Here is a 55560-nt window from a genome sequence, read left to right as displayed (position 1 = left end):
ACCGCGCCGCCCATGATCACCAGCCGCTTGAGGTTGCCCGCAAATTCCGGGTCCAGCCGCATCGCGTCGGCGATGTTGGTGAGCGGGCCGATGGCGCAGACCACCAATTCGCCTTTGTGCTGGCGGGCGGTCTCGGCCAGGTATTCAGCGGCGGAGAGATCATGGTTCGCGCCGATCTGCGGAATGTCGGTCAGATCGCCGAACCCTTCGGGCCCGTGCACGAAATCCGACGGCTGATAGGTGTCGGCCCCGTAAGGCAGGTGCGCGCCTTCGGCCACGGGCAGGTCGAGCCCCAAACGATGCAGCAGGTAGCGCGCGTTGCGGCTGGACTGGTGCACATGGGTGTTGCCGAAAATGGTGGTCAGCCCGATGAGGTCAATCTCGGGCGCGGCGGCGGCGTAGGCGATGGCCATGGCATCGTCGATGCCGGGATCGGTGTCGATAATCAGTTTCATGCCGGCCCCGATAGCGCGAACAGAGGTGCAAAGCCAAGCACCAGAAGCGGGATAGTGGGCCCTAACGGGCGAAATGTGAAAACCGCTTCCAGACGCCGAAAACGGCCTGTTTCCGGCCCGCGCGCCTCAATTCCGGCGATTTTGCAGTCTATCCCTCCGATTCGCGGGAATTACGCCCTTTTTGGCGTCAGGACAGGCTTGCGCGCCGGGTCGCACACGCAATACCTGTCTTGAAGAATGGGTACACAATTCCCAAATGTATACCACTGTACACAATAATAGAGGGCAGGCATGACCGAAGAACTGATCATTGGATTGATCACATCGAATATCGTTTATCTGTTGGCTGCGGCGTTTTTGATCGTCGTCATTCTCAAGGGCATCAAGATCGTCCCGCAATCCGAGAAATACGTGGTGGAGCGGTTCGGACGGCTGCACTCGGTGCTGGGACCGGGTATCAACTTCATCGTGCCGTTTCTGGATGTGGCACGGCACAAGATCTCGATCCTCGAGCGTCAGTTGCCCAACGCGACGCAGGACGCGATCACCAAGGACAACGTGCTGGTGCAGATCGACACTTCGGTCTTTTACCGCATTCTGGAACCGGAAAAGACCGTCTACCGCATCCGCGACGTGGACGGCGCGATTGCCACCACCGTGGCCGGGATCGTGCGGGCCGAGATCGGCAAGATGGATCTGGATGAGGTCCAGTCGAACCGCGCGCAGTTGATCGAGCGCATTCAGGAAAGCGTCGAAACGGCTGTGGATGACTGGGGCATCGAAGTGACCCGGGCCGAGATTCTGGACGTGAACCTGGATCAGGCCACCCGCGATGCGATGCTGCAGCAGCTGAACGCCGAACGTGCCCGCCGTGCACAGGTGACCGAGGCCGAGGGGCAGAAACGCGCCGTCGAGCTGCAGGCCGATGCCGAGCTTTATGCCGCCGAGCAGACCGCCAAGGCGCGCCGCATTCAGGCCGAGGCCGAAGCCTATGCCACCGGCGTCGTCGCCAAGGCCATTCAGGACAACGGCATCGAGGCGGCGCAGTATCAGGTGGCGCTGAAGCAGGTCGAGGCGCTGAATGCGCTGGGACATGGCGACGGCAAACAAACCATCGTGCTGCCCGCCAACGCACTTGAGGCCTTTGGCGATGCCTTTAAGATGCTGAAGGGAGCAAAATGATGACCGAGCCGCTGTGGACAATCTGGTGGGTCTGGCTGGCCGGAGCGCTGGTGATGGCCATTGCCGAGATGCTGCTGCCCGGCTTTGTCTTTTTGGGCTTTGCGCTGGGGGCGGCGGTCACCGGGCTGCTGTTGTTGGTGCCTGGGCTGTCGGTCTCACTCCCGGTGCTGTTGCTGATCTTTGCGGCGCTGTCATTGGCGGCCTGGCTGATCCTGCGACGCTACTTCGCCCTGCCGAAAGGTCAGGTGAAGGTCTTCCGGGAGGACATCAACGACTGACACTTGTCGGGGCGCGTCGCAAGGCCAGCCAATCCCACGATACACCTCCGTCCCGGTTCGCCTGTTGCAGCGACGGGGCGGAGGTTTTCCTTATCACCTCGAAACCCGCTTCTTTCGCCTGCGCCACCGTTCGGGGCGTGGAGATCGGCATCGCGGGCCGGTCCGGCGCACCCGGACCATGGCGGAGTGACAGGATCACCTGCCCGCCGGGTGTTGTGAGCCGAAACAGGGTGGCCAGCGCCAAAAGCCGTTGCGCGGGCGCGACATGTTGCCAGACCGCGTTGACCAGTATCAGGTCGTAAGCCGAGTTTCGCAGCAGGCTCAGGCCCGGCAGGTGGTCGTCATGCCAGACGATCCCGGCACCCGCATGAAGCCTTTGGCCCGCCGCGCGCAGGGCCGCCACGGGTTCGACGGCTATTACGCGGTGCCCCTGCCTGGCCAGCCACGCCGCATCGCGCCCGGTGCCTGCGCCGACATCCAGCGCCCGGACCGGTGCCGTGGGCAACAGATCGGCAACGGGCGCATAGAGCCGTTCGGGCCGTACCTTTTCGTAGGCCGCGATCAGGTCCGGGGCCGCCCGTTCATAACCGGCGCGGACCTGCCCCGATATGTCAGCGCCCGAAGCGCCCTTTCCGTGAGTGCATTTGTTTGACCGGGTCATGCGGGCGGCGTCAGCCTTCGCCCTCTTCCCCGCCTTCTTCTTCCGGTGACGCGGTGATCCAGAACCACAACCCGCGCACGATCAGGCTGACCGCGAGGCAGATGACCAGCAGCAGACCGACGCCCGCATTGGTGTCAGGTTTCGCCCAGGTCACCAAAGCAAGACCCGCAATCAGGCCGAAGGCACCCCAGGCGCCGTAGGAAAACCACCACATCGTGTCAGTCCCGTCTGAGCAGGGCGAGAATGTCGCCTCCCCAGCGATCCGCCCAGTTTCCGATCATGTCGGCCAGCGTATCCTCTTTCCAGCCGTCAATCCACAGGTGCTGTTTGGCCTCGATCTCATCCCGCCAGGCTTCGAATTTCTCGCGCGCGTGGGTGGCGGTCTCGACGCCCGAGAGATCCATGCGCAGGATCAGCGCATCCTCGGTGCCTTTCTGGTCGGTCGGGCTCCAGGCCAGAACGAAGGGCCCGCGTTTGATCGTGAGTGTGGCAATGTCATCCGGGTCCAGCGCCAGATAGGCATCCCGGAGCGCGCTGAGCGAGGTGGCGAGCCCATATTCGTCCACCGCCTTGTTGCAGCCTTCGCTGCCGGGCTGGGCCATCGCATCGATCCCGACATAGTCCTGATTGACCGGCCAGACCGTGACCAGTTGCTGATCCAGCGGCTGTTCGACCTCGGAATAGGCCAGGATGGCCGCGACATAGCCGCGGCAGATCTCGAGGAACCGCTCGCGGTCCTGCGGCAGCGGGCGCGAGGTGAAGGCGACGATGGCGTAGGCGGCGAAATGTTCGGGCGGGAACATCCCAGGCCCGGCAAAAATGCGGGTGGCGACACCATCAGCGGCGGCGGCCTCGGCAATCGCACCGCCCCGGGTCAGCGAATGCGCGTCGGAAATCGCGCCGGTGCTGGCAGGGGGTGTGGGACGTGCAACGGGCCGCGGGTCCGGTGTCGTCGGTGCAACGATGATACCCGATGACCCGCCCCATCCAGAGCCCGACCCGGAGCCGGAAAACGTGCTGGAAAGACCGCCCCCATCCTCGTCCTCGTCGTCGAGCCCCCAATGCTCGGTTATTCCACCAAGACTGAGCCCGTCCGCATAGGCGGCACAGGCCATTACACTCAGCAACAGCGCATGAAAAAAGTGGCGCATGACTCAAATCTCCAAAAACAATAATAGTAACTTACCATACGTAAGGCGATTTTTCCAAATTTCCGGCGGATGTGCCGCATTCAGACTTGGGGAACCTGACGTTTCGGCCTCTGGACGCTGCTTCCCCCTTTCCCTATATAATCACTCAGGAAACGATGCCGAGGCCCAGATGACCCAAGCCACCGAACCGTTCGAAGGCGCGCCGCTGATTGCGCCCTCAACCGTCGATCATCCGCTGTATGAGGCGGTGGTGGATGCCTGCCGCTCGGTCTATGATCCGGAGATTCCGGTCAATATCTATGAGTTGGGCCTGATCTACACCATCGACATCAGCACCGAGAACGACGTCAAGGTGATCATGACCCTGACCGCGCCGGGCTGTCCGGTGGCCGGCGACATGCCAGGCTGGATCGTGGATGCGATCGAGCCGGTGGCGGGCGTCAAGAGCGTGGATGTGGACCTGACATGGGAGCCGCCCTGGGGCATGGAGATGATGTCGGACGAGGCGCGGCTGGAGCTGGGCTTTATGTAGGCCATCTTATCCACAGGAATCCAGACCGGTTCGCAAAGGCGTAACATCCCTGTTACGCCTTTGTTTTATTGTGGTTACATTCTCCGGCCAGACTGCACCCCGTTGCAGGACCTGCGTTCGTCCGCCTGTGCACCCGTGCCTTGTTCGCGCCGGTGCGGCGTTCCACGGGCGCAGACCGGTTTCCGGGCCGTCCTCAGTACCCTGCCGTCCCCCGGCCCCGGCCCGTGCCTCAGGACCGCTCTTGCCCGGAGCGGTCCTTTTTTACCTCCCCGCAACCCCTTGAGCCCGCAGGCGCACGGACCTAGATTAGGGGCAACGCGCGACAATCGGAGACCGCAATGTTCGGCATTCCCGGCAAACAGGCCGTGACCATGACCCCCCGGGCCGCTGCCCAGATCACCCGCCTGATGGAAAAGGGTGGGCATGCCGGTCTGCGCATCGGCGTCAAGAAGGGCGGCTGCGCGGGCATGGAATACACGATGGAATATGTCGATCAGCCCGACACCCATGACGAGGTGGTCGAGCAGGACGGCGCCCGGGTGATGATCGCGCCGATGGCGCAGATGTTCCTGTTCGGGACCGAGATCGACTATGAGGTGTCGTTGCTGGAATCGGGGTTCAAGTTCAAGAACCCCAACGTGGTCGATGCCTGCGGCTGCGGCGAGTCGATCAAGTTCGACGACACCTTGTCAGTGTCCGGTGACACGTAGCCCGGCTAGTCTTGGCCCCCAGGTCATTGTTTTTGGTAGGCGATGACTTCTTGAGCGTGCCAATCTTGCTTGAGTGCCTCACCGGCTTTCCATGCGCGGCAAGACCTGAAAGCCGTCATTGAACTCAGACGCTTAGAGTGTTGGCTCCGAGCCAAGCGTTACGGGTGCTGTGCTTAGGACAAATGCCCGCGATGGCGCAGTTCCCGGACTTTTACTGACGCGGCCACTTTCCACGCAGAAACCACCCGAACTTGCGGAGTGTTTATTTGCTGCAAAACAGGTCGTGCCAGCGAGTCCGGCCTTCAGGAAGCCTATAACCCGCCGGCCGAATATCGCACTTTCGTTGCAATTGCTTCTGACAAACGAGACACGGACAAACCTGCCTTTTTCGACCCAAAACGGACGGGCCATATCGCCTGCTTAATAGACTGGGTTCAAACTGTGGCGCAGGGAACAGTATTCCGGCACAGTGAATCAGCATCCAGTCAAGCCGATTGACAGGTTGGGCGGTGGGGGACATTTTTTGATTACATCTGGCCTGAGCGCGTTTGCTTGGCCGTCGCGCCGAGCCGGATTGCGTGTCCCCGGATCAAGCTTTTGGGCCTTCACATGGAGGGTGTGGATTTGGCAGCGTATAAGGTCGAAGGCAAGGAGCTCAAGAAGCTTGTCAATTTCGCCAAAGAGAAAACCGTTGCATTTGCATTCAATGCCGGCGCGAAGGAAGACGAGCATTACTTCGGTTTGGATCGCAAGAAACCGGCAAAGCTGATCGCCAAAGAGGCCAAGGTTTTAGGATCCGGAAAAAAGGTCGCCTTTGGAGAGATGAATGTCGTCGGCAAGGAGATGCGTCTTACCTGCGAGCGCGAATTGCCGGCGATGGCGAAGACGCTCAAAAAATGGCTCAAGAAGCAAAAACTGACGCTCAATGTCGTCATTATGGACCCCCAGGGGAATATTCTGGACTCTGACATCGATGACGATTTGCAGGATGGTGCCGAAGCTGGCGGGGACGCCAACAAGCCGGACATCGATGATGCGGGCGCGGTTGAGCAAAAGGACAAGGCGGACGCCTCTGTCGTCCTCTCTCGGATCAAGATCATTTCGGGTCGGATCAAAACCCTGCCGAAAGAATCCTCCGCAGATTTTGCCAAACCATTCAAAACGGTCGCCAAGCTCGCGCAGTCTGGCAACATCAAGGGCGCTGCATTGGGGGCCGACAAACTGGAGGCGGCGCTCGGCAAACTCGAAAAAGCGCTAAATCAAAAGGCCACCGAGGACGGTAGCACACCCGAGGCGGCACCAGATCCCAACAAGGCCAAGTGGGTCGCACATTTTCCCAAAATTGACACGGCGGTCAAAGAAGCAAGGGCGCAGGGTGGCAAGGTAAATCCGGATCATCCGGATCTGGTCAAACTTAACCGTCTGTGGAACCTAGCAAATGAAACGGTTGGTGGCGACGCGCCGGACTATGCCAAGGCCCTGGCAACGCTGCCCAGTATCGTGGACCTGATCAAAAAGGTGCGCTCAGCGCAAGATACCGGCCCGAAGGTCGATCCCGAGGTGAAGCCGTTCGATGACGCGCGGCTGACCTGGCAAGGCGCACGCAAAACGCTGGAATCTGAACTGAAAAAGCTGCAATCGGAGATCATAAAGGTATGCAAGGGCACCCCAGAATTGGCGGGTGTCGTTCAGAATGTGGGTTCTTTGTCCGACCATGTCGCAGGTCTGGACGCGCGCTTGGAAAGCGCGCTGGCAAAGATCGTCGACGCTGAGGCGGGAGACGCACGCAACAAGAGAAAAATCGCGGCCATGGGTATCGTCAAGGAATACCGGAGCAATTTGAATTCGGGTTTCTTCAAACACGTCGATACCGGCAACGGGTTCACTGATGTGCAGGTCGCCAAGACGGCGCATGAGGCATTGGACAAGATCGCGCGCGTCCTGGCCTGAGTAAAATCTGCGGGATCGCGTCTGATGGAAAGCCACGGCAACAAGGGTGAATGTCGGAGCCGAAAATATTTGACATGCGCCGCGATGCATACTGTGCTTTTCTGTTTCCGCAAGTGTCGCATTTGATGCCTCTGACATAACAAGCAGGTGGAGAGACCAGTGTCTCAGCTGACAGAGCAGCAGACCGAATTTCTCAGGCGGTACATGGGGTTTCGTCCGACCGGCAAAATCCCGATCAGCGCAGAGGAAAACGACCGGCTTGAACGACTGACGCCCGAAGAACTCGTCGCCGCCGATCTGACGCGCTGCGACACCAAAGAACTGTTCGGCGATGAGTATATGATCGCTTTGAAGGACGTGGCGTTCAAAGGCGAAGGCAGCCCCGACCTGAAGGCGCTGATGCGCGAGGTCGTCAAAGGATTGTCAGGGCAACGCCGCATCGAGGTGATGGAAGAGCTTTCGGTGATCGTGGGCCTGCCGCCCACCGCCGAAGACCTCGACCGCGACTACGGCCGCTTTCTGGTCGTGCGCAAACAACAAAAAGTCAACGGTGTGACAAAGGATGAGGATGCGCCCGATCTCGACGAAGAGCGACACGCCGATTTCATGGCGTCACGGGGCCAGCTTATGTTCGGCAAGGTGCTGGGGGACGCGTTCGGTATTCACGAGGTGTTTGCCGCGCTTCTCAGTCCGACCGGCGGGCTCGTTGGGCCGGGAAACTCATTCATCCCCGGCTCGGATTTGGTCGATGCCTTCCATCTGGACCCGGACAACCCCGTCGCATTGCATGGTTGCGTTCATGACGCGGCTGGCTATCTGCACACCTTTCACGATGCAGGTCCCGGCTATAATTATCTGGACAGCAATCTTGAACTTTTTCCAACAGACAGCCCGCTTTCCGGCCAATTCAGCGGTATCGCATACTGGGTTGAAAAGGTCGGCGACGACTATGTTGAACGCCGCGTGGACGCGGCGGTGCTTGCAGTCGAAAAGGGGCTGGAATCAGCACGCAATGCGGTGGCAGACAGCATCGACGGGCTGCTCAAAGGTCTCCGCAGCAAGTCGAAACAGGCCGTGGAGACCGTGAAAGGAGCCATTTATGGCGTCGCAGACGCGATTCAGGACGCGGTCGGCAAGGTCAAAGAGACCGCGGTCGAGCCGCATAAGCCCCCCACCGCCGATCCGAGCATTCCTGCCAGCACAGAAGTGAAAGACAAGCTCGAGGCGCTCTCGAAATTCTTGTGGAGCTAACGCATGACATCGAACCTGATGCACCCGTCCGAACTCGCCTACGCATTTTCGTTCACACGGGCCGAACGCATTATCGGATGGGATCAGGACTACTTCCTGCCCGAGGACAACGCGGCGACGGACACAGCGCATTGGCTTGCCGAGGGGGAGTCGCGGCTTCATGAGGCAGACCGGCTCATCGGATCCCCGGAGGCTGGCCTGAACTTCACGGACGAGATGTCTTCGGCGGTTCTGGCCCTTGTGGACCCATCTCTGGTATTGCTGGCTGAACGCAAAGAGGGCGAGGGTGTCCGCCGGTTATCGGTCCATGCCGCGGGTGCGGATTTCATCGGCCTGACACGCCGTCCCGATGGCCTCTTCGATCTTACCCGTTATGCAGACCTGACCGCCGCAGCAGGTGCCTGTGCAGGGTTTCTCGGCGCGGCGCTGGTCCCGCTGAGCCACCAAGTGCGCATTGAGGCAAGTTACGAAACGTTCGCCGATTTGCGCCAGTCCGCGGCCAGCGGCGAAACGGACAAGGTGGTTACCGCCCTCACGGCGCTTGGTGCCTCGAAGCCGGATGCCAAATCGTTTGCAGAGGCATTGGCCCAACCGGCAAGCGCGGGCATGCTGAGCGTGTTCTATTGCGCCAACAACGAGGTTCAGGACGCCGAACCCTTTACGGTCATGACCAACGATGACGATCAGACCTGGGTTCTTTTCCCGCCTGCGAGCCTCGACGCGCCGATGATCCTGGAGCGCAGCTCGGTAGCGGCGTTCACGGCGCGCGTCGCGGTCGGAGTGGCCGCCCGTCTGAGCAAGCCCGGCTGACCGCGATTTGATGTGCCCAGTCTGAGCCTCGATTGAACGGTCACTTGTAGGTTGATCGCTAGGACGGCCCCTCTCGAAAAGCCGCCATTTCTGCAGTATGCAGCGGAGGGCAGGTGAATGCCCAGACTGATCAAATTCCTCAATGTAGTCGATGTCTGCTGGCGCGAGGTTGCCCGGGGCAAACAGACAATGCCTGGCGGTAAGTGGATATCATTGCCAGGGACCGAAGTCCCTGACAGATCTTGGGTTTACCAGGTTGTATCCGGGTCGACTTTGAACAGATGTTCCATGAATACGCGAGTGACGGCTTGCAGCTTATCAGCGCGCGCATGATCGCGTTGCAGCTCTGCCGGAACGACGTTCCATGTGATGGGCTCGACCCCGGCCCCGATCATACGTCGCATACCGTTGTCGTGGCTGAGTTGGGTGATCGAGCCAACAGCATCTTCGGGCACATAAACGTCGTACCCGGCGGCTTCGGCTTCGATCGCCGGATAGGCCAGACAGACGTCCGTCCAGAGACCGCCCATGATCAGCTTTGTCCGGCCGGTTGCTTCGATCGCGGCGACAAATTCAGGCTCTTCCCAGGCGTTGACATTGGTTCGGTCAACAAAGACCGCATTCGGGGCCAGTTCGCGCAGTTCTTCGATCATCGGATCATAGCCGCTCAACCCCACGGCGACATGACTGAATATGATCGGGATGTCATAGATGACGGCGGTCTTGATCAGACCAGTGGTGTTGTTCATCAACTCTTCGTGGTCGATATTCCTGACCCCAGCCAAAATCGGCGGCTGGTAGTCGATAAGGATCAGCGCCGAGTTGGTTGGTGACAGAAACGGGTCTTCGTCGGCGGCCCGAACAGGTGTTCCCTGATAGCCCTCTGGATATGTAGCGACACCATCCACTGTTCTGATCATCGGGGTTTCTGCCAGTGCCGGCAATGCCGCGGCAGCGATGGTCAGGCCCAGGGCCGTTGCAAACGGTTTGAAGAAAGTTCTCATCGGAGTGTCTCCTTTGGTGGTGGGTTTCAGCCGTGCACATGCTCGGCGATCAGTTGCGCGACCGAAGGGCCGGGGCCGACAAGCTCCAGAACATTGCGATCCGGGTCGCGAATGAAGATGGTTTTGGTGCCGCGAAATTCGCGGCGGCCGGTGATGGCGATGCCGTTTTCGGTAACAAAAGCTTCGGTCGCTTCGGCGTCCTTCACCTTGACGGCCAGGTGAGTGATGCCCGGGTATTTCTCGGCCTCATCCATCAGGACGTTTGCGCCTGCTTTTGCCGTTGCCGGACCCAACAGATTGATGTTGATCCCGGAGGGATGGAGCATCACCAGCGGATGCCCGTTGTCAAAACCGCCATCGGCAATCATCTCAAACCCCAACAGCTCATAGAAGGCGACGGATGCATCGCGGTTGCTGATGCGGATGCCGATGTGGTCGAAATTTCTGATGTCCAACATGGTTTGGCCTTTCCCTTGCTTGCAACAATGGTAGCTATGCCTGTATTGGACTTTAATAGCTCAATCAGAACAGCATTTATTCCAAATGGACTATAATAAAGACCTCTTCGACGGCATGGTTCTGTTCTGCACAGTGGTGGAGCAGGAAGGAATGAGTGCGGCTGCCAGGCTGTCGGGCCATACACCCAGCCACGTCAGCAAAGAGATCGCGCGGCTTGAAACGCGGCTTGGTACCCGGCTCTTGAACCGGACAACGCGCCGGATCAGTCTGACGGAATCCGGGCACATATATTATGAAAATGCCCGTCGGATTGTGGATGACGCCCGTGCGGTGCGGGACCGACTGCATTCAGTTGGCGACCGGCCCTTTGGGGAATTGCGAATGAGCGTGCCTGTGGTTTTCGCCCACGGGTGGCTGAATGACCGGCTGCCCGAGTTTCTCCAGCGGTACCCCGAAGTTGATCTGCACATCGACATATCCGAGCGCCATGCAGACATGATCGGCGAAGGGATCGATCTGTTGGTGCGTATTGGCGATCTGCCCCCGTCCGACTTCATCGCCCGCGAAATTTTTCGCACCAAGGGTCTTACGGTGGCCTCCCCTGCTTATCTGATGCGAAAAGGCAATCCGCGTCACCCCGATGATCTGAAAGGACATGATCTGATCGATTTCTCGTTTCACGGGGTTACGCAGAACTGGACCTACCCGGGGCCGAATGGAGACCTGATTACCGTGCCGATCGCGCCACGCATTCGATGCAACGATGCTCATACCGAAAAGGCGCTCGCCCTTGCCGGTCACGGGATCACCCGCCTGCCAGAACTTTCATGTAAGGCCGAACTGGATGCGGGGGCACTGGTGGCGATTTTGCCTGATTTCTGCCCGCCCCCGGTGGGCGTAAACGTGATCTATGCGAGCCGCGACAACCTGCCGGCAAAGACCCGTGCAATGATCAATTTCCTGGCCGAAAAGAGCGGCTGACGTGAGGTCTGGCGCGGCGTTCTAAGCTTAGCTGCGAACGGTCACCTCGTGCTCGGTTCGGGGCCCCGATGTAAGGTCGGTTTGGCGGGAGAGAGTTATTCAACCTGGCGTGACTAAAGTCTTCTCTGTTCCGCAAAATTGTGATTTAGCCCGATGAGCGATCAGCGTCAGCAAACAGTGGCGGATCTGAGTACCTTGCTGCTTTAAGGAATGGACGACAACGGCGCCTGACCTGCACGCCGGTCCTTATTTTCCGTGAGAGAAGCCTGGATCAAGGGCGCCGGTTGGGTGCTGGATGAACACATCAGTCCAAAAAAGTCGTGGTTCCGTCGCTGGTGGCAGAACCAAGTGCCGCTTTACGGTCAGCGGTCAAAATACCCCGGTTCAGCCGCGTTCTTCGGCCTTGTCCTGTAAATGGACATAGGTTTCGTCATAACGGCGGGTCAGATGCGCGCCGGCCGAGATCACCTGCCCGGATCCCGGCGGGGCCACGTTGGTGTCATAGGCGGGGTTGAAGAAGAGTGGTACCGAGATGCGCTCGTCCGGGCCACCCCTGACCCGGTGCAGGGTCGCCTTGACCTGACCGTCGGTCCAGAACTCCAGCATCTCACCGAAATTGATCACGAAGGTGCCGGGCTGCGCCGTGACCGCCTCCCACGTGCCGTCGGGCATCCGCACCTCGAGCCCCGGCACGCCGTCGGTGGCCAGGAGTGTCAGGCAGCCATAGTCGGTGTGGGCGGCGATGCCAAAATCCTTTTCACCCGCCCAGTCGGGCCGCGCCGGATAGTAGTTGCCGCGCAAGAGCACCATGGGGGTGCCGAAGGCGTTGTCAAAGGCGGCCTCGTTCCGCCCAATGGCGGCGGCGATGGCGCGCAGGGTTTTCATCGCCACGCCTGACGCCTCGCCGTAGTAGCGCTGGATATCGGCGCGGAAACCGGGCGGGGTTTCGGGCCAGAGATTGGGAGCGTAGACGCTGAGGCCGCGGTCGGCGTACGGGTCCTCTGCGGGCAGTTCATAGCCGCAGTCGAAGACCTCTTTGAAATCCGGGTTGGCGTCGGGGTCGACCTGTTCGGACAGCGGCGCGCCCCAGCCCCGGTTCGATCCGGTTCGGGCCATATCGACCTTGCGCTTTACTGCCTCGGGCTGTTGGAAGAAGGCACGGTAGCTCTCCATCACCTGGCGGATGCGCTCGGACGAGAGCCCGGTGTTGGATACGGTCAGGAACCCGACCTCATGCACCGCCCGGGCCAGCCGGGCCATTTCCTGCGGATCGCGGGCCTCAAGCCTGCCCAGGTCCAGATGGTCGATCATGGAACGCCTCTTGCCGATGTCTGCCCGGCACGTGCCATACGCGCGATCGGCGGAATTGTCAGCCCCCGCCCGTGGTGCTATCCGGGGATGAGCAAACAATCGGATATGGGATGAGGCGGATGCGGCGGAAACTGGCGGCTGGCAATTGGAAGATGAACGGAACCGGCGCGGCGCTGGCCGAGCTTGAGGCACTGGCGGCGGCCCACCCCGCCCCCGGTGTCGATATCCTGATCTGCCCGCCCGCCACGCTGCTGCACCGCGCGGCTGAGGTGGCCGGAGACGCGATTGCGGTGGGCGGTCAGGATTGCCACGCCAACGCCTCGGGCGCGCATACCGGTGATCTCAGCGCCGGGATGCTGCGCGATGCGGGGGCGACGGCGGTGATCCTGGGCCATTCCGAGCGGCGCGAGGATCATGACGAGCGCAATGACGATGTCCGCGCCAAGGCCCGCGCGGCGATGGAGGCCGGGCTGATCGCGGTGATCTGTGTGGGCGAAAGTCTGGAGCAGCGCGAGGCGGCCAATACGCTCGATATCATCGCGGGGCAGATGTCGGGCTCGATTCCCGACCAGTGCACCGGTGAAAATCTGGTGGTGGCTTATGAGCCGATCTGGGCCATCGGCACCGGCAAGGTGCCGACGCTGGAGCAGATCGGTGAGGTGCATGACTTCATCCGCGCTCGTTTGGAGCGGCGTTTTGGCGAGGGCGTGGGCCGGTCGGTGCGGTTGCTTTATGGTGGGTCGGTCAAGCCCGGCAATGCCGCCGACATCTTTGGCGTGCCCAATGTGGACGGGGCGCTGGTGGGCGGCGCCAGCCTGAAGGCGGATGATTTCTCGCCCATCATCGCGGCGCTGGAAAGCGCCTGAGCTCGTGACCGGCGCGCCTGATTGGCCCGACCATATCGGCTGGGATCTGGCGCGGGCGGCGGAGCTGTGGAAGGGGATGTTCCGCGCGCGGATGGTGGCGCTGGGGTATGGCTGGTATGGCGAGGCGCGCGGGCGGCTGATGCAGTATATCGGCCCGTCCGGCCTGAACCAGTCCGAGCTGTCCCGCCGCACCGGGCACAGCAAGCAGGCGATTCAACAGATGGTGGACACGCTTGAGGCCGAGGGCGTGGTGGCGCGGGTTCCTGACAAGCGGGATGCGCGGCAGAAACGGGTGGTTCTGTCCGAACGGGGCCTTGCCTTTCAGGCGGATGGCACCCGGATCAAGGCAGAGATCGAGGAGGAATTGCGCGCGCGCATGGGCAATGCGGGCTTCGACGCGCTGCGGTCCGGGCTGAAATCGTTGCTGGACGCGCAGGCGTGATCCGGCATATAGTCAAGGCGCTTGACGATATCGGAACGGACCATGACCAGCGCCACTCTTTCCCCTGGTTTGCAGCGGCTCTATGCCCGCCATGCGGGGCGCTGGCATCGTTCGATCACCAATCTCGGTTACCCCGAAGCCTATGCCATGCTGGCAGAGCTGGACCTGCGGCGACGCCCCGCTGCGCCGCGTCGGGTACTGGATGCCGGTTGCGGTACCGGCGCGCTGGCCGAGGCCTATCAGGAGATGGCCGGGGACGCGGCTGACCTGACCCTGCTCGACCCGTCGCCGGACATGCTGGACCGGGCGCGAGAGCGGTTGGTCGGAGATCGGCTGACATTTGTGCAGGGCGATCTGACCCGCCTGCCCGATCTGGGGTCCTTCGACACCATCCTCTGCGCCCATGTTCTGGAACATGCCGGTGACCTTGGGCTGAACCTGCGGCGGCTGTGGCAGGCGCTCCGCCCCGGTGGCAGTCTGCTGCTGGCCATCAGCAAGCCGCATTGGTGCACCGCCTTGCTGCGCTGGCGCTGGGGGCACAAGGCTTATCACCCCGAAGAGGTGATCGCAGCGCTTGACGCGCAGGGCTTTGACGGGATCGAGACGGTGCGGTTTGCAAAGGGCCCACCCTCCCGCACCAGTTGCGGGTATCGCGCGGTTCGTGCGGGCAGTTGACGCTAGTGGTAGTTCAAGGCGCCCTCACTCCGCGATGTCTTCGGCCCAAAGCTCAGGCTTTTCCTCGATGAACCGCCGCATCAGCGCGATGCAGTCGGGGTCTTCGGCGATGACAACCTCAACGCCTTTCGAGCGCAGGAACTCCTCGTTGCCGCCGAAATTCTGTGTATCGCCGATCACCAAGCGGGGAATGCCGAACTGGATGATGGTGCCCGAGCACATCATACAGGGCGACAGCGAGGTATAGAGAACGGTGTCGCGGTAGGTCTTTTGCCGCCCGGCCTTGCGGAGCGCATCCATTTCGCCATGCGCGATGGGATCGCCCTGCTGCACCCGCTGGTTGCGGCCCTGCGCCACCACCTGTCCGCCGCGCGCCAGCACCGATCCGATGGGGCAGCCGCCCTCGTCAAACCCGGCCTTCGCCTCGTCATACGCGACGCGCAACAGGCGCCGGTCCGTGTCGGTCATCATTTTGGTTCCTCCTGCCCTGCAATGGCGGAAACTTAGCTCGACCGATGCCCGGAGGTCCCGCTGATCCGGTGTATTTGAAAGAAAACGGGCGCCCGAGGGCGCCCGCGTAAGAGGGTCAGGTGGGCCCGGTCTATTTCGTCACGATCTCCGGCCCCATGAAGGTGTTGGGCAGGATGGTGGAGAGCCACGGGATGTAGGTCACCATGATCAGGAAGACGAAGAGCACCGCGAGGAACGGTAGTGCGGCGCGCACCACGCTCATCATCGGCATGCCTGCTACGCCGGAGGTGACGAACAGGTTCAGGCCGACCGGCGGGGTGATCATGCCGATCTCCATGTTGACCACCATGATGATGCCCAGATGGATCGGGTCTATGCCCAGTTCGATGGCAATCGGGAAGACGAGCGGTGCGACGATGACCAGAAGGCCCGAGGGCTCCATGAACTGGCCGCCGATCAACAGGATCACGTTCACGACCACCAGGAACATGACCGGACCGAACCCGGCTGAGAGCATGGCCGAGGCGATGTGCTGGGGCACCTGCTCGTCGGTCAGCACGTGCTTGAGGATCAGCGCGTTGGCGATGACGAACAGCAGCGTCACGGTCAGTTTGCCCGCCTCGAACAGCGTGTGTTTGGTGTCGGCGTGGAAGAACGCGGTCAGCAGTGCCACCGGTTTCTTCATCAGCGACAGGTTCGGCGCGTCGCCATCGGTGCTCAGCGGCCCCATGTCCTTGTAGACGAAGCTGGCGATCAGGAAGGCGTAGACGGCGGCCACGGCGGCGGCCTCGGTCGGCGTGAAGATACCGCCATAGATGCCGCCCAGGATGATGACGATCAGGAACAGGCCCCAACCGGCCTCGCGCGCCGAGACGAAGACCTCGCCCCAGCCTTTCCAGTCGCCCTTGGGCAGGTTCTTGACCTTGGCCATGACGTAGATGGTGACCATAAGCATCAGCCCCGCCATCAGGCCCGGAATGACGCCCGCGAGGAACATCCGGCCCACCGAGACCTCGACGGCGGCAGCGTAGACCACCATCACGATGGAGGGCGGGATCAGGATGCCCAGCGTGCCCGCGTTACAGATCACACCGGCGGCGAACTCCTTGGAATAGCCGACCTGACGCATGCCCGCGATGACGATGGAGCCGATGGCGACGACGGTCGCGGGGCTGGAGCCCGAGAGCGCGGCGAAGAGCATGCAGGCGAAGACGCCCGCGATGGCCAGACCGCCCGGCAGGTGGCCGACGCAGGCGATGGAGAAGCGGATGATCCGCCGCGCCACGCCGCCCGTGGTCATGAAGGACGAGGCCAGGATGAAGAACGGGATCGCCAGCAGGGTGAAATGGCCCTCGAACGCCTCAAACAGGGTACCTGCGACCGAGGCCAGCGAGCTGTCGGAATAGATCAGCAGGAAGATGGTGGAACTCAGGCCCAGCGAGACGGCGATGGGCACGCCGATCAGCAACAGGCCGATGACCATGGCAAAGAGAATGACAACTTCCATCAGTCATGCTCTCCCTGCTGGGCGCGAACCTCTTCCAGTTCGTCCTCGACCTCATGGCTGGCGACAAGGCGGTCGGCCTCGCCCCGCAGGATCTGCAGCGCGGTTTGCGCGAAGCGGATCACCAATAGCAGCATCGAGATGGGCAGCACGATATACGGGACCACCTTGGGCAATTTTTCATAGGCCTCGCCGTAGTTGATGGCACCCTCAAGCCAGCGCAGCCAACCGACCATGGGGACGTCCTGCACCTCATAGAAGCTCTGCGAGCGCGCCTTGAGGTCCAGCCCGGTCGGGAACCAACGTCCCGAGGTGGGCGGCAGATCGGCGAAGACGGCCCAGTAGTCATAGGCGCCTTTCAAGAGCAGCAGCGAGAAGATCAGGCAGCAGCCGACCGAGATCAGCGCCAGGACCCGGCGCGGCGCGGGGGCGAGCATGTTCAGGATCGCGTCCACACCCAGATGGGCGTGTTTCTTGACCGCATAGGACGCTCCCAGAAGCACCAGCCAGGCGAACATGAACACGGTCAGTTCCAGCGCCCACAGGATGTTCGAGTTGAAGGCGAACCGCGCCACCACATTGGCAAATGTCACCGCTGTCATCAGACCCAAGAGCACCGCGATCACGGTCTCCTCGATCTGGTCGATCATTCCGGGCGGGCCGGATTTCGCACCAGACATCTCAGTGTCCCCATATGTTTTTGAAGATTGGGATTGGCGGGCCTCATCTTAGGCCCGCCGGGGCGCGCGCGTCCAATACTCCCCAGTCCCCGGACGCGGGCGCCTGTTTCGGGCAGGCTCAGAAGCCTGCGTTGATGGCCTGTGCGGCGTCGATCTTTTCCTGACCCACGTCACCGGCGAACTGTTCCCAGACCGGCTTCATCGCGTCGACCCAGGCCTGACGCTGTTCCGGTGTCAGTTCGCGGATGGTGCCGCCGGCCTCGGTGATCGACGCCTTGGCGGCCTCGTTCACGGCAAAGGCCTCTTTGTTGCGGGTGTCGGTGACCTCTTTCAGGATGGTGGTGAACTGATCGCGCACCGCCGGATCGAGGCTGTCGAGCCAGTCAACGCTGGTCACAACCAGATAGTCGATGATGCCGTGGTTGGTCTCGGTGATGCCATCCTGCACCTCAAAGAACTTCTTGCCGTAGATGTTCGACCAGGTGTTCTCCTGCCCGTCCACAACGCCCTGCTGGAGTGCGCCGTAGACTTCGGAGAAGGCCATTTTCTGGGGCGAGCCACCGATGGCTTCCATCTGGGCGACCAGCACGTCGCTGGACTGGACCCGGAACTTCAGCCCGTTGGCGTCGGCGGGGTCAACCAGCGGCTTGTTGGCCGACATCTGCTTCATGCCGTTGTGCCAGAAGGCCAGCCCCTGCAGGCCGCGGCGCTGCATGCTGTCCATCATCGCCTGCCCCTCGGCCGAGGCTTGGAACGCGTCCACGGCGTCGATATTCTTGAACATGAACGGCAGGTCGAACAGGCGGAACTGCTTGGTGAACTTTTCGAACTTGGACAGCGACGGCGCGGCCAGCTGCACGTCGCCCTGCAGCATCGCCTCGAGCACCTTGTTGTCGTTGTAGAGCGTGGAGTTCGGATAGACCTCCATGCACATGGTGCCGTTCATCTCGTCGTTGACGCGTTGTTCCAGCAGCGAGGCGGCGATCCCCTTGGGATGCTTGTCGGTGTTGGTCACATGCGCGAACTTGACCACGATCTCGCCGTCGTCACAGGCGGCAAACCCGGCGGTGGCGGTGACGCTCAGCGCCAATGCGGTGGCGGCGGTTGTCAGGAATTTCATGTGTTTCTCCCTCCCGAAATTCTCAGAGTAGCTCTGGCAGCGCCGATGTGGCGCGCTGAAGGGAGTGAAGCGAATCGGTGGGAACCGCTCAACGTTTTGCTGGGCGGCATGAATGCTTGTCTTATTTTAACGTAATTACAGATTGTTACGCGTCAATATTAATGCTTCCACGGTCAGCTGAAAATCGCGCTGTGCGAAATCCCGCACAGGCCCGGGCGGCTTTGTGCGGATTTCCGCACAGATTTCGAATCACAGCCCGACTCACCCGTTCCGACCGCAGCCCGCCCCGGCGGGCTGCCCGGCCCAACGCCTGTGTCCGCATCTGTGATGCGGGCACAGGGGGCGGGAGAACCCCTTACTTGATTAACGCCGGTAGTCCTCGGGCCGGATACCGTAGCGGGCGAGCTTGTCGTAGAAGGTTTTGCGCGGCAGTTTCAGACCCTTGGCGGCCTCCGAGGCCTTGCCGTTGTGTCGCCCGAGTGCCGCGATCAGCAAGGACCGCTCCACCCGCGCCAACTGCTCGGCCAGCCCCAGCTCGGCGGCCTGGGCCACGTCCTCGGGCATACCCAGTACGAATCGCATTGCCGCCGACATCAGCGAGCGTGCATTGCCCGGCCAGTCCTGCGCCATGAGGGCCGCCAGATGGTCGGGCGTCACCTCGGGCGCCTCGATCCCGGCCTGCTCGGCGGCCTGCGCCACGTAATGGCGGAAAATCACCGGAATATCCTCGGGCCGTTCCGCCAACGACGGGATGCGCACCCGCATCACGTCCAACCGGTAGAAGAGATCGGCGTTGAACACTCCTCGCGCCGCCAGATCGGACAGATCGGCAGTGGTGCCCGCTATGATCCGCACCCCGGCCCCCTGTTCGATCAGTTCAAGGGCGGCATATTGGGTGGCCTCGGGCATGGCCGAGACCTCGTCCAGAAACACCGACCCCCCGGCGGCGTCCGTGCAGATCTGTGCGAACTCCGACGCCTGCAACCCGGCGGCAGGGCGTTTGACGAACGGGCCCTGGCCTGCGGGCGACATCAGGTGCACCACCTCGGCCACTTTCGAGATGCCGCTGCCCGCCGGGCCGGTGACCAGCACCTCGGCCCCGGTGGGCGCCACGCTGCGCACCCGGTTGCGCAGCTCTTCGGCCTGCGCCGAGGTGCCAAACAGCATCCGCGCCGCCGGATCGCCGCGTTCCAGCTGCCGTTTGAGGTCACGGTTTTCCAGCACCAGCGCCCGTGTCTTCAGCGCCTTTTCCAGCACCGCCAGCAGGTCGGCGGCGGCACAGGGTTTCTCCAGAAAATCAAACGCCCCCTGCCCCATGGCCTTGACCGCCATCGGAATGTCGCCCTCGCCGGTCAGCAGGATCACCGGAAGTTCCGGGTCGATCTCGCGCGCATAGGCCAGCAGGTGGAACCCGTCGCGCCCGGGCATGCGGATGTCCGAGACGATGACGCCCTGAAAGCCCGGCGCGATGTGATCCTTGGCCGCCACGAACGAGCCCGCGGTGATCGCGTCGTAATCAGCCAGCTCCAGCGTCTGGCCCATGGCCTCGCGCACCGCCGCGTCGTCATCCACCAGCAGCACCTTGCGGATCATGCAACCTTATCCTCTTTGAAATAATCGAGCTCGACCGTGAACACCGCGCCGCCGCCAGTATTGGCGCCGCGAATGTCACCGCCAAAGCTCTGCACCAGACCGTAGGAGATCGACAGGCCCAGCCCCATCCCCTCGGAACTGCCGACGGCCTTGGTCGAATAGAAGGGCTCGAAGATGCGGTCCGGATCCGCGATCCCTGGCCCGGTGTCACGTACCGTGACCTGCAGGCGGGGACCGGCGGCAAGCTCCAACTCGATGCGCTTGTCCGTCTGTCCCTGCATCGCGTCGGCAGCGTTGTTGATCAGGTTGACGAAAACCTGCACCAGCCGCACCTCGCCGCCCCAGGCAAAGACCGGCCCTGTCGGCGCCTGCCAGTGCAGCAGCACCCCGTCGGCACGCAACCGCGCCTCGGTCAGTTCCACCGCCGTGTTGATGACCTGCACCAGATCGACCTTGCCCATGGGCTCGCTTTCATTGCGGGCAAAGGCGCGCAGGTTCTTGATGATCCGCGCCATGCGGGCGGCCATTTCCGAGATCCGGCCGAGATTCTCGCCCGCCTTCTCGCCCCTGCCGCGTTTCACGAAGGCCGCGCCGTTGTCGGCAAACTGCTGGATCGCCATCAGCGGCTGGTTCAGTTCGTGGCTGATGCCTGCGGACATCTGCCCCAGCGCGCTGAGCTTGCCCGCCTGCACCAGTTCGGCCTGCGCGCGTTTCAGTGCCGCCTCGGCCTCCTGCCGCTCGGCCACCTCGCGGCGCAGCGCGGTGTTGGCGGCGGTGAGCGCCCGGGTCCGCTGCGCCACCCGGCTTTCCAGCACCGCGTTGGCATCGGCCAGTGTGCGCCGCCGCTCGGTGGCGAGGTACAGCATCGCCCCGAAGGCCAGACAGATCGCCGCCACCGCCGCCGCCTGCAGGCCTGCTAGCCGCCGGGCCGGAGCCACATCCATCAACACCTCGCCGGTCATGCCGATCACCGGCAGATCGCGGCTGAGATGCAGGGCGCGGGCGGGCAGATAGGGACCCCAGCCCAGCCGCCAGATCTCATGCGGGCCGAGCCTCTGTGTTTCGAAATCCGTGGGCCGCGCCGTTGGCGGCACCAGACCCCGCCCATCGCCCGCCCGGGTCCAGAACAGCAGTTCTGAGCGGTTCGAGATGAACACCCGCCCGGTCCGGTCGGTGAAGAACACCGCCTGGGTACTCCCGCGCCAGGTTTCTTCCACATCCTCGACATCGGCGATCACCATCAGCGCCCCGCGCACCTGCCCATCCGTGCCAAAGGCCGGGGCCGCGTAGGAAAAAGTGCGGCGGCCGAGCGATTTGAGGATACCGTGTTCACTGCCCAAGGCGCCCTGCATCGCCCGCGCGAACGCGGCGCTGTCCGCGACATTCCCGCCCGCCACCCCCTGCGCCGCCGCCAGAACCTTGCCCTTCGTATCGGCAAAGATCACGTCCAGCGCCGCCGTCTTGTCGGCCACCTCCAGCAGCAGCGCCTTGGCCGCCGGGCGCCGGGTGGGGTCGTCCAGCCCCAGCAAGCCGGGATGCTCGGCCATCAGCACCGCCAGCTCCTGATAGACCTGCAACTGGGTGCTCAGCCGGTCCGAGGCCAGTTCCAGATCCGCCTCGGCCTGCTGACGCAACTGCGCCAGCGCCTGCCGATAGCCGTAGGACCAGACCGCCGCCGACAACAGTCCGACGGCCAGAAGGAACCCCGATATGATCCACGCGCGATGCATGACATAGGGTCTTGCATTGACCGGCGCCCAAGGCAAGTCTGCGCCGGATGAAGAGAGTGCGCCAAGACCCGACCGAGCCCGGTTTTGTCCAGAACCCCTACCCGTTCTACGCGAGCGCCCGGGCCGAGGGCGATCTGCTGTTCTGGGACGAATACGACATGCCCGCCGCCTTCACCCATGAGGCGGTGCACACCCTCTTCCGCGACCGCTGCTTTGGCCGCGAGGTGCCGCCCGAGATGGCGACCGAAGGCCCTGCCCATCTCGCCCCGTGGTTGGCGATCGAAGCGCATTCCCTGCTCGAGGCCGAGCCACCCCGCCACACCCGCCTGCGCGCACTGGTGCTGCGCGCCTTCACCTCGCGGGCGATCTCGGCGCTGGCGCCAGATATCGAGACCCTGTGCCACCAGTTGATCGACGCTTTCCCGGAGGGTCCGTTCGACCTGCTCGACGCCTATTGCACGCAGGTGCCGGTGATCACCATTTGCCGCCTGCTGGGCGTGCCCGAGGCGATGGCGCCGCAATTGCTGGACTGGTCGCACGCCATGGTCGCGATGTACCAGGCCAGCCGGACCCGCGAGACCGAATATGCCGCTGCCCGCGCGGCACAGGAGTTCACCGCCTTTCTGCGCGATTATGTGGAAAAGCGGCGAAGCGATCCGCACGACGATTTAATCACCCGCCTGATCGCGGCGGAGGAAGAAGGCGAGCGCCTGTCGAGTGACGAGTTGATCGCCACCTGTATCCTGCTTCTGAACGCGGGGCATGAGGCAACCGTGCATGCCATCGGTAACGGGGTGAAAACCCTGCTTGAAACCGGCACCGGGCCAGGCGCCCTACGGCCCGGGACGATCGACACCACCGTCGAGGAAATCCTCCGTCACGACCCGCCGCTGCACATGTTTACCCGCTATGCTTATGAAGAGGTCGAGGCCTTTGGCCATACCTTCCGGCGCGGCGATCAGGTGGCACTGCTGCTCGGCGCGGCAAACCGCGATCCGGCGATCTGGACCGACCCCGAGACCTTCGATCCCACGCGTCCCATCCAGACCAATGCGGCCTTCGGCGGCGGGCTGCATTTCTGCGTCGGCGCCCCGCTTGCGCGGTTGGAAATGCGCATCGCGCTGCCAATCCTGTTTGAGCGCTGCCCCAACCTGCGCCTGACCGAGCCACCCGAATACTCCAACAGCTATCATTTCCACGGGCAGACCCGCCTGATGGCCGAGCGCTGAGCCCATCCCTTCTATCGCGCGATGCGCGATGCCTCCGGCTGGGATATTTGTGAACAGAAGAAGATGCGCCGCTCAATCCTTCTTCTGTTTGAAAATATCCCGGGGGAATCGCGCACAGCGCGATGGGGGCAGCGCCCCCTGCTCAGACCGACAGGGGCAGCATGGTCGTCGACTTGATCTCTTCCATCGACAAAAGCGCGGTGACGTTATGCACCCGCACTTCCGAGATCAGCGCCTGGTAGAAAGCGTCATAAGCGCGGGCGTTTTTTACCCGTACTTTCAGGATGTAATCGATATCTCCAGCCAGCCGGTGCGCCTCCTGCACCTCGGGTCGGTCACGCAGTGCCTGCAGGAACCGTTTCTGCCATTCCGCCTCGTGTTCCGAGGTTCGGATCAGCACGAAAAAGCAGGCCTCGAACCCCAGCGCCTCGGCATCCAGCAGCACCGTCTGCTGACCTATCACCCCTGCGCCGCGCAGCTTGCGGATGCGATTCCAGACCGGCGTCTTGGAACTGCCCACGCGGCTGGCGATTTCATCCAGCGACTGGCTGGCGTCGCGCTGCAGCTCGGCCAGAATTTTCCGATCCGTGTCGTCTATCCGCACCGACATTCCTGATTTTCCCTTCTTTCCAAACCGGCGTTCCGATCATCCGTCAAATCGGAACGTATGTCCTTATTTATCCGCCCATATGGCGATTAACCGGGAATATTTCCTATATTGCAGGTCAAGTCAAACAGCACCGCAGAGACGTAATTCGATGCATCACGCCAACACATACCGGATCAAGGGCCATGTCGACTTTGTCGGCGCGGGCCCGGGCGATCCCGAGCTTCTGACGCTCAAGGCGCTGCGTGCGTTCGAGCGGGCGGACGTGGTGTTGCACGACCGGCTGATCAGCGACGCGGTGCTGGCGCTGGCGGGCAAGACCGCTGTGCTGATGGATGTGGGCAAGGCCGGGTTCGGGCCCTCCTGGAAGCAGGCGGATATCGACGCTCTGCTGGTGGAGTATGCCTTGGGCGGCAAGCAAGTGGTGCGGCTGAAATCCGGTGATCCCACTGTCTTTGGCCGTCTGGATGAAGAAATCGAGGCGGTCCAAGCTGCGGGCATCTCCTGGCGCATCGTACCCGGCATTACCGCCGCGTCCGCCGCGGTTGCCGGGATCGGGCAGAGCCTGACGCGACGGGGACGCAACTCCTCGGTCCGGTTCCTGACCGGGCACGACATGAAGGGCTTTGCCGATCATGACTGGGCCGCGCTGGCGCGTCCGGGTGAGGTGGCTGCCATTTACATGGGTAAGAAATCCGCCCGCTTCGTACAGGGCCGTCTGATCATGCACGGCGCCGACCGCGCCACGCCGGTGACGCTGGTCGAGAACGCTTCGCGCCCCGAACAGCGAGTGCTGGCGACCACGCTCGACACCCTGCCCGCCGATCTGGCCGAGGCCCGCATGGATGGCCCGGCGCTGATGTTTTATGGCCTTGCCCCGCGCGACGCGGCGACGGCCCTGAGTGAATTCAACAAGGAGCTTGCCTGATGGCCCGCGCTTTTACCCCCAAAGTCGTGACCGCCAATGACCTGCTGGACGGCGACGTGATCTATCTGACCGAGGATGACCGCTGGTCGCGGGATCTGGCCGAGGCCGAGCTGATCACCGATGAGGCCCATGCGCAGGTGCGTCTGCTGGATGCCGAGCGGCAGGCAGCCAAGATCGTCGGCGCCTATCTGGCCGACGCGGTGGCCGGTGAGCACGGCCCCGAACCCACCCATTTCAGGGAGGATTTCCGCCGGACTGGTCCGTCCAACTATGCCCACGGCAAACAGGAATCCTCTCCGCAGCCCCGGGTCTGAGACAGATCCTATCTCCCCATCAAGGCCCCGGATCCGGGGCTGCAACAAGGACAGCAAATCATGTATCGCTACTCCGAGTTCGACAAAGCCTTCCTCGCCGAGCGCAACGCGCAGTTCCGCGCCCAGGTCGAGCGCCGCATCGACGGGTCGCTGACCGAGGATGAATTCAAGCCGCTGCGCTTGATGAACGGTCTGTATCTGCAACTGCACGCCTATATGCTGCGGGTTGCGATCCCCTATGGCACGCTTTCGAGCGACCAGATGCGGCAGCTCGCATTGCTGGCCGAGAAGTGGGACAAGGGGTACGGCCATTTCACCACCCGTCAGAACATCCAGTACAACTGGCCAAAGCTGCGCGATGTGCCGGATATGCTGGACGCGCTGGCCGAGGTTGGGCTGCACGCCATTCAGACCAGCGGAAACACCATCCGCAACGTGACTGCCGATCACTTCGCCGGGGCCGCCGCGGATGAGGTCGCTGATCCGCGCCCTTATGCCGAACTGCTGCGCCAGTGGTCGACCGATCACCCGGAATTCCAGTTCATGCCGCGCAAGTTCAAGATCGCCATCACCGGCAGTGAAAACGACCGCGCCGTGATCAAGGCGCATGATATCGGCCTGCAACTGGTCGAGCGTGACGGCGTGTTGGGCGCCCGCGTCATCGTCGGTGGCGGTCTGGGCCGCACTCCGATGATCGGCAAGGAACTGTCCGAATTCGTCGCCTTCGACGACCTGCTGGCCTATCTGGAAGCCACAGTTTCGGTCTGGAACCAGATCGGCCGCCGCGACAACAAGTACAAGGCGCGCATCAAGATCACCGTGCACGAGCATGGCATCGACGCCATCCGCGCCAAGGTGAACGAGCGCTTCCTCAAGGTGCGCCCGCAGTTCAAGGGCGCCGACATGGCGCTGCTGGACGAGATCAAGGGGCATTTTGCGCCGCCCGCATTCCGCGACGGCTCGGTGGCTGCCTTCGAGGGTGCCTACAGCAACGATCCGGTGTTCCGGTCGTGGGTCGACACCAATATCGCGCCGCACAAGAAGGCCGATCATGCGATCGTTACGATCTCGATCAAGAAGCACGGGCATACGCCGGGCGATGCCACCGCCGAGCAGATGCAGGTGATGGCCGATCTGGCACAGGAGTTTGCCTATGACGAGCTGCGCATCAGCCATGAGCAGAACGTGATCCTGCCGCATGTCCACAAAGCGGACCTGCCCGCGATCCACGCCAAGCTGAAAGAGCATGGCCTGGCCACCGCGAATATCGGCCTGATCAGCGACATCATCGCCTGCCCCGGTATGGATTACTGCGCGCTGGCCACGGCCCGTTCGATCCCGGTTGCCGAACAGATCGCGACCCGGTTCGACGAACTGAAGCTGGAGCATGATATCGGCCACCTGAAGATCAAGATCTCGGGCTGCATCAATGCCTGCGGGCATCACCATGTGGGTCATATCGGCATTCTGGGTCTGGATCGTGCGGGCGTGGAGAATTACCAGATCACGCTGGGCGGTGACGGCACCGAAACCGCTGCCATCGGCGAGCGCGCGGGCCCCGGTTTCTCGTATGACGAGATCGTGCCGGCCATCGAGCGCCTGATCTACGCCTATCTCGACCTGCGCAGCGATGCGGACGAGACCTTTTTGCAGACCTACCGCCGTCTGGGCATGGCGCCGTTCAAGGCCGCCCTCTACCCCGAGGCTCAGGCAAATGCCGCTTGACGAGATTCAGACCGAGCTGGGCCGGGATCGCAGCGCGCTGACCGAAAAGGTCGCCGCGCTGAACGCCCGGTTCCGCCACCACAGCGCCCATGACGTGATGCATGGAGCGCTGGAGGAGGCCGGGCGGATCGCGCTGGTGTCCAGCTTCGGCGCGGAGTCGGTGGTGTTGCTGCACATGGCGGCGGTGATCGACAAGGCGACCCCGGTGCTGTTCATCGACACCCAGATGCTGTTCACCGAAACGCTGGTCTATCAGCAGGAGGTGAGCGAGCGGCTGGGGCTGCGCAATGTGCAGATCATCCGTGCGGCCGACGAGGATCTTGATCGCGACGATCCTTATGGCGCGCTGCATCTGCGCGACACCGACGCCTGCTGTGTGCTGCGCAAGACCATTCCCCTGCAGCGGGCGCTATCGGGCTATGACGGCTGGATCACCGGACGCAAGCGGTTCCAGTCGGGCACGCGCGCGGCGATGGAATTCTTCGAGGTCGAGGACGGCACGGGCCGGATCAAGGTCAACCCGCTGGCCCATTGGGCGCCCGAGGATGTGCGCGCCTATATGGAAGAAAACCGCCTGCCCCGGCATCCGCTGGTGGCCAAGGGATATCCTTCGATCGGCTGTGCGCCCTGCACCTCGCCGGTGAAGGATGGTGAAGACCCCCGTGCCGGACGCTGGCGCGATGAGAACAAGGAAGAATGCGGCATCCATTTCGTCGATGGCAAGATGGTCCGCGTTGGAGAGAAGCAATGAATGTGATCGTGACTGACGAGGGCTTTGCACCCGATGACTGGACCGATGGCTTTGTCACCCTGGACGATGCCGCGAACGACGTTGTGGCACTGGACGTGGGTTCGGACATCGACCCCGACGATCTGGCCGAGCGGCTGGGCGGTGTGAAAATGGTGCGGGTGGATTTCCCGTCCTTTGCCGACGGGCGCGGGTTTACCATCGCCCGCACGTTGCGCCTGAAAGGTTATACCGGCCGCCTGCGTGCCAAGGGTCATGTGCTGGCCGACCAATATGCCATGGCGCGGCGCAGCGGCTTTGACGAGGTCGAGATCGATCAGGCCCTGGCCACCCGTCAGCCCGAGGACCAATGGCTCGCCCGTTCCGACTGGCAGGCGCACAACTATCAGGCCCGCCTGCGCGGCTGAAATCTGGAACCGTTTGTACACCAATGAAACGGGGAGACATTCTCCTTTTCATGACGTATATCAAAGAATATGGAGAGGCGCCGGTTTAGCTGACCGGTATTGACATAATGACTGAGATGAAATCCGTGACCGAAGCAACCGCCGTTAAGGCCCCCGTTCTGCCCGACGCCCAGACCGTCACCGAGGTGAAGCACTGGACCGACCGGCTGTTCTCGTTCCGCGTGACGCGGCCGGCCAGCTTGCGTTTCCGCTCGGGCGAGTTCGTGATGATCGGCCTCTTGGGCGACAACGGCAAGCCGCTGCTGCGCGCCTATTCCATCGCCAGCCCCGCCTGGGACGAAGAGCTGGAATTCTATTCGATCAAGGTGCAGGACGGCCCGCTGACCTCGAAACTGCAGCACATCAAGCCCGGTGATCAGATCATCCTGCGGCCCAAGCCCGTGGGCACACTGGTCCATGACGCACTGCTGCCCGGCAAGCGGCTGTGGTTCTTTGCCACCGGCACAGGTTTTGCGCCCTTTGCTTCGCTGCTCCGCGAGCCGCAGACCTATGAGGATTATGACGAGGTCATCATCACCCATACCTGCCGCGACGTGGCCGAGCTGGATTATGGCCGCGAACTGATCGAGGACATCCGTCAAGACGAGCTGCTGGCCGAACTGATTGGCGAAGGCTTTGCCGACAAGATCCGCTACTACCCGACCACCACACGGGAAGAGAGCCCCAAGATGGGCCGGATCACCGAGCTGCTGAAAGACGGCACCGTGTTTGCCGATCTGGGCATCGAAGGCGGCATCGCGCCCGAAACCGACCGCGCCATGGTCTGCGGCAGCCTTGCCTTCAACCATGACATAAAGGCCATTCTCGAAGAGTTCGGGCTGCGCGAAGGCGCCAATTCCGAGCCCAAGGAATTCGTGGTCGAAAAGGCCTTTGTGGGCTAGCTCCGTGACGGTGGCTGCGTCAGACGCGCCGCCGCCTCGCTCAATCGCGCTGCAAACAGATCGCGCAGGCGGTTCCTGATCCTGCGCAGAACCGGGTCGGCTTCGAGATCGGCGCGGTGGACAATCCACATCTCGGAGCTCGCCTCGGGCTGTGCCGACAACCGGCACAGCGGTTCGAACTCGGCGATCCAGCCGGGCAGAATGGCCATCGCCTGCCCGGATCTGGCAACGTCCAACAGCGCCGTGGACCGGTTGACGACCACATGCGGCGGCTTGCCCTGAAGGACCCGGTCCAGCCAGCGTGTGGCCCCGAAGGCAGGCCGCGTGCTGCCATATCCGACCCAGATCTGACGGCCCCATGTTTCGGGATCGCGGCATTCGATGTGCTGCTCCACATATGCCGCCGAGGCGTAGACCAGGCGCGAGGCGGTTCCCAGTTTTGCTCCGGCCAGTTGGGGTTCAGTCGGAGCCCGGTTGCGCAGCGCGATATCCACCTCGCCCAAAGGCAATGCCGTGTAGCGGTCCTCGGCCATGAGCTGTAGCGACAGGCCGTTCAGACCGCTGCCGAGCATCCCGATATGCTGCGCGGCATAGCTGAGCATCCACTCCCCCAGCGCGATCCGCACCTGCCGGTGCTGCGGCGCCGACGCAAGGCCGGACGCAAAGCGGCGGAACCCTTCGACATTGGCGAGAAGCGCCTCGGCAGGCGCCAGCAGCTCACGCCCGGCATCGGTCAGCTGATACCCGCGGCGCCCGTGATCGAACAGACGCAGCCCCAGCGACGCTTCGAGCCGCGCGATCATGCGGCCCGCCGTCGGCTGCGAGATGTTCAGCCGTTCGGCGGCAGCGCTGAGCGTGCCGAGTTCGGCGACGAGCCTGAACACCGCCAGCGCGGCCCAATCGAGATCCCTGACATTCATTTCTGAACAACAATACACACCATATTCCATTTATGAACATTAGAATCCACCGGATGATTGCTGCACCAACTTCAAGGGTGCAGCATGATCCGAGCCATTCTCAGAATTCTGCGCAACCGCAGGCAGAGGCGAAATCGGTCCGCAATCCTGTGGTTGCCCCGGTCCAGAGACGACTGGCCGGAATGGCTGCGCCGCGATCTGGGTCCGGGCGGCGCCTCTCGCCGTGGCCCGCCCCGCTGAATCGGGACCGGCGGCGGAGGTTTGCACAAATATCATTGCAATACGGGGATGATGCGGGTTGAAACGCCAATCGCCCCGGTCTATTTTCCAGCCTCGAAATTCTGCAATCACCAAAGGAATGAACCCATAGCCCGCAGACCCCACAACGCGCCGCCGCAACGCGACACCGGCCCGCGCGTCAACGACAAGATCCGTGCCCCAGAAATCCGCCTGATCGGCGCCGATGGAGAAAATGTCGGGGTGGTTCATCCCGCCAAGGCCATGCAGATGGCGGATGACGCAGGTCTGGACCTTGTGGAGATCTCTCCCAACGCCAATCCGCCGGTCTGCAAGATCATGGATTTCGGCAAGTACAAGTACGAACAGCAGAAACGCGAAAGCGAGGCGCGCAAGAAGCAGAAGATCATCGAGGTGAAAGAGGTCAAGTTTCGGCCCAACACCGACACCCACGATTACGATGTGAAGATGCGCAACGTGTTCAAGTTCCTTGAAAACGGCGACAAGGTGAAGGTGACCCTGCGGTTCCGTGGCCGCGAGATGGCGCACCAGAACCTGGGCCGCGAACTGCTGGAGCGGGTGGCCGAGGACGTCAAGGACATCGGCAAGATCGAAAACATGCCGAAGATGGAAGGCCGTCAGATGATCATGATGATTGGCCCGCTGCCGCAGAAGTAACGCCTGAGCATTCTACGCAAATCGCCCCGTCAGAGAGCCTCTGGCGGGGCTTTTTTATGGGCAGTTGCGCCCCTACCCGGTCTCAGAGCCGCTTGAAGTACCGCGCAACGGGCCAGCGTTCGTATCCCGACGCTTCATATGCGCGCCGGGCCGGGGCGTGGCCTGTGTCGCCGACGGTTTCGACCATGATCATCTGCATCCCGGCTTCTCGGGTTATGGCCTCGGCATGATCCATCAACTGCCGCCCGATCCCCCGACCCTGAAAGTCCGGATCGACCGCAACGATATGGATTTCGCCCATCTGGTCCTCGGGATGCAGCCTGAGCCCGACGAAGCCTGCGAGTTTATGATTCACGAGGGCCACCCAGCACTCGGTTTCCGGCTCGTTCAGAAGCGCGCGGACCTCCCTCACCTGTCTCTCCTCCCACCCGTCCGGATAGAACGCATCATAGACGAAACGCGGCACTTCGTTTTGGGTCTTGGCGAATACCGGCGCCCATGCGCGCAGGCTGAGGCGGACCACCTGGTCGTGATGGTCCGCAGTGAGGGATGTGATCTCAGCCTTTGCCATGAGGTTCCCTTGCTGGGCGGTTTTGCCGGGACTCTCAGATCCGGAAGGTCGCCCCGTTTTCCATCACAGCTATGAAAGTCTGCCGGGTGCAGAGGTGTCAATCTGATGTCCACGTCACAATCGTGACGCGGATGCCGCGAGCCCGTGACCAGAGGCCCTGTTACCCCTCAGCGGCGCGTGACCGTTTTCTCGACCACCTCAGAGGGCAGCTCCTGCTCGTCATAGACCCCGACGAAAATGCCCACCTGTTCAGCCCCCCTGCCCCGCATATCCAGCAGGTTCTGGTTTCCGACGGTGGTGCGCTGGGACGGGCGGCGCGCCCATTGTGACAGGCGGTCCCGGAACATGCCCACGATGTCCTGATGGTCGGGGCTTGCCCCCAGATCGTTCAGCTCATCCGAGTCGTTTTCCAAATCGAACAGCAGCGGGCGGAAACCGCCATCGGCGTGGACGAATTTCCACCGCTTGTCGGCCAGCATGAACAGCCGCGCGGCACGCGGGTCGAGGTCCAGCGCAGCGGCTGCGGGCGTGCCGGAATAGTCGTATTCGCTGACCACATAGTCCCGCCAGCTATCCGGTGCATCTCCGTGAAGAAACGGCAACAGTGTGCGGCCCTCGATCACGTGATCGGGCACCTCGCCCACCAGATCGACGAATGTGGCCGCCAGATCAATGCTTTCGACCAGCGCGTCACAGACCGTGCCGCGCGTCGCGTCGGCCTCGGCCGAGGGGTCATAAACGATCAGCGGCACCTTGACCGAGGGGTCGTGGAACAGGTCCTTTTCGCCCAGCCAGTGATCGCCCAGATAATCGCCATGGTCCGAGGTCACGACGATCATCGTGTCCTTCATGTGCCCGGTCTCCTCCAACCATTGGAACAGGCGGCCCATCTGGTCGTCGGCCTGCTTGATCAGACCCATATAGGCGGGGATGACCTTTTCGCGCACCCCGGGTTTCGAGAAGGTCCGGCCGATCCCGTTCTGCATGAACTGCTCATAGACCGGATGGGTATCCTCCAGCTCGCCCTCGGACCGCACCACCGGCAGGATCTGATTTGCCCCGTACATGTCGTGATAGGGCGCGGGCACGATATAGGGCCAGTGCGGTTTGATGTAGGACAGGTGGCACATCCACGGCCCCGCCCCCTTGGCATCCTGCTGCGAGATGAACTCGATCGCCTGACCGGTCAGCCAGGGCGTTTCGCTGTCCTCTTCGGCAATGTCGGCGGGCTTGTCGGCGTTGCGCATGAACCAGCCCGAGGCGACGTTGCCATCCTCATCCAGCGCGGCATTGGCATTGTGCTGCCACGGGTTTTCCGCCTCGTACCCCTTGCCCTTGAGGTATTCGTTATAGGGGGAGCGTTTCTTGTCGTAGAAGCCTGCCGGCCCCTCCCCCCACAACCCGTCATCGCGGAGGAAGACGTCAAAGCCGCATTCGGCAACCCGCGCGCCGATGATGCCGTCGCGAGAAATGCCCAACCGGTCCATTCCGACCTGATCCACCCGCATATGGGTCTTGCCGATCAGCCAGCTGTCCATGCCGCGTTCGCGCAGGTGATCGCCCAGCGTGACCTCTCCGACCTTGAGCGGAAAGTTGTTCCAGGCGGCACCGTGGCTGTGCACGTAGCGACCCGTATAGAAACTCATCCGCGAGGCGCCGCAGATCGGTGACTGGACATAGCAATGGGAAAACCGCACGCCCCTGGCCGCCAGCGCATCCAGATGCGGGGTGTGCAGGTAGGGATGGCCGGCGCAACTGAGGTAGTCGTACCGCAACTGGTCGAACATGATGAACAGGATGTTGCGGGCTTTGCGGCTCATGCAGGGCTCTCCACTATGCCATGGCGCATCCACTTGTCGAAGATGGCCGGGGCTTCTGCCGCAAGTTCGGCGCCATTGACGGGACAGTCAAGCGCAACCTTGATGACATTGTCCGGGCAGATACTGCGCAGTTCCCCTAAAAAGCTGCCAACCCTCGTACGGCATGAACTTCAAAGACATACCTGTCCATACCGGCGCCCTCGCCTCCGCGCTTTTCCGGCGCCGACTTCACGACATGTGTATCATTGTCTCCGCATACCGGGACAGGCCCGGCTCCAACGGGAACAGGCAGGCCTGCAGGGAATGGTAGATATCGGGCTTTCCGATGAACTGGGTGCTGGTTGGCGTGTCGTCCTCGGCCAGTTCCGGGAACCAGCCGCCGCGCTCGTGGTCGATCAGCAACCGGTCGGCGAAAGTCCAGAGGCGGCGGTACCATTCCTCGTCCTCGGGCCGCCGGTCCAGTTTGATCAGTGAGGCGACCGCCCCGATGGCCTCGGTCACCGGCCACCAGTATCGGGACGCGATGCGGACGGTTCCGTCGAACTCCAGCGTGTAGGCAAACCCGCCGCCGGGTTCGAGCCAGGCATCGGTCAGGGCCTGCTCGATCACGCGCCGCGCCCGGTCTGGGCTGCCGTCTTCGGGGCGCCCGTTCAGGTCCCAGTATTGCAGCAACAGCCGCCCAAGCTCGAAGGAATGCCCCGGCGTCGTGCCTGCGGGGCGGAACATCGGGTTGCCGGAATAGTCGCGGTCGATCTGCCAGTCCTCGGTGTAGTGTTCGGGCAGCCGCCAGTTCTCGGCAGGTGCGACACGGGCGAGGAAGAAATCGAGGATGCGGCCCGCGCGCTGCAGGAACACCTCCTGCCCCGTCGCCTCGAAGGCGGTCAGCAATGCCTCGACCCCGTGCATGTTGGCGTTCATGCCGCGATAGCTCGAAAACGGTGTCCAGTCCCGGTTGAACTCATCGCGGAACAGCCCGGCCTCCTCGTCCCAGAAATGCCGGTCGAGCACGTCGCAGACATCCCCGATCAGCGTATCCGCGTCCGCGTGCCCGGCCTGTCTGGCGCTTGCCCCTGCGAGGAGCACGAACACATGGCCATAGGCGAGTTTCTTGCCCTCGGAAACGGCATCGCCGTCGAGCCCCCAGACATACCCGCCATGCTGCGGATCGCGGTGGTGGCTGCGCAGATAGCGCATGCCCTGATCGACGATGTCGTCCGCCCCGGAGACCCCTCGCAAGTGGCCAAGCGCATAGGAGTGGATCAGCCGGGTCGTGGTGTGCAGTTCCTGTACTTCCGTAGGCAGCGGGTTTCCGGCGAGGTCCAGGGTGCAAAACCCCGGGCCGGATTGCAGGCTTGCCCGGAAGAAAGCGAACTGACGGTCCGCGTCCCCTGCAATCCAGGCGCGATGTCCTGCGTCGTCAAGCCAGAAGCCCGGCGCATCGACAGGGCCCGGAGTGGAGAGTTGTGTCATGTCCCAAATTCCCGATGGTTTCGGTGTTTGTCCATTTAGAGCGAGGGGCACTGCCGCGCCCGTACCGGTCACGTGCAAGATCGCGCTCCTGCCCAGCCCGTGCAAGTGGGAAAAGGCATGGTCTGCGCCTGCGGCGATCAGTGTCGTTATCGCCGCAGCTCACAGCGACACAAACGGCGCGTTGCTTAAGTAGGCCAGAGAATCGGGATGAAACAGGACCGTCCGGAACCTGCCGAAGGCGAGGGATAACGGCCACAGGTGCGCGCCGCCTGTGCGGCACTAGCCCTCGCCCAGCGCCTTGGCCCAGACCTTGGACACGTTCGACAAGGGGCGCAGCGCCTCATACACCTCAAGCCCAAGGCCGGTCACGAGGTAGCCATCGCTGCTCTTTCCCACGAATCCCGCGGCCTGCAACTCCTTCAAACGCGCGTTCAGCACGGCGGGTGAGATGGTTTCACACAGGGACTGCAGCGCCCGGAACGTGCAAGGCCCCTGCTCGCTGAGCGTCCACAAAACCCCCATCGCCCACCGGCGGCCCAGAAGGTCAAAGAGGGCCATGATGGGGCTGCCGCTTTGAGAGCCGCGGACTGGCGTGCCCGGTTTTGGAATCTGTGTCACATCCGCCCCTTGCTATGGTAATGATAGCACGCTATTCTTTCCATAGCATAGGGCGGGAGGTTATCATGGCCAAGCCGATTCTGTATTCAGGAACCAAGAATGCCTCAAGCTGGGCCATGCGCGCCTGGCTGGCCCTGCGCGCTGCGGGCTACGAGTTCGACGAGGTTGTGGTCGACATCCGGCGGCCTCAGAGGTTCGGCAATCTGGCCCGCATCGGGGCGTTCTCGCCGCCCGCCAGCGTGCCCGTTCTCGATACCGGATCGACCGTTATTTTCGATTCAATTGCGATCATGGAATTCGCCAACGACTTTTGCGAGGGCGGCCTGCTGCCGGTTGACGCCGAGGCGCGGGCGCGTGCGCGGTCTCTGGTGGCCTGGCAGCACGCGGGTCTCTCTGGCATATGCGGCCGCATCAGTTTTGAAAGCTCGTTCTACCCGCAGAAACGACGGCTCACAAATGCCGAACAGCGGGAGTGCGGCCGGTTGTTTGCCTGCTACGAGGACTGCCTTGACCAAAGCGGCGGTCCGTTTCTGTTCGGGCCGGTTTCTCTGGCGGATTTCATGCACGCGCCTTCTGCGATCCGGCTGTCGCGGCACAAGGCGGATACGCGCCAATGGCCCCGGACGGCAGAATGGATGCGCGCGCTGATCGCCCAGCCGCTGGTGGCGGAATGGCTGAACGAGGCCGATCAGCAGCCGCATATCTGGTTTGACGATTATCTGGTCCCCGGCGCGGAGGCTGAGCTTGCCGCTGCACAGGCCTGAGCCGGGATGGCACCCGGGCGTATCGCGCAGATAACGCCCCACCCGGATCAGATATCCAGCGTGTGCTCCCTCTCCCAATTGCTGAAATGGGTCACGAACGAGTTCCATTCCTCCATCTTCATCTTGACGTAAGAGCCCGAGAACTCCTCTCCCATCAACGCCTTGAGTTCGGTGTCCCGGTCGAACTCGCGCAGGGCATCGAGCAGGTTGAGGGGGAGTTTGGGCGCATCGCGGACCGTGTGGCCCTCGGCATACATGTCGATGTCATAGCGCTTGCCCGGATCCGCCTTGGTGCGAAGACCGGACAGGCCCGCCGCGATGATGACCGCCTGCAGCAGGTAGGGGTTGGTGGCGCCGTCCGCCAGACGCAACTCGAACCGGCCGGGGCCCGGAACCCGCACCATGTGCGTGCGGTTGTTGCCGGTCCAGGTCACCGTGTTCGGCGCCCAGGTCGCCCCGGACACCGTGCGCGGAGCGTTGATCCGTTTGTAGCTGTTCACCGTGGGATTGGTGATGGCCGCGAGGGCAGAGGCGTGTTTCATGATGCCGCCCAGGAAATGCTTGCCGCGCTCGGACAGCCCGACCTCGCCGGTCTGGCCTTCGCCCTCGCCCGCAAACATGTTGGTCGTCGCCCTGTCGCCGGGCGCGTCCCAGACCGAGATATGCGCGTGCGCGCCGTTGCCCGTCAGCCCCTCGATGGGTTTCGGCATGAAGGTGGCGCGGAACCCGTGTTTCTCGGCAACGGATTTGGCCATGAACTTGAAGAAGCTGTGCCGGTCGGCGGTGACCAGCACATCGGCGAAGTTCCAGTTCATCTCGAACTGGCCATTGGCGTCTTCGTGGTCGTTCTGGTACGGCCCCCAGCCCAGTTGCAGCATGTAGTCGCAAATCTCGCGCACGACGTCGTAGCGCCGCATGACCGCCTGCTGATCGTAGCAGGGCTTGACCGCGGTATCGAACGGATCGCTGATCTGGTCGCCCTCGGGGGTCAACAGAAAGAACTCGGCCTCGACCCCGGTCTTGACGTGCAGCCCCTCGTCCGCCGCCTCGGCAATCAACCTGCGCAGGACGTTGCGCGGAGCCTGCGCCACGTCTTCGTCTTCCATCACGCAATTTCCGGCAAGCCAGGCTACCTCAGGCTTCCACGGCAATTGAATGACCGAGGCGGGGTCGGGCACCGCCAGCATGTCGGGCAGCGCCGGGGTCATGTCGAGCCAGGTGGCAAAGCCCGCAAACCCCGCCCCCTCTTCCTGCATGTCCGCAATGGCCTCGGCCGGAACCAGCTTGGCGCGTTGACCGCCAAAAAGGTCGGTGAACGAGATCATGAAATACTTGACGCCTTTTTCCTTGGCGAAAGCTGCCAGATCTACCGTCATGGTTGGCTTTCCTTCCCTGTTGGTTAACAAAAAAGGGCGCGGTCCCGTTTGCGGAGCCGCGCCCAATCGGATCAGAACCCGGCCTTGCCCGGGTACCAGTCTGTGCCCGCCAGCGGCACTCTGGCCATGGCGGCGGCCTCGATGGTCAGAGCGCACAGATCCTCGGGTTCGAGGTTGCGCAGGTTGTTGTGGCCGCAGGCGCGGGCAATCGTCTGCGCCTCGAGCGTCATCACGTTGAGGTAGTTGCGCAGGTGGCGCCCCGCATCGACCGGATCGAGCCGCGCCTCAAGCTGGGGATCCTGGGTGGTGATACCCGCCGGATCCTGCCCCTCGTGCCAGTCGTCATAGGCGCCGGTGGTGCTGCCCAGCTTGCGGTATTCCTCTTCCCATTTCGGATCGTTGTCCCCGATTGCGACCAGGGCGGCCGTGCCGATGGCGACGGCATCCGCGCCCAGGGCCATGGCCTTGGCCACATCCGCGCCGGTCCGGATACCGCCGGAAACGATCAGCTGCACCTCGCGATGCATGCCGAGATCCTGCAGCGCCTGCACCGCCGGACGGATACAGGCCAGCGTCGGAAGGCCCACATGTTCGATGAACACATCCTGGGTTGCGGCGGTGCCGCCCTGCATCCCGTCAAGCACGACCACATCCGCGCCCGCCTTCACCGCCAGCGCCGTGTCGTAATATGGGCGGGTGCCGCCGACCTTGACGTAGATCGGCTTTTCCCAGGCGGTGATCTCGCGCAGTTCGAGGATCTTGATCTCAAGATCGTCCGGGCCGGTCCAGTCGGGGTGACGGCAGGCCGAGCGTTGGTCGATCCCCTTGGGCAGGTTGCGCATCTCGGCAACACGGTCCGAGATTTTCTGCCCCAGCAGCATGCCACCGCCGCCCGGCTTGGCGCCCTGCCCCACCACGACCTCGATCGCGTCCGCCTTGCGCAGATCGTCCGGGTTCATGCCGTAGCGCGAGGGCAGATACTGATAGACCAGCTTGGTCGAATGGCCCCTCTCTTCGGGCGTCATGCCGCCGTCGCCGGTGGTGGTCGAGGTGCCCGCCGCCGATGCGCCGCGGCCCAGCGCCTCTTTGGCGGGGCCGGACAACGCGCCGAACGACATGCCTGCAATGGTGATCGGGATATCCAGCTCGATGGGCTTTTTGGCAAAGCGCGTGCCCAGCGTCACGTTGGTATCGCAGCGCTCGCGGTAGCCTTCCAGCGGATAACGCGAGACCGAGGCGCCGAGAAACAGCAGATCATCGAAATGCGGGACCCGGCGCTTGGCGCCGCCGCCACGGATATCATAGATGCCGGTCGCCGCCGCGCGCCGGATCTCGGCGTTGACCGGGTTCGAGAATGTCGCCGACTGGATCGGATCCGTCCGGGGGGGGCCGTCGTGGGGGATGTCTTTCATGGTCATGGGTCCCTCAATAGGCATTGTCGATCTTGAAGTTGTAAAGCTGCCGGGCCGAGCCGTATCGCTTGAACTCTTCCGGCTTGGCATCGCATCCGCCGCGCGCGAGCAGATCGCGCAGCAGCTCGATATGTTCGGGCCGCATCTCCTTTTCCACGCAGTCCGCGCCCAGCGATTTCACCGACCCGCGCACGAACAGGCGCGCCTCGTAAATTGAATCGCCCAGCGCGTCACCCGCATCGCCGCAGACCACCAGATTGCCGGACTGCGCCATGAAGGCGGACATGTGGCCGACATCGCCATGGACGACGATATCGATGCCCTTCATCGAGATACCGCAGCGGGAACTGGCATTGCCCTTGATGACCAGCGTGCCCCCGTTGCCCGTGGCACCGGCATACTGGCTGGCATCGCCGTCGACGATAACCGTGCCGGACATCATGTTTTCGGCCACGCCGGGCCCTGCCGAGCCGTGTATGTGCACGGTGGCCTGCTTGTTCATTCCAGCGCAATAATACCCGGTCGAGCCCTTCACGTTGACTTCGATGGGGGCGTCTAGTCCCACGGCGATGGCGTGGCTGCCCCGGGGGTTCACCACCTCCCACGCGGTCTGGTTGGTGGCTTCGGCCTGCGCGTGAAGCGAGGCGTTCAGGCACCGCAGGTCACCGGATTCAAGATCGTAGGTCTGCATGTCAGGCGGCCCTCCGGTCCGGGGTAGACGTCGTGTCGTGGGTCCAGAAATAGACCGTTGCCGGCTCGGGCTCCCACACACGGGCCTGTTCGATGCCGGGCAGATCGACCAGGGCGCGGTATTCGGACCCGAAGGCCACGTATTGATCGGTTTCCGCCATCACCGCCGGTTTGCAGGCGATGGGATCGCGCACGACGCCAAACCCGTCCTTGGTGCCGACGACGAAGTTGAAGAAGCCATCCAGATCGTCGAGCGAATCCGTCAGCGCCTCACCCAGCGTGGCGCCATTCTGCATTTTCCACGTCAGATAGGCAGCGGCCACCTCGGTATCGTTCTCGGTCTCAAACTGCATGCCTTCGCGGATAAGCTTGCGGCGCAGCGAGTTGTGGTTGGACAGCGAGCCGTTATGCACGAGGCATTGATCGGGTCCGGTGTTGAACGGATGCGCGCCCAATGTGGTCACGGCGGATTCGGTGGCCATGCGCGTGTGACCGATACCATGGGTGCCGGTCATTTTCGAGATCTCGAACCTGGCCGCGACATCCTTGGGCAGGCCGACCTCTTTGTAGATTTCCAGCGTATCGCCGACCGACATCACCCGAAGATCAGGCGCCAGCACGCGCAGCGCAGCGCGGGCGGCATCGGCTTGCCCGGCCGGAACGGAGAGGACCGCGTGGGTATCGCGGCGCGTCAGGGACACGGCTGCACCCAGCGCACCACCCAGTTTCTCCGCCAGCCCGTCAAAGGCGCCGGGGCTGTCCGATTGCACGGTCAGCTTGGACTGCCCCGCGTCATCCGTGCCGTAGACGGCGATCCCGGCGCTATCCGGCCCACGGTCGGACATGGTGATCAGCATGTCCGTGAGCAGGGAACCGAGCTGAGGCTGAAGCGCCTCGTCCTTTAGAAACAGTCCTACGATACCGCACATTTCCTGTAGCTCCGCAAAAATGAGTCCACCCGTTTCGGGCTTTGCGGCAGGCTAGCATCGAATTCGGAGATTCGCAATCTCAGTAAACTAATATTCCTTTAAGGAAAATTTAAGTCAGCTCTTTTGCGGGTAGCTGATCACCGAGAGGTATCGGGCCGGCAGTTTCACCAATGTCTCGGGACCATGCGGCGCGTCCGCGTCGAAGAACAGCGTATCGCCCGGCTTCAGCGCGTATTGTTCGTTGCCGTGACGGTAATCGACCTCGCCCTCCAGCATGTAGATCATTTCGATCCCGTCGTGCTGGAAGGTCCGGAACACATCGGCCTGGCTGTCCAGAACGATCAGATAAGGCTCGACGATCACACCGCTGGAGTTAGACCCGATATGCCCCAGCAGATTGTACTGATGGCCGGCCCGGGTGCCCTCGCGATCAATCTCAACCCCTTCCCCGGCCTTTGTGTGCACGGCTTCCCTGCGCTCTTCGAACCCGCGGAAGAACGCGGTCAACGGGACCGATAGCGCATTCGACAGGGTCTGCAATGTGGTCAGCGACGGCGAGGTGTTTCCGTTCTCGATCTTGGACAGCATACCGATGGACAGGTCGGTTACTTTCGACAGCTCGGCCACCGTCATGTTCTGTTTCCTGCGGTAGGCGCGCACCTCGCGGCCGATGGCGACCTCCAGCGTTTTTTCGCTGGTATCGCGCAGAACATGGGGGTCTTGGGACAGCTTCGTCATTGGATTAGAGGTCTGCTTGTTGATCAAAAACGCCGGGATGGCGTGTTTATTTATAGGAAACATTCAGCACCTTAGATTACAATAGGCAAACACCGTCACGGTCGCGAAAACGCGCACCACACGAAGGTGCGGCCAGCCGCGCCTGCCAGTCACGTACATGGGTTCATGATGAGCACTACCCAGATCGGCTTTCTGATTTTCCCCGGATTTCCAATGGCATGCCTGACATCGGTGATCGAGCCGCTGCGGGCTGCGAACGAGATCTCGGATCAGGGTGTTTTTGGCTGGACGCTGATCTCGGAATCCGGCCCCCGGGTCACGTCCAGCGCGGGCGTGGTGTTTGAGGCCGATGCCACGCTGGCAGATGACTGCGCCCTCGATTACCTGCTGCTGCTGTCGGCACCCTCGATCCGTTTCGCGGACGACAAGACCCCTGCCCTTTTGCGGCGCATCGCTCGCCACGGCGTGATCCCCGGCGCCATCAGCGGTGGAGTGTTTCCGCTTGTGCGCAGCGGTGTGGCCAACAGGGCGCCCCTGTCGGTGCATTGGTGCTATGCCGCCGCCTTTGCCTCGGAATTTCCCGATATGCCTTTCTCGGACCGGACCATTGAAATCGACCCGCGCTGCGTCACGGCCTCGGGCGCGGCAGCAGCCTTTGATCTGGCCCTGCATCTGATAGACGCAAAGCTGGGTCATGCCATCGCGACCGAGGTCGCCTGCTGGTTCCAGCACCCGATGATGCGCAAGGAAGGCGTGCATCAGATCGTGCCCGCCCCCGGCACCGACGGCGCGAGCACTGACCTGCCGCCCCTGGTGGCCCGGGCCATAGAGCTGTTCACCCGCGATCTGGCCGAGCCGGTGCCGATGGCGGATATCGCGGATGCGCTGGGTATCACCCCCCGGCATCTCGAACGCAGTTTCAAACGCGCCACCGGCCAGAACCCGACCGGGTATTTTCGCCACCTCAGGATGAAAGCGGCCCGCCAGATCGTGATGTATTCCGATGACCGTATGGGTGATGTGGCGGCTGCGGTCGGCTACAGCAGCGTTCAGGCCTTTGCGAAACACTACCGCAACACCTTCGGGCTGAGCCCTCAGGAGGACCGCAAGCGCATCAACCTCTACCGGGTTGAGGGCAACCTGCCGGTTCCCTCCGTGTGAACTCTCCCGCGTCAGTGCGCCGAACGCATGACCACCAACAGCGCGTGATGCAATGAGCCGGCGGAGGAGCGCGGTCCGTAGACCGAGAAATGCTCCGGTGTCCGGCAGATCAGGAAGCATCCGAGATGGTCGATGGAGGTCCGCACCGCCTCGCCGCCCTTGAAACTGCGCACGTCTGCTGGGCATAGGCGCTCGAATACGTCCGCAAGGCCATCGCCGGCAAGGTCGAACCGGCACCAGGCGTCGGACTGTTCGGTCACACTTGCCACCCCACCCGCCTGTCGGGCGAGGTCCGGTGCCAGCATCTCGTGGGTTCGATAGGGGGCTTCGACCATCCACTGATCGGGGCCCATCCAGAATGCGGTCAGGTCCTTACCCCCGACGCGCGCGGGATCGGGCGCTGCCACCCCGAGAGTTGTGCCCAGCCAGGCCCGGGCCTGTTCCTCCTGCCCCAATCGGGCGGCGACGGAGGCCAGAGCCGTATCGGTGATCTCGCTGAGCGTGACCGGGCCGTGGGTGTCCACGCGGGGCTCGGCGGCCCCCAGCGGCGTGATTGCAACAAGATCATGCACGAAGACGCTCCCCCTCTGGATCGACGAAATGCGCGCTCACCACTTCGACCTCGTGGTCGATGCCGGTCAGCGGGCTGACCAGCCGGATGACCTCACCGGTCCGCGCGTGGCCAGATTTCAGAAAGCCGATCCCGATATGGCAGCCGAGATTTGGCGAATAGCAGGCCGAGGTGACATAGCCCTGATCATGGGCCGCATCGACCTGTGACCCCTTGGTCATGAGATGCGATCCCGCTGGCACCGGTTTCGAGTTGTCCACCGGCTTGAACCCGACCAGCTTAAGCGCGTCATCCTCGTTCAGCCCCTCTCTCTCGGACAGGGTGGAGCCTATGGAGTCCTTTTTCTTGGAGACCATCCGCCCCATGCCCAGATTGAGGGCTGTCGTGGTGCCGTTCAGCTCATTGCCCGCGGCGTGACCCTTCTCGATCCGCATGACGCCGAGCGCCTCGGTGCCATAGGGCACGACATCGAACTCTTCACCCGCCTGCATCAGCTTGCGGATCATGGCGTCGCCGTAGCGGGTCGGTACGGCGATCTCATAGGCCAACTCTCCCGAGAACGAGATCCGGAACAGCCGCGCCCGCAGGCCTCCGCATACCGTGATCTCGGCGCAGGCCATGAACGGGAACCCCTCGTTCGAGACGTCGTAATCGTCGTCCACCACCTTGCGCAGCAGCTTGCGGGCATTGGGTCCGGCCACGGCAAACTGTGCCCAGGCTTCGGTCGTCGAAATAAGCTGCACGTCCATGTCCGGGAACAGGCATTGGCGCACGAACTCCATGTGGCGATAGACCCCAACGGCGTTGGCGGTTGTAGTGGTCACGACGAAATGGTCGTCGGCCAGACGGGCCGCCGTGCCGTCGTCCATCGCGATGCCATCCTCGCGCAGCATCAGCCCATAGCGGGTCTTGCCGACGGGGAGTTTCGCAAAACCGTTGCAATAGATCCTGTTCAGGAAATCCGCCGCATCCGCGCCCTGCACGTCGATCTTGCCCAGCGTGGTCACGTCGCAGATGCCAACCGATTTGCGGGTTTGCAGTACCTCGCGGTCGACGCTTTCGCGCCAGTGGGTTTCGCCGGGCTGCGGAAACCACTGAGCCCGCAACCACATGCCGACCTCGACAAAAACCGCGCCCTTCTCTTCGGCCCAGACATGGCTGGGTGTCTTGCGCACGGGGCGAAAATCCTTGTCCCGCGACCGTCCGGCGAACGCGCCTATCGCGGTTGGGGTGTAGGGCGGGCGGAACATGGTGGTGCCGACCTCGGGAATGGATTTGCCCGCCACCTCGGCCATGATCGCAAGCCCGGCCATGTTGGAGGTCTTGCCCTGATCGGTGGCCATGCCCAGCGTGGTGTAGCGTTTCAGATGCTCGACCGAGACGAAATTCTCCTGATGCGCCAGTTTGACGTCCTTGGCTGTCACATCGTTCTGCTGATCGACCCAGGCGCGTTTGGCATCTTTCACATGCCAGAAGGGGGTGAGGTTGACCGGGCCGTCTTCGGCCTCGGGAAGGTCCGGCGCGGGCGCGGACAGACCCAGATGGTCCAGTATCTGACTGGCTGCCTTGGCGCCGGTGTGAAACGCACCATGGGTGGTGAACACGCCGTTTGCGGCGCCCGCAACCGACATGTTCGGAGGCAGCGTGCTGCCGGGCACAAAGGCGGCGATATCCGTATTCCACGCGGGACGCCCGCCCTGATGGCAAGTCAGCGCCACATTCGGGTTCCAGCCGCCCGAGACACCCAGCGCGCCGCAGGAGATCTTTCGCTGCCCACCATCCGCCGTGCGGACTTCGATGCCGGTCAGGCCGAGCCGTCCGGAGGTGTTGGTGATCACGCCGCCCCTGATCACCTCGAAATCGCCGCCATCCGGCGCATCCGGCCGGGTGTCGATCACCGCCGCCACGTTGACACCCCTGGTACGCAGGTCCGTCGCGGTGCGATGCCCGTCATCGTTGTTGGTAAAGATCGCCACGTTCTGCGCCGGGGTTACTGCCCAGCGGTTGACATAGGATCGAACGGCGCCTGCCAGCATGATCCCGGGCCGGTCGTTGTTTTCAAAGGCAATCGGACGCTCGGTCGCGCCTGCGGCCAGCAGCGCATGCTTGGAATAGATGCGCCACAGGATTTGGCGCGGCTTGCCCTTTTCCGGCACCGCCAGATGGTCGCTCACCCGCTCCAGCGCTCCGTAGGTGCCATGGTCAAAGGCTCCGAGGATCGTCGTGCGCGGCATGACGCGGACATTGGGCATATCGGCCAGACGGGCAACGGCTTGCGCCGCCCAGGCGTGACCCGCCATTCCCGCGACCTCATGGGTTTCCGCGTTGAGCCTGCCGCCGAGGGTGAAATCCTCATCCGCCAGGATCACCCGCGCCCCGGCCTCACCGGCGCGCAGGGCCGTTGCAAGCCCGGCTGGGCCGCCGCCGATCACCAGCAGATCGCAATACAGGAAGCCTTTGTCGTAGCTGTCGGGATCGGGTTCGAAACTGACCGATCCCAGACCGGCAGCGCGCCGGATCATCGGCTCATAGAGTTTTTCCCAGAACTTCGCGGGCCACATGAAGGTCTTGTAGTAGAACCCGGCGGCGAAAAAGGGCGACAGCCAGTCGTTGACGCCCATGGCATCGAAGCGCAGCGACGGCCAGCGGTTTTGCGAATTGGCCACCAGCCCGTCAAACAGCTCGGCCGTGGTGGCGCGGGTGTTGGGCTCCTGCCGCGCGCCCGTGCGCAGCTCGACAATGGCGTTCGGCTCTTCCGACCCGGCGGTCATCGGGCCGCGCGGACGGTGATACTTGAACGACCGGCCCATCAGCCGCACGTCATTGGCCAGCAGGGCCGAGGCCAGCGTGTCGCCGGGGTGCCCCTGAAACGCCTTGCCGTCGAAACGGAACGAGAGGGTCCGGGAGCGGTCGATCATCCCGCCCTGCAAACGGTTGGTCTGGGTCATTTCGAACGTCCCTCGCGCCGGGCCACGTCGCGGGCCAGTTCCACTTGCGTGATTGCGTGGGTGACCGTATCGCGGGTCACCACCAGCCATGAGCGGTCGCCGCCCTCGTGAAACCACAGCTCACGATGCGCGCCCGATGGGTTGTCGCGCTGATAGCCGTAGTCGATGAATTGCTGCAGCGCGTCCTCGGCCTGCCAGTCGGGCCGGTTGATCAGTGAGGCGCAGCCCATGTAGACGAACTCGGCTGCGTCGCGGGGCCCGAGGGTGGGATGGTCGATCATCATGCCGGTCTCTCCTCAGTGCAGGTTGGGCTGATTGCCCATGCCTTTTTCGTCGATCATGCAGCCGCGCGCGAAGCGGTCGAAGCGATAGGCCGTTGCCGTTTCGTGCGGTGTGTCGGTGGCCAGCAGATGCGCAAAGGCAAAGCCCGAGGCCGGCGTGGCCTTGAAGCCGCCGTAACACCAGCCGCCGTTGAAATAGAGCCCGTCGATATGGGTGCGGTCGATGATCGGCGACCCGTCCATGGACATGTCCATGATGCCGCCCCACATCCGCAAAAGGCGCACCCGGCCCAGCACCGGAAAGATCGCCATGCCGCCCTCGCAGACATCTTCGACCACGGGCAGATTGCCCCGCTGGGCATAGGAGTTGTAGCCGTCAATGTCTCCGCCGAAGACCAGGCCGCCCTTGTCGGATTGGCTGCAATAGAAATGCCCGGCACCGAAGGTGATCACGCCGGGAAGCACCGGCTTCAGCCCTTCGGACACAAATGCTTGCAACACGTGGCTTTCGATGGGCAGGCGCATCCCGGCCTTGGTCATGAGGCGAGAGGAACTGCCCGCAACACAGGCGGCGATCTTCTTGGCGCCGATGAAGCCGCGGGTGGTCTCAATGCCTGAGCAGGTTCCGTCTTCGATGCGAAAACCGGTAACCTCGCAATTCTGGATGATATCGACGCCATGTTGATCCGCCGCGCGGGCATAGCCCCAGGCCACCGCGTCATGGCGCACCGTGCCGCCGCGATGCTGGGCGAGGCCGCCCTTGATCGGGAACCGCGCGTTGTTCACGTTCAGAAACGGATAGCGCCGCAGGATCTGCTCGGTACTCAGAAGCTCGGCATCGGCACCGTTCAGGATCATCGCGTTACCCCGGCGGACAAAGGCATCGCGCTGCGCGTCGGAATGGATCAGGTTCAGGATTCCCCGCTGGCTGACCATCGCGTTGTAGTTCAGATCCTGCTCCAGCACCTCCCAGAGCTTGAGAGAGAACTCGTAAAACGGCTCGTTCCCGTCCAGCAGGTAGTTTGACCGGATGATCGTCGTGTTGCGCCCGACATTGCCGCCGCCGATCCAGCCCTTTTCGACCACCGCGATGCGGGATTGCCGATACTGCTTGGCCAGATAATAGGCCGTCGCCAGCCCGTGGCCGCCCCCGCCGATGATCACGTAATCATAGTTTGACTTCGGCTCGGCATCCCGCCATGCAGGGCCCCAGCCACGATGCCCGGTGAGCGCTTCTTTGATGACCTTGAAACCTGAGTATCGCATCGAATCGGACTCCATTTGGCGCAGTATTGCCACCTATTGGATCGAAATCGCTACCATATCGGACCTGTTTTGGATCAAATCGGACCTGAGATACCGGGATGCCCGCCATCGAAAGCCGTAAACAGGACAAGAGGGTTTTCGGGTTTATATCCGGGTAAGGCTGCCTTTTCGGCCACAACCTGCCGTGCCGGGTCAGGCGTAAGAGCAGGATTTTGATGTCGAGAGCTTTGCCTTGACCAGAGCCTCGGCAAAGGCGACCGCGCAGGTGACGCCATCCACCACGGGCAGGCCGAACTCTTCCGACAGGTTCGACATCAGATCGGTCATTCCGGCGCAGCCCAGCACAATCGCCTCGGCCCGATCCTTGTCGATGGCCTCGCGAATCTCGGCACGGATCTTGTCGATGGTCTGGGGGTCGTTCTCTTCGAGCTTCAGAACCGGCACGTCGGTGGCGCGAACCCGGACACAGCGCCGGTCCAGCCCGTATCGCATCAGGTTCGCCTCAAGCCCCGCAAGCGACCGGGACAGCGTGGTGATCACGCTGAACTTGGGGCTGATCATGGCGGCGGCGTGATAGGCGGCCTCGCCCACCCCGATCACCGGCGCCGTCGTCACGCAGCGCACGGCATCCACGCCCGTGTCGTCAAAACAGGCCACCACAATGGCATCGGCATCCGGGTGTGCGGCCACCTCGTCGAGCAACCCGGGAACGCAGGTCGACACGTCGAGATATCCCTGAATGCTGGGCGGGCCGTTGCGCGAATTGGTGGCGACGATTTCGGTGCCGGGATGGGCGGCCGCACGGGCCGCCGCCTCGATCTTGCGGGTCATCGAAACGGTCGTGTTCGGGTTGACGACAAGGAGTTTCACGGCGCCTCACACTTCCCCGCCCAGATAGGCGGCCTTGATCCGCGGATCGGTTAAGAGTTCCCTGGAATTGCCTGAAATAACTACATTTCCCGTGGTCATCGCATAGGCGCGGTTCGAGATGGAGAGCGCCATGCGAGAGTTCTGTTCGACCAGCAGCACCGAAACGCCTTCGTCCCGGTTGATGGCGACAATCGACCGGGCGATGTCCTGCACCAGCTTGGGGGCGATGCCCAGCGACGGCTCGTCCAACAGCAGCAGCCGCGGCTTTGCCATCAGTGCGCGGCCGATCACCATCATCTGCTGTTCCCCGCCCGACAGGGTTCCGGCGGATTGGCTGAACCGTTCCCTGAGCCTCGGGAATCTCTCCAGCACCGACTCCAATGTCTGCTGGACGCCCGCCTTGTCGGACCGGGTGAACGCCCCCATCAGCAGGTTGTCGCGGACCGTCATGTACGGGAACACCCGGCGCCCCTCGGGCACCATCGCGATGCCCTTGGCGACGATATCGGCGGGGTTCTTGCCGTCGATCTGCGCGCCCTCGAAGGCAACCGAACCCGAGGTGATCGCGGCGAGCCCGGTTATGGCGCGCAGGATCGAGGTCTTGCCCGCGCCATTGGCCCCGATCAGCGCAACCGTCTCGCCCTGCTCGAGATCGATCGAGACGCCCTTCAGCGCATAGACGTGATCGTAATAAAGCTCGACATCCTTGAACTCCAACATCTTGCTCATGGTTCAAATCCCGATCTCATCGTCCGCGCTGCCCAGATAGGCTTCGATGACCTTGTCATTGTTCTGGATGTCCGACGGCGTGCCCTCGGCGATCATCTCGCCGAAATTCAGCACCACGATCCGGTCGGAAATGTTCATGACCGCGGGCATGTCATGTTCCACCAGCAGAACTGTCACCCCGCGGTCATCGCGCACCTTCCGCACGAGGTTCACCATCTTCATGGTCTCGTCGTGGTTCATCCCGGCAAACGGCTCGTCCAGCAGCAGCACCTGGGGATCGGTGGCCAGCCCAATGGCAATGCCAAGCGCCCGCAGATTGCCTTGTGGCAGGTTCGACGCAAGCTCATGCGCAATCGGGGTCATCCCCAGAAACTCGATCAGATCGTCGGCATATTGGCCAAAGCTGTCGACATCCTCATGTGCGGTTTTCGTGCCCCAGAAGTATCCCGCCAGCGACGCCCGCGCCCGCAGATGCTGCGCCACCACGATGCTTTCGCGCACGGTCATGGACTTGAAGATGGTGGTCTCTTGAAACGTCCGCACCACACCCTTGCGCGCCACCACATGCGGCTTGAGGTTCGAGATACGCTCGCCCCGGAACAGAACCTCGCCCGACGTGGTGGGCAGGAAGGACGAGATCATCTTGAACAGCGTGCTTTTGCCCGCCCCGTTGGGGCCGATGACCGACAGGATCTCGTTCTCGTGTACGTTGAAACTGATGTTGTTGTTTGCTGTCAGGCCGCCGAATTTCTTGGTGACATGGCGCACTTCGAGAAGGTTGCTCATCTGCCCTGCCCCCCGCCTTTACCCAGCCGCAAGCTCAGCAATCCGTTCGGCAACACCAGCATCAGGATGATCAGCAGTCCGGAATAGACCAACAGCTGATAGCGTCCGAGCTCGAACAACAGGTCCCAGCCGAAATACAAAACCAGGGTGCCCAGCATTGGCCCGAACACGTAACCGAGCCCGCCCAGGAAGCAGTTGAGCATGAAGTTCACACTATCGGCGACCTGAAAGCTGGACGGATAAACCGACTGCGCAATCGAGCCGAACATGGCGCCGCCGATGCCGCCCAGAAAGGACGAAATCGCGAACACGATGATACGGATATACGCGATGTTGACACCGATCGAGGCGGCAAGCTCTTCGTTCTGCTGCATCGAGCGGCACAGATGGCCGAGGCGGGAGTTCACCAGCCGGTACATGGCGGCAAAGGTGATCACCATCAGCGCGCAGGCGGTGTAGTAGAAGGCCAGCCGCGGGTTTTCGAGCGTCGCAAAATCCGGGATCAGGGTCAGGCCGAACACCGACACGGCCCCGGGCAGCGGGATCGAGGTGATGCCCTTTGCCCCGTTGGTGATCGGCAGGGCCAGTGCGGTCAGCGTCACCACCTGCGTCAGCACCAGCGAGATCATGGCGAAATAGACGCCCCGCAACCGCAGGATGGGCAGGCCGATCAGGATCGCAACTCCGGCGGCAAACAGGCCTGCCAGCGGCAGGGACAGCCAGAACGACATCCCCGCCTTGGTGACCAGAATGGCCGAGGCATAGGCCCCGATCAGCGCGAACGCGCCCTGCCCGATATTGATGCGGCCGATATAGAAGGTCAGCCAGACACCGGCGCTGGCGATGGACAACAACGCCACCGAGGTCAGGGTGTAGTAGAGATCGGTCCGCCCGGATGCCGCGACGAATGCAGGCACCGCGAAAAAGACCGCGAACAGGAACGCCGCAAGACCGGCCCATTGGAATGTGTTCAGCTTGGGCATCGGCCTATCCCCACGGCTTGCCCATCAGCCCCTGCGGGCGGATGGCCAGGAAAATCATCAGCGACACGAAGATGAGCAGGTAGGTGATGTCGCCATATTGCGACAGAACCGCCAAGCCGATGGCCTCGAGGAACCCCAGAATGATGCCCCCGGCAATCGCACCCGAGATCACGCCCGCACCGCCGATCATCACCATCATGAAGGCCTTGATCGAGGTCGGACCGCCCATGCCAAGATTGACGCCGGTGATCGTCACCAGCAGCCCACCGACCAGCCCCGCCAGCATCGCGCCGAGCGCAAAACCGATCATCGAGTAGCGGTCGACATTGACGCCCATCAACTGCGCCGCTGTCCGGTCCTGCGCCAGCGCCCGCAGCGCCCGGCCGGTCTTGGAGTATTGCATGAAAAGGATGAACCCCACGATGGACAGGATCGCGAGCGCACAGATCAGGATGCGGTCATAGGGCATGATCAGCCGGAAATCCCAGTTGAACACGCCATTGATGATCTTGGGCACGCCGCGCTGCTTCTCTCCGAACACCAGCAGGATGACCGCATCGAACAGAAACGCCAGCCCGGCGGCGAGGAGCATCGTGCTCTCCTCACGTGACGACCGCCGGATGACCGGCGCAAACAGGAATTTCTCGATCAGCGCCCCCAGAATGGCCAGCGTGATGCAGGACGCCAGCAGGGCCAGCACGAACGGCCAGCCGAGCTGCCCGTAGAAGGTGTAGGTGACAAAGCCGCCCAGAACATACATCTGCCCATGGGCAAAGTTCAGCACGTTCATGAGCGCGAAGATCAGCGTCAACCCAAGGGCGATCATCGCATATTGCGCGCCCAGATAGATGCCGTTCGCAATTATCTGTTCCATCGAAATTCCGCATTTTGTTGGATGGTCCCGGGCCGTGTTTCGTGCCCGGGACCGGATTACCCGGCTTCAAGCCTGCGCGGGAAAGACTGCCTCAGTCCACTTCTGCCACGAACAGCGTCTCGAACGCGCCATCCTGATAGACGTTCACCACCAGCGGCACGGCGATCTGACGCTTCTGCCCGAACGAGCTTGTACCGACATAGCGCAGCTTGGCATCGCCCTTCATGAACGGGTTCGGCGCCTCGAACGTATCCATGGTCTTTTGGAACTCATCGACATTGTCGATGGCCGCCGGATTAGCGTTCAGCGTCGCCAGAATGTACTCCAGCGCATAGACCTTGGTGTTCGACTCGTCATTATACTCGCCGAACATCTTCGTGTAGCGGTCCACGAATTCCTTCATGTCGTCCGATGCGATCTCGGGGGTGGAAGCGCCGCCAACCGAGATGAAGCCGTTGGCCAGCTCGCCCGCACCCTCACGCAGCACGGTGGCATCCTGTGCCGTCTCGGTCGAGATCAGGCCCTGATAGCCCAGTTCCCGGGCCGAGCGGATCAGCTGCGGCGCGTTTGCCGGGGACACGCCCGACAGGACCAGAAGATCGGGCTGCGTGCGCATGACCGGCGTCAGGACCGGTGTGAAATCCGTGGTATCCACCTGATAGGTGACATTGTCCGACACCACTTCGAGACCCAGTTCGTTGGCCGCGGCCACGCCACCGTCACGCTGGCTCAGCGGATCAGATTCGTTTGCCGCCACAAAGGCCACCGTCTTTACACCCTTTTCATCGCGCAGGTATTTGTAGATCGCCGGACCGGACTGGTAGTTGGCCACCATCCCGAGCACTGCGTTGGACGCCGGTGCGGTATAGAGTTCTTTCGGGAAAGCGTAGGGGAAATACATGATGCCCTGAGCCTCGGCCACCGGACGCACCGCAGCGGCGCCGTCATCCACATTGGGGCCGACGACATAATGAATGCCCTCTTGCGCCATCTTCTCCATACCGGCGATGGCGCGCTTGGGGTCTTTCTGATCGTCGAAGGATACGATCTCGATGTCATAGGTGGTGTCACCGATCTTGTAGCCGCCGGCCTCGTTGATCCAGTCGGCGCGGGCCTCCATCGAACGCTGGTTCGAAATGCCCCAGGCTGCCGCCGGGCCGGATGTGACACCGACAAAACCGATCTTCAGCACCGGGTTGTCCGCCCATACGGCCGATGTCAGGGCTGAAACGGACACGGCCAATGCGACCGATGTTTTCATCAGGGTTCTGCGTTTCATTCTTTCCTCCCTATTGGGGTCTCGGCGCCTCTTCCGGACACCTCAAAACCTTACCGCACCACAGGACGAACTCCCGGCGCGCATCGTTATTTGGGCATTGTTAACAATCATTGTCAACTTTTATTGTCTGCGATTTATCTGTTTGTGTTAACGGAAATCGTGTATATTGTCAGAAACCCGCAGCCCCAATATCAACGACCTTCAGCCACTGCCGCCGACACATAGCAAGATGACCAGAGACGCCTCACAAAAGCTCGAGACCATGCACACAGATCCCGATGAGCAAATGATCGTCGACCGGATCTATTCTGCTGTAATGGAGCAGAAACTCGCCCCTCGCACCAAGCTCAGCGAGGCCGCTTTGTGTGAGACGTTCGGGGTTGGCAGAATGCGCGTCAGGCGCGCCCTTTTGCTGTTGGGCAGTCAGGGCATCGTGGATCTGCAATCCAATCGCGGCGCCTATGTCGCCTGCCCCAGCGCCGATGAGGCGCGCGAGGTGTTTGCCGCAAGACTGATGATCGAAACCGGAATCGTGCGGGAGCTGGCGTGCGGCATCGGGGACGAGGCCGTCGATGTGCTGCGGCTTCACCTGGACAAGGAAAACGCCGCGCGGCAGCAGGATGACCGGACCGAGCTGATCCGGCTGTCAGGGGCCTTTCACGTGGAGCTGGCCAAATGCCACAAGAACGCGGTGCTGACCCGGGTCATTCGGGAACTGGTGACGCGCACATCCCTGATCGTGGCCCTGTTCGGCGCCAGCCGCAGCACCACCTGCCCCGATGACGAGCACGAGCTGATCATCGACGCCATCGTAAGCGGAGATGCCCAGGCGGCCGAGGATACGATCCGTCACCATATCCTGCATGTACAGAACGGGCTGGACCTTGAGCGGACGCAGAGGACCGAGCCGGATCTTGCAAAGATCCTGTCCAGCCGCGATTGATCCGGACGCGGCTGCGCCCTCAGACTAGCGTATAGGGCATGACCTCAAACAACGGCTGACGCGCTGGTAAATCCCCTATGCGACTTAACGAAGAACCAATACCGCGCAGGGGGCGCGACGGACCACCCGAGACGTCGTTGAACCAAGAAAGTAGTCTTCAATGCCCGGCCGATGAGAGTTGATCACAACCAGATCAGCATTGGTTTCGGACGCAAGATCAGGAATCGCCACTCCCGGCTTGCCGGACAAGACCGCCACTTCCAGATTGCTCTCTCCTTCCGCGAACGCGCGAAGTCGTTTTCTGAGATCTTCGTTGATGAGCTCAGTGGGTTTGACTGTCGCATATTCTGCCACGTATGCTGGCGCATCCTCGATGACCGCGACAAGTGTGATCTTGCCGCCTTCTGCAAGTAGAACCCGCGCGGTGTGGATTGTTTCCCTTACATCAACATCATGGTCTAACGCGACCGGAATCAGAATATTGCTAAACATGCACTGGCTCCTTCCTTGACGCCATGTATCAAACCTCAGACTGCCCAAAGCGGCAATTGCGCTTCATATTTATTACGTTGCGACATGCGAGACGCGCCTGTCCGGTGAATAGATGTCCAGGATGTTCCAGTGCCCGGTTGTCGGGGTCGGGTTGTTGATCATGGGTACGTCCAGAACCGTGGGCTTGCCGCTGGCAATGGCCGCCTGCAGCGCCGGCAACAGTTCATCGGCGGAACTGACCCGGATGCCCTCGGCGCCATAAGCCTGTGCGATCTCGGCATAGCCGGGCCCGTTGGACGGGGCCGCCGCCGAGCCGGGGAAGGTGGTGCCGTAGGTCAGCCCGTAATGCGCCTTTTGCAGACCCGCGATGGTGCCAAAGGCGTTGTTGTTCATCACCAGCCAGATGATGCCCAGATCAAGCTCGACCGCGGTGGCCAGCATCGAGGGGTTCTGGCCAAAACCGCCATCGCCCACAAGACTGAGGACCACCCGGTCCGGCGCCGCGAGCTTTGCGCCGATTGCGCCGGGAGGACCAAAGCCCATGGTCGCAAACCCGCCCGGCGTCAGGATCGATCCCGGGGTCAGAATGTCGAACTGCTGCCCGACCCCGTTCTTGTTCCAGCCCACATCGGTTGTGATGATCGCATCCTCGGGCAGTGCCTTGCGGGTATCGGCCAGAATGCGCTCGGGCATCATCGGGAAGGCGGTCGAGGTCGCCATGTCGCTGTTGCCCGCTTTGAACGCAGCGCGGAAGTCGGCGATTTTCGCCTCCACCTCCAGGCGCCTGAATCCGCCGGGATACATCTCGCGCGCCACCCGCGTCAGGACACGCAGCGCGGCCTTGGCATCCGCCACGGCGCCGATCTCGGTGGGATAGTTGCGGCCAATCTCGCTGGGCTCGATGTCGATATGAATGACTTTCGAGCCGGGGATGTTGAAGGTGTAGCCGGGATACCAGCTGGAACAATCGGCCTCTTTGAACCGCGTTCCGATGGCAAAGATGTAATCGGCGTTCAGACAGCTCTGGTTGACAAGTTCGGTGCCCCAGAACCCGGTCATGCCCAGCACCTGCGGATGATCGTCTCGCAGCGCGCCCTTACCCATCAGCGAATGCGCCACCGGCAGGCCCATATGCTCGACAAACTCGCGCAGCTCTTCGCTGGCCTGCGCCAGCAGGATGCCGCCGCCCACATAGGCCACCGGGTTCTCGGCCCCGGCGAGGCGTTCGACGATCCGACGCGCGGTGTCATCATCGATGGACGGTTTGATCAGCGCGCGCGCATTGCCCGCGATCCGGTCGAAGGTGTCGGACGGGATCACCTCGGAGAAGATGTCCATCGGAACATTGACCAGAACCGGCCCCGGCTGCCCGCTTTCAGCCAGATGGAACGCCTTTTCCAGGATCTCGGCCATCAGATCGGCCCGGTCCACCCGCCAGG

At 62.6% G+C, this 55560-nt stretch carries 58 protein-coding genes (1 of these 58 only partly in view); 22 read left to right on the top strand and 36 right to left on the bottom strand.

The window, feature by feature from the left end:
- Positions 1–455: the 5' portion of a nucleoside hydrolase gene (locus tag GOX53_RS19715; protein WP_171179389.1), read on the bottom strand. It extends 457 nt beyond the left edge of the window; 455 of the gene's 912 nt are visible here — the first part of the coding sequence; its start codon is at positions 453–455; the stop codon falls past the left edge of the window.
- Positions 456–746: 291 nt separating this feature from the next.
- Between GOX53_RS19715 and GOX53_RS19710 the strand changes: the two genes are divergently transcribed.
- Positions 747–1637, top strand: coding sequence for an SPFH domain-containing protein (locus tag GOX53_RS19710; RefSeq protein ID WP_171179387.1), 891 nt, complete (start codon positions 747–749; stop codon positions 1635–1637).
- Positions 1637–1915, top strand: coding sequence for an NfeD family protein (locus GOX53_RS19705; protein ID WP_171179385.1), 279 nt, complete (start codon positions 1637–1639; stop codon positions 1913–1915). The genes GOX53_RS19710 and GOX53_RS19705 overlap by 1 nt, the downstream gene beginning before the upstream one ends.
- Here GOX53_RS19705 and GOX53_RS19700 read toward each other — a convergent pair.
- The 3 genes from GOX53_RS19700 to GOX53_RS19690 are packed head-to-tail and all read right to left on the bottom strand — an operon-like array spanning position 1905 to position 3727.
- On the bottom strand, positions 1905–2576 hold the full coding sequence (locus tag GOX53_RS19700) for a bifunctional 2-polyprenyl-6-hydroxyphenol methylase/3-demethylubiquinol 3-O-methyltransferase UbiG (protein ID WP_171179383.1): 672 nt from the start codon (positions 2574–2576) through the stop codon (positions 1905–1907). The two genes, GOX53_RS19705 and GOX53_RS19700, sit on opposite strands and share 11 nt — an antisense overlap.
- Before the next feature lie 10 nt (positions 2577–2586).
- The gene (locus GOX53_RS19695; RefSeq protein WP_171179381.1) at positions 2587–2790 is read right to left on the bottom strand and encodes a hypothetical protein; all 204 of its coding nucleotides are present in this window, start codon (positions 2788–2790) and stop codon (positions 2587–2589) included.
- 4 nt (positions 2791–2794) lie between these two features.
- Positions 2795–3727, bottom strand: a complete 933-nt coding sequence (locus tag GOX53_RS19690; RefSeq protein WP_171179380.1) for a hypothetical protein — start codon at positions 3725–3727, stop codon at positions 2795–2797.
- 169 nt (positions 3728–3896) lie between these two features.
- On the opposite strand from GOX53_RS19690, the gene GOX53_RS19685 reads away from it, so the two are divergent.
- The 5 genes from GOX53_RS19685 (at position 3897) to GOX53_RS19665 (ending at position 8980) form a co-directional block, all read left to right on the top strand.
- The gene (locus GOX53_RS19685; protein WP_171179378.1) at positions 3897–4259 is read left to right on the top strand and encodes an SUF system Fe-S cluster assembly protein; all 363 of its coding nucleotides are present in this window, start codon (positions 3897–3899) and stop codon (positions 4257–4259) included.
- A gap of 338 nt (positions 4260–4597) precedes the next feature.
- On the top strand, positions 4598–4969 hold the full coding sequence (locus tag GOX53_RS19680; RefSeq protein WP_171179376.1) for an iron-sulfur cluster assembly accessory protein: 372 nt from the start codon (positions 4598–4600) through the stop codon (positions 4967–4969).
- Positions 4970–5578: 609 nt separating this feature from the next.
- Positions 5579–6919: a hypothetical protein gene (locus tag GOX53_RS19675; protein WP_171179374.1), complete on the top strand. Its 1341-nt coding sequence runs from the start codon at positions 5579–5581 to the stop codon at positions 6917–6919.
- Positions 6920–7258: 339 nt separating this feature from the next.
- Positions 7259–8170 (top strand): hypothetical protein, encoded by a 912-nt coding sequence (locus GOX53_RS19670; protein WP_171179372.1) that lies wholly within the window; start codon positions 7259–7261, stop codon positions 8168–8170.
- 3 nt (positions 8171–8173) lie between these two features.
- A complete protein-coding gene (locus tag GOX53_RS19665) occupies positions 8174–8980 on the top strand; it encodes a hypothetical protein (RefSeq protein WP_171179371.1) in 807 nt (268 codons plus the stop codon).
- A gap of 248 nt (positions 8981–9228) precedes the next feature.
- On the opposite strand, the gene GOX53_RS19660 is transcribed toward GOX53_RS19665, so the two are convergent.
- Positions 9229–9984, bottom strand: a complete 756-nt coding sequence (locus GOX53_RS19660; RefSeq protein ID WP_171179369.1) for an isochorismatase family protein — start codon at positions 9982–9984, stop codon at positions 9229–9231.
- A gap of 26 nt (positions 9985–10010) precedes the next feature.
- On the bottom strand, positions 10011–10442 hold the full coding sequence (locus GOX53_RS19655) for a VOC family protein (protein ID WP_171179367.1): 432 nt from the start codon (positions 10440–10442) through the stop codon (positions 10011–10013).
- Between the two features lie 85 nt (positions 10443–10527).
- On the opposite strand from GOX53_RS19655, the gene GOX53_RS19650 reads away from it, so the two are divergent.
- Positions 10528–11424, top strand: coding sequence for a LysR family transcriptional regulator (locus GOX53_RS19650; protein WP_171179365.1), 897 nt, complete (start codon positions 10528–10530; stop codon positions 11422–11424).
- Between the two features lie 384 nt (positions 11425–11808).
- Here GOX53_RS19650 and GOX53_RS19645 read toward each other — a convergent pair whose 3' ends face one another.
- Positions 11809–12735 carry an isopenicillin N synthase family oxygenase gene (locus GOX53_RS19645; protein ID WP_171179363.1) on the bottom strand — a complete coding sequence of 309 codons (927 nt, stop codon included), beginning with the start codon at positions 12733–12735 and terminating at the stop codon, positions 11809–11811.
- Positions 12736–12854: 119 nt separating this feature from the next.
- Between GOX53_RS19645 and tpiA the strand changes: the two genes are divergently transcribed.
- From tpiA to GOX53_RS19630, 3 genes are read left to right on the top strand one after another with little or no spacing between them, the layout of a single operon-like run.
- Complete coding sequence (gene tpiA / locus GOX53_RS19640; protein WP_171179361.1) at positions 12855–13601, top strand: triose-phosphate isomerase; 747 nt, start codon at positions 12855–12857, stop codon at positions 13599–13601.
- Positions 13602–13605: 4 nt separating this feature from the next.
- Positions 13606–14043 carry a MarR family transcriptional regulator gene (locus tag GOX53_RS19635; protein ID WP_171179359.1) on the top strand — a complete coding sequence of 146 codons (438 nt, stop codon included), beginning with the start codon at positions 13606–13608 and terminating at the stop codon, positions 14041–14043.
- A gap of 42 nt (positions 14044–14085) precedes the next feature.
- The gene (locus GOX53_RS19630; RefSeq protein ID WP_171179357.1) at positions 14086–14718 is read left to right on the top strand and encodes a bifunctional 2-polyprenyl-6-hydroxyphenol methylase/3-demethylubiquinol 3-O-methyltransferase UbiG; all 633 of its coding nucleotides are present in this window, start codon (positions 14086–14088) and stop codon (positions 14716–14718) included.
- 24 nt (positions 14719–14742) lie between these two features.
- Here the strand turns inward: GOX53_RS19630 and GOX53_RS19625 are convergent, their stop codons facing one another.
- The 6 genes from GOX53_RS19625 to GOX53_RS19600 form a co-directional block, all read right to left on the bottom strand.
- Positions 14743–15189 carry a nucleoside deaminase gene (locus GOX53_RS19625; protein WP_217351851.1) on the bottom strand — a complete coding sequence of 149 codons (447 nt, stop codon included), beginning with the start codon at positions 15187–15189 and terminating at the stop codon, positions 14743–14745.
- Positions 15190–15319: 130 nt separating this feature from the next.
- The gene (locus GOX53_RS19620; RefSeq protein ID WP_171179356.1) at positions 15320–16696 is read right to left on the bottom strand and encodes a TRAP transporter large permease; all 1377 of its coding nucleotides are present in this window, start codon (positions 16694–16696) and stop codon (positions 15320–15322) included.
- Positions 16696–17373 carry a TRAP transporter small permease gene (locus tag GOX53_RS19615; protein ID WP_171179354.1) on the bottom strand — a complete coding sequence of 226 codons (678 nt, stop codon included), beginning with the start codon at positions 17371–17373 and terminating at the stop codon, positions 16696–16698. The genes GOX53_RS19620 and GOX53_RS19615 overlap by 1 nt, the downstream gene beginning before the upstream one ends.
- 118 nt (positions 17374–17491) lie before the next feature.
- Positions 17492–18493: a DctP family TRAP transporter solute-binding subunit gene (locus tag GOX53_RS19610; protein ID WP_171179352.1), complete on the bottom strand. Its 1002-nt coding sequence runs from the start codon at positions 18491–18493 to the stop codon at positions 17492–17494.
- A gap of 363 nt (positions 18494–18856) precedes the next feature.
- Complete coding sequence (locus tag GOX53_RS19605; RefSeq protein WP_171179350.1) at positions 18857–20086, bottom strand: sigma-54 dependent transcriptional regulator; 1230 nt, start codon at positions 20084–20086, stop codon at positions 18857–18859.
- Complete coding sequence (locus GOX53_RS19600; RefSeq protein ID WP_171179348.1) at positions 20083–21816, bottom strand: ATP-binding protein; 1734 nt, start codon at positions 21814–21816, stop codon at positions 20083–20085. Before GOX53_RS19600 ends, GOX53_RS19605 begins: the two co-directional genes overlap by 4 nt.
- A gap of 47 nt (positions 21817–21863) precedes the next feature.
- On the opposite strand from GOX53_RS19600, the gene GOX53_RS19595 reads away from it, so the two are divergent.
- A complete protein-coding gene (locus GOX53_RS19595) occupies positions 21864–23045 on the top strand; it encodes a cytochrome P450 (RefSeq protein ID WP_171179346.1) in 1182 nt (393 codons plus the stop codon).
- A gap of 142 nt (positions 23046–23187) precedes the next feature.
- Here the strand turns inward: GOX53_RS19595 and GOX53_RS19590 are convergent, their stop codons facing one another.
- Positions 23188–23655: an Lrp/AsnC family transcriptional regulator gene (locus tag GOX53_RS19590; RefSeq protein ID WP_171179344.1), complete on the bottom strand. Its 468-nt coding sequence runs from the start codon at positions 23653–23655 to the stop codon at positions 23188–23190.
- A 148-nt stretch (positions 23656–23803) separates the two neighbouring features.
- Here GOX53_RS19590 and cobA point away from each other — a divergent pair, with 148 nt between their 5' ends.
- The 6 genes from cobA to GOX53_RS19560 all read left to right on the top strand — a co-directional run bounded on the left by cobA (position 23804) and on the right by GOX53_RS19560 (position 28715).
- Complete coding sequence (gene cobA, locus GOX53_RS19585; RefSeq protein ID WP_171179342.1) at positions 23804–24580, top strand: uroporphyrinogen-III C-methyltransferase; 777 nt, start codon at positions 23804–23806, stop codon at positions 24578–24580.
- Positions 24580–24894, top strand: a complete 315-nt coding sequence (locus tag GOX53_RS19580; protein WP_171179341.1) for a DUF2849 domain-containing protein — start codon at positions 24580–24582, stop codon at positions 24892–24894. Before cobA ends, GOX53_RS19580 begins: the two co-directional genes overlap by 1 nt.
- 60 nt (positions 24895–24954) lie before the next feature.
- A complete protein-coding gene (locus GOX53_RS19575; RefSeq protein ID WP_171179339.1) occupies positions 24955–26619 on the top strand; it encodes a nitrite/sulfite reductase in 1665 nt (554 codons plus the stop codon).
- Positions 26609–27370: a phosphoadenylyl-sulfate reductase gene (locus tag GOX53_RS19570; RefSeq protein WP_171179337.1), complete on the top strand. Its 762-nt coding sequence runs from the start codon at positions 26609–26611 to the stop codon at positions 27368–27370. The genes GOX53_RS19575 and GOX53_RS19570 overlap by 11 nt, the downstream gene beginning before the upstream one ends.
- Positions 27367–27774 carry a DUF934 domain-containing protein gene (locus tag GOX53_RS19565; RefSeq protein WP_171179335.1) on the top strand — a complete coding sequence of 136 codons (408 nt, stop codon included), beginning with the start codon at positions 27367–27369 and terminating at the stop codon, positions 27772–27774. The genes GOX53_RS19570 and GOX53_RS19565 overlap by 4 nt, the downstream gene beginning before the upstream one ends.
- A gap of 107 nt (positions 27775–27881) precedes the next feature.
- Entirely contained in the window at positions 27882–28715 is an 834-nt protein-coding gene (locus tag GOX53_RS19560) for a ferredoxin--NADP reductase (RefSeq protein ID WP_171179333.1), read from the top strand.
- Here GOX53_RS19560 and GOX53_RS19555 read toward each other — a convergent pair.
- Entirely contained in the window at positions 28712–29635 is a 924-nt protein-coding gene (locus tag GOX53_RS19555) for a LysR family transcriptional regulator (protein ID WP_171179330.1), read from the bottom strand. The two genes, GOX53_RS19560 and GOX53_RS19555, sit on opposite strands and share 4 nt — an antisense overlap.
- A gap of 366 nt (positions 29636–30001) precedes the next feature.
- On the opposite strand from GOX53_RS19555, the gene infC reads away from it, so the two are divergent.
- Positions 30002–30550 carry a translation initiation factor IF-3 gene (gene infC / locus GOX53_RS19550; RefSeq protein ID WP_171179491.1) on the top strand — a complete coding sequence of 183 codons (549 nt, stop codon included), beginning with the start codon at positions 30002–30004 and terminating at the stop codon, positions 30548–30550.
- 82 nt (positions 30551–30632) lie between these two features.
- Here the strand turns inward: infC and GOX53_RS19545 are convergent, their stop codons facing one another.
- The 4 genes from GOX53_RS19545 to GOX53_RS19530 all read right to left on the bottom strand — a co-directional run bounded on the left by GOX53_RS19545 (position 30633) and on the right by GOX53_RS19530 (position 34969).
- Positions 30633–31121, bottom strand: coding sequence for a GNAT family N-acetyltransferase (locus tag GOX53_RS19545; protein WP_171179328.1), 489 nt, complete (start codon positions 31119–31121; stop codon positions 30633–30635).
- 167 nt (positions 31122–31288) lie between these two features.
- Positions 31289–32941: a sulfatase-like hydrolase/transferase gene (locus GOX53_RS19540; RefSeq protein ID WP_171179326.1), complete on the bottom strand. Its 1653-nt coding sequence runs from the start codon at positions 32939–32941 to the stop codon at positions 31289–31291.
- A gap of 228 nt (positions 32942–33169) precedes the next feature.
- Entirely contained in the window at positions 33170–34411 is a 1242-nt protein-coding gene (locus GOX53_RS19535) for an AGE family epimerase/isomerase (protein WP_171179324.1), read from the bottom strand.
- 279 nt (positions 34412–34690) lie between these two features.
- Positions 34691–34969, bottom strand: coding sequence for a helix-turn-helix domain-containing protein (locus GOX53_RS19530; protein ID WP_171179322.1), 279 nt, complete (start codon positions 34967–34969; stop codon positions 34691–34693).
- A 125-nt stretch (positions 34970–35094) separates the two neighbouring features.
- Here GOX53_RS19530 and GOX53_RS19525 point away from each other — a divergent pair, with 125 nt between their 5' ends.
- Positions 35095–35793 carry a glutathione S-transferase family protein gene (locus GOX53_RS19525; RefSeq protein WP_171179320.1) on the top strand — a complete coding sequence of 233 codons (699 nt, stop codon included), beginning with the start codon at positions 35095–35097 and terminating at the stop codon, positions 35791–35793.
- A 47-nt stretch (positions 35794–35840) separates the two neighbouring features.
- Here the strand turns inward: GOX53_RS19525 and glnT are convergent, their stop codons facing one another.
- From glnT to GOX53_RS19500, 5 genes are all read right to left on the bottom strand, one after another.
- The gene (gene glnT / locus GOX53_RS19520; protein ID WP_171179318.1) at positions 35841–37169 is read right to left on the bottom strand and encodes a type III glutamate--ammonia ligase; all 1329 of its coding nucleotides are present in this window, start codon (positions 37167–37169) and stop codon (positions 35841–35843) included.
- Positions 37170–37240: 71 nt separating this feature from the next.
- Positions 37241–38581, bottom strand: coding sequence for an FMN-binding glutamate synthase family protein (locus GOX53_RS19515; RefSeq protein ID WP_171179489.1), 1341 nt, complete (start codon positions 38579–38581; stop codon positions 37241–37243).
- A 13-nt stretch (positions 38582–38594) separates the two neighbouring features.
- Complete coding sequence (locus tag GOX53_RS19510; protein WP_171179315.1) at positions 38595–39272, bottom strand: GXGXG domain-containing protein; 678 nt, start codon at positions 39270–39272, stop codon at positions 38595–38597.
- Between the two features lies 1 nt (position 39273).
- On the bottom strand, positions 39274–40200 hold the full coding sequence (locus GOX53_RS19505; RefSeq protein WP_171179313.1) for a glutamine amidotransferase family protein: 927 nt from the start codon (positions 40198–40200) through the stop codon (positions 39274–39276).
- Between the two features lie 114 nt (positions 40201–40314).
- Positions 40315–40938 carry a helix-turn-helix domain-containing protein gene (locus tag GOX53_RS19500; protein ID WP_171179311.1) on the bottom strand — a complete coding sequence of 208 codons (624 nt, stop codon included), beginning with the start codon at positions 40936–40938 and terminating at the stop codon, positions 40315–40317.
- Positions 40939–41151: 213 nt separating this feature from the next.
- On the opposite strand from GOX53_RS19500, the gene GOX53_RS19495 reads away from it, so the two are divergent.
- Entirely contained in the window at positions 41152–42099 is a 948-nt protein-coding gene (locus tag GOX53_RS19495) for a GlxA family transcriptional regulator (protein ID WP_254446647.1), read from the top strand.
- Between the two features lie 11 nt (positions 42100–42110).
- Here GOX53_RS19495 and GOX53_RS19490 read toward each other — a convergent pair whose 3' ends face one another.
- From GOX53_RS19490 to GOX53_RS19445, 10 genes are all read right to left on the bottom strand, one after another.
- Entirely contained in the window at positions 42111–42671 is a 561-nt protein-coding gene (locus GOX53_RS19490; protein ID WP_171179306.1) for a sarcosine oxidase subunit gamma, read from the bottom strand.
- Positions 42664–45618: a sarcosine oxidase subunit alpha family protein gene (locus tag GOX53_RS19485; protein ID WP_171179304.1), complete on the bottom strand. Its 2955-nt coding sequence runs from the start codon at positions 45616–45618 to the stop codon at positions 42664–42666. The genes GOX53_RS19490 and GOX53_RS19485 overlap by 8 nt, the downstream gene beginning before the upstream one ends.
- Positions 45615–45902, bottom strand: a complete 288-nt coding sequence (locus GOX53_RS19480; RefSeq protein ID WP_171179303.1) for a sarcosine oxidase subunit delta — start codon at positions 45900–45902, stop codon at positions 45615–45617. Before GOX53_RS19480 ends, GOX53_RS19485 begins: the two co-directional genes overlap by 4 nt.
- A gap of 12 nt (positions 45903–45914) precedes the next feature.
- Entirely contained in the window at positions 45915–47165 is a 1251-nt protein-coding gene (locus GOX53_RS19475) for a sarcosine oxidase subunit beta family protein (RefSeq protein WP_171179301.1), read from the bottom strand.
- 192 nt (positions 47166–47357) lie between these two features.
- Positions 47358–48035, bottom strand: coding sequence for an aspartate/glutamate racemase family protein (locus GOX53_RS19470; protein WP_171179299.1), 678 nt, complete (start codon positions 48033–48035; stop codon positions 47358–47360).
- A 6-nt stretch (positions 48036–48041) separates the two neighbouring features.
- Positions 48042–48764, bottom strand: a complete 723-nt coding sequence (locus GOX53_RS19465; RefSeq protein WP_171179297.1) for an ABC transporter ATP-binding protein — start codon at positions 48762–48764, stop codon at positions 48042–48044.
- A 3-nt stretch (positions 48765–48767) separates the two neighbouring features.
- Positions 48768–49550 (bottom strand): ABC transporter ATP-binding protein, encoded by a 783-nt coding sequence (locus GOX53_RS19460; protein WP_171179295.1) that lies wholly within the window; start codon positions 49548–49550, stop codon positions 48768–48770.
- On the bottom strand, positions 49547–50533 hold the full coding sequence (locus GOX53_RS19455; protein ID WP_171179293.1) for a branched-chain amino acid ABC transporter permease: 987 nt from the start codon (positions 50531–50533) through the stop codon (positions 49547–49549). The genes GOX53_RS19460 and GOX53_RS19455 overlap by 4 nt, the downstream gene beginning before the upstream one ends.
- Positions 50534–50537: 4 nt before the next feature.
- The gene (locus GOX53_RS19450) at positions 50538–51407 is read right to left on the bottom strand and encodes a branched-chain amino acid ABC transporter permease (RefSeq protein ID WP_171179291.1); all 870 of its coding nucleotides are present in this window, start codon (positions 51405–51407) and stop codon (positions 50538–50540) included.
- A 91-nt stretch (positions 51408–51498) separates the two neighbouring features.
- The gene (locus GOX53_RS19445; protein WP_171179289.1) at positions 51499–52686 is read right to left on the bottom strand and encodes an ABC transporter substrate-binding protein; all 1188 of its coding nucleotides are present in this window, start codon (positions 52684–52686) and stop codon (positions 51499–51501) included.
- Between the two features lie 229 nt (positions 52687–52915).
- On the opposite strand from GOX53_RS19445, the gene GOX53_RS19440 reads away from it, so the two are divergent.
- Positions 52916–53629 carry a GntR family transcriptional regulator gene (locus tag GOX53_RS19440; protein ID WP_171179287.1) on the top strand — a complete coding sequence of 238 codons (714 nt, stop codon included), beginning with the start codon at positions 52916–52918 and terminating at the stop codon, positions 53627–53629.
- Positions 53630–53713: 84 nt separating this feature from the next.
- Here GOX53_RS19440 and GOX53_RS19435 read toward each other — a convergent pair whose 3' ends face one another.
- Both GOX53_RS19435 and GOX53_RS19430 read right to left on the bottom strand, forming a co-directional pair.
- A complete protein-coding gene (locus tag GOX53_RS19435; protein WP_171179286.1) occupies positions 53714–54121 on the bottom strand; it encodes a universal stress protein in 408 nt (135 codons plus the stop codon).
- 72 nt (positions 54122–54193) lie between these two features.
- On the bottom strand, positions 54194–55560 hold a 1367-nt coding region (locus GOX53_RS19430), incomplete at its 5' end, for a thiamine pyrophosphate-binding protein (protein WP_171179285.1).

It is taken from the genome of Ruegeria sp. HKCCD8929, assembly GCF_013031405.1.
In the GTDB taxonomy this organism is placed as follows: Bacteria; Pseudomonadota; Alphaproteobacteria; order Rhodobacterales; family Rhodobacteraceae; genus Ruegeria.
Note: the sequence above shows the minus strand (reverse complement) of the source record. Positions and strands in the feature narration are given on the sequence as shown.

Excerpts from the sequence above, each read along its gene's own strand:
- GOX53_RS19695 (WP_171179381.1), bottom strand. The coding sequence starts at position 2,790 with ATGTGGTGGTTTTCCTACGGCGCCTGGGGTGCCTTCGGCCTGATTGCG.
- GOX53_RS19460 (WP_171179295.1), bottom strand. The coding sequence starts at position 49,550 with ATGAGCAACCTTCTCGAAGTGCGCCATGTCACCAAGAAATTCGGCGGC.
- GOX53_RS19595 (WP_171179346.1), top strand. The coding sequence starts at position 21,864 with ATGAAGAGAGTGCGCCAAGACCCGACCGAGCCCGGTTTTGTCCAGAAC.
- GOX53_RS19565 (WP_171179335.1), top strand. The coding sequence starts at position 27,367 with ATGAATGTGATCGTGACTGACGAGGGCTTTGCACCCGATGACTGGACC.
- GOX53_RS19575 (WP_171179339.1), top strand. The coding sequence starts at position 24,955 with ATGTATCGCTACTCCGAGTTCGACAAAGCCTTCCTCGCCGAGCGCAAC.
- GOX53_RS19475 (WP_171179301.1), bottom strand. The coding sequence starts at position 47,165 with ATGCGATACTCAGGTTTCAAGGTCATCAAAGAAGCGCTCACCGGGCAT.
- GOX53_RS19690 (WP_171179380.1), bottom strand. The coding sequence starts at position 3,727 with ATGCGCCACTTTTTTCATGCGCTGTTGCTGAGTGTAATGGCCTGTGCC.
- GOX53_RS19435 (WP_171179286.1), bottom strand. The coding sequence starts at position 54,121 with ATGTTTAGCAATATTCTGATTCCGGTCGCGTTAGACCATGATGTTGAT.
- GOX53_RS19650 (WP_171179365.1), top strand. The coding sequence starts at position 10,528 with ATGGACTATAATAAAGACCTCTTCGACGGCATGGTTCTGTTCTGCACA.
- GOX53_RS19615 (WP_171179354.1), bottom strand. The coding sequence starts at position 17,373 with ATGTCTGGTGCGAAATCCGGCCCGCCCGGAATGATCGACCAGATCGAG.
- GOX53_RS19525 (WP_171179320.1), top strand. The coding sequence starts at position 35,095 with ATGGCCAAGCCGATTCTGTATTCAGGAACCAAGAATGCCTCAAGCTGG.
- GOX53_RS19580 (WP_171179341.1), top strand. The coding sequence starts at position 24,580 with ATGGCCCGCGCTTTTACCCCCAAAGTCGTGACCGCCAATGACCTGCTG.
- GOX53_RS19440 (WP_171179287.1), top strand. The coding sequence starts at position 52,916 with ATGACCAGAGACGCCTCACAAAAGCTCGAGACCATGCACACAGATCCC.
- GOX53_RS19530 (WP_171179322.1), bottom strand. The coding sequence starts at position 34,969 with ATGGCCCTCTTTGACCTTCTGGGCCGCCGGTGGGCGATGGGGGTTTTG.
- GOX53_RS19630 (WP_171179357.1), top strand. The coding sequence starts at position 14,086 with ATGACCAGCGCCACTCTTTCCCCTGGTTTGCAGCGGCTCTATGCCCGC.
- tpiA (WP_171179361.1), top strand. The coding sequence starts at position 12,855 with ATGCGGCGGAAACTGGCGGCTGGCAATTGGAAGATGAACGGAACCGGC.
- GOX53_RS19535 (WP_171179324.1), bottom strand. The coding sequence starts at position 34,411 with ATGACACAACTCTCCACTCCGGGCCCTGTCGATGCGCCGGGCTTCTGG.
- GOX53_RS19645 (WP_171179363.1), bottom strand. The coding sequence starts at position 12,735 with ATGATCGACCATCTGGACCTGGGCAGGCTTGAGGCCCGCGATCCGCAG.
- GOX53_RS19500 (WP_171179311.1), bottom strand. The coding sequence starts at position 40,938 with ATGACGAAGCTGTCCCAAGACCCCCATGTTCTGCGCGATACCAGCGAA.
- GOX53_RS19700 (WP_171179383.1), bottom strand. The coding sequence starts at position 2,576 with ATGACCCGGTCAAACAAATGCACTCACGGAAAGGGCGCTTCGGGCGCT.
- GOX53_RS19510 (WP_171179315.1), bottom strand. The coding sequence starts at position 39,272 with ATGCAGACCTACGATCTTGAATCCGGTGACCTGCGGTGCCTGAACGCC.
- GOX53_RS19445 (WP_171179289.1), bottom strand. The coding sequence starts at position 52,686 with ATGAAACGCAGAACCCTGATGAAAACATCGGTCGCATTGGCCGTGTCC.
- GOX53_RS19455 (WP_171179293.1), bottom strand. The coding sequence starts at position 50,533 with ATGCCCAAGCTGAACACATTCCAATGGGCCGGTCTTGCGGCGTTCCTG.
- GOX53_RS19590 (WP_171179344.1), bottom strand. The coding sequence starts at position 23,655 with ATGTCGGTGCGGATAGACGACACGGATCGGAAAATTCTGGCCGAGCTG.
- GOX53_RS19610 (WP_171179352.1), bottom strand. The coding sequence starts at position 18,493 with ATGAAATTCCTGACAACCGCCGCCACCGCATTGGCGCTGAGCGTCACC.
- GOX53_RS19545 (WP_171179328.1), bottom strand. The coding sequence starts at position 31,121 with ATGGCAAAGGCTGAGATCACATCCCTCACTGCGGACCATCACGACCAG.
- GOX53_RS19665 (WP_171179371.1), top strand. The coding sequence starts at position 8,174 with ATGACATCGAACCTGATGCACCCGTCCGAACTCGCCTACGCATTTTCG.
- GOX53_RS19495 (WP_254446647.1), top strand. The coding sequence starts at position 41,152 with ATGGCATGCCTGACATCGGTGATCGAGCCGCTGCGGGCTGCGAACGAG.
- GOX53_RS19555 (WP_171179330.1), bottom strand. The coding sequence starts at position 29,635 with ATGAATGTCAGGGATCTCGATTGGGCCGCGCTGGCGGTGTTCAGGCTC.
- GOX53_RS19450 (WP_171179291.1), bottom strand. The coding sequence starts at position 51,407 with ATGGAACAGATAATTGCGAACGGCATCTATCTGGGCGCGCAATATGCG.
- GOX53_RS19625 (WP_217351851.1), bottom strand. The coding sequence starts at position 15,189 with ATGATGACCGACACGGACCGGCGCCTGTTGCGCGTCGCGTATGACGAG.
- GOX53_RS19540 (WP_171179326.1), bottom strand. The coding sequence starts at position 32,941 with ATGAGCCGCAAAGCCCGCAACATCCTGTTCATCATGTTCGACCAGTTG.
- GOX53_RS19485 (WP_171179304.1), bottom strand. The coding sequence starts at position 45,618 with ATGACCCAGACCAACCGTTTGCAGGGCGGGATGATCGACCGCTCCCGG.
- GOX53_RS19505 (WP_171179313.1), bottom strand. The coding sequence starts at position 40,200 with ATGTGCGGTATCGTAGGACTGTTTCTAAAGGACGAGGCGCTTCAGCCT.
- cobA (WP_171179342.1), top strand. The coding sequence starts at position 23,804 with ATGCATCACGCCAACACATACCGGATCAAGGGCCATGTCGACTTTGTC.
- GOX53_RS19680 (WP_171179376.1), top strand. The coding sequence starts at position 4,598 with ATGTTCGGCATTCCCGGCAAACAGGCCGTGACCATGACCCCCCGGGCC.
- GOX53_RS19605 (WP_171179350.1), bottom strand. The coding sequence starts at position 20,086 with ATGATCCGCAAGGTGCTGCTGGTGGATGACGACGCGGCGGTGCGCGAG.
- GOX53_RS19620 (WP_171179356.1), bottom strand. The coding sequence starts at position 16,696 with ATGGAAGTTGTCATTCTCTTTGCCATGGTCATCGGCCTGTTGCTGATC.
- GOX53_RS19655 (WP_171179367.1), bottom strand. The coding sequence starts at position 10,442 with ATGTTGGACATCAGAAATTTCGACCACATCGGCATCCGCATCAGCAAC.
- GOX53_RS19705 (WP_171179385.1), top strand. The coding sequence starts at position 1,637 with ATGACCGAGCCGCTGTGGACAATCTGGTGGGTCTGGCTGGCCGGAGCG.
- GOX53_RS19515 (WP_171179489.1), bottom strand. The coding sequence starts at position 38,581 with ATGAAAGACATCCCCCACGACGGCCCCCCCCGGACGGATCCGATCCAG.
- GOX53_RS19670 (WP_171179372.1), top strand. The coding sequence starts at position 7,259 with ATGATCGCTTTGAAGGACGTGGCGTTCAAAGGCGAAGGCAGCCCCGAC.
- GOX53_RS19465 (WP_171179297.1), bottom strand. The coding sequence starts at position 48,764 with ATGAGCAAGATGTTGGAGTTCAAGGATGTCGAGCTTTATTACGATCAC.
- GOX53_RS19600 (WP_171179348.1), bottom strand. The coding sequence starts at position 21,816 with ATGCATCGCGCGTGGATCATATCGGGGTTCCTTCTGGCCGTCGGACTG.
- GOX53_RS19570 (WP_171179337.1), top strand. The coding sequence starts at position 26,609 with ATGCCGCTTGACGAGATTCAGACCGAGCTGGGCCGGGATCGCAGCGCG.
- GOX53_RS19660 (WP_171179369.1), bottom strand. The coding sequence starts at position 9,984 with ATGAGAACTTTCTTCAAACCGTTTGCAACGGCCCTGGGCCTGACCATC.
- glnT (WP_171179318.1), bottom strand. The coding sequence starts at position 37,169 with ATGACGGTAGATCTGGCAGCTTTCGCCAAGGAAAAAGGCGTCAAGTAT.
- GOX53_RS19480 (WP_171179303.1), bottom strand. The coding sequence starts at position 45,902 with ATGATGATCGACCATCCCACCCTCGGGCCCCGCGACGCAGCCGAGTTC.
- GOX53_RS19710 (WP_171179387.1), top strand. The coding sequence starts at position 747 with ATGACCGAAGAACTGATCATTGGATTGATCACATCGAATATCGTTTAT.
- GOX53_RS19560 (WP_171179333.1), top strand. The coding sequence starts at position 27,882 with ATGACTGAGATGAAATCCGTGACCGAAGCAACCGCCGTTAAGGCCCCC.
- GOX53_RS19685 (WP_171179378.1), top strand. The coding sequence starts at position 3,897 with ATGACCCAAGCCACCGAACCGTTCGAAGGCGCGCCGCTGATTGCGCCC.
- GOX53_RS19675 (WP_171179374.1), top strand. The coding sequence starts at position 5,579 with ATGGAGGGTGTGGATTTGGCAGCGTATAAGGTCGAAGGCAAGGAGCTC.